Origin of the sequence: Halarsenatibacter silvermanii (genome assembly GCF_900103135.1) — a bacterium.
Taxonomy (GTDB): Bacteria; Bacillota; Halanaerobiia; order Halanaerobiales; family Halarsenatibacteraceae; genus Halarsenatibacter; species Halarsenatibacter silvermanii.
In genome coordinates, this window is the sequence record NZ_FNGO01000014.1 from 1 (window position 1) to 57671 (window position 57671).

53 protein-coding genes, 2 tRNA genes and 1 riboswitch (1 of these 56 running past the window's edge) are annotated in these 57671 nt (G+C 44.3%); of the genes, 6 read left to right on the top strand and 49 right to left on the bottom strand.

Going from position 1 to position 57671, the window contains the following annotated elements; translation table 11 throughout:
* Positions 1–187 precede the first annotated feature (187 nt).
* Positions 188–1159, top strand: coding sequence for a homocysteine S-methyltransferase family protein (locus BLT15_RS08150; RefSeq protein ID WP_089760580.1), 972 nt, complete (start codon positions 188–190; stop codon positions 1157–1159).
* 53 nt (positions 1160–1212) lie between these two features.
* Here the strand turns inward: BLT15_RS08150 and BLT15_RS08155 are convergent, their stop codons facing one another.
* On the bottom strand, positions 1213–1554 hold the full coding sequence (locus BLT15_RS08155; protein WP_089760582.1) for a DUF5665 domain-containing protein: 342 nt from the start codon (positions 1552–1554) through the stop codon (positions 1213–1215).
* Positions 1544–2011 carry a YwiB family protein gene (locus BLT15_RS08160; RefSeq protein WP_089760583.1) on the bottom strand — a complete coding sequence of 156 codons (468 nt, stop codon included), beginning with the start codon at positions 2009–2011 and terminating at the stop codon, positions 1544–1546. The genes BLT15_RS08155 and BLT15_RS08160 overlap by 11 nt, the downstream gene beginning before the upstream one ends.
* Before the next feature lie 132 nt (positions 2012–2143).
* Between BLT15_RS08160 and BLT15_RS08165 the strand changes: the two genes are divergently transcribed.
* Positions 2144–2230, top strand: a tRNA-Leu gene (locus tag BLT15_RS08165).
* A 16-nt stretch (positions 2231–2246) separates the two neighbouring features.
* Here BLT15_RS08165 and BLT15_RS08170 read toward each other — a convergent pair.
* On the bottom strand, positions 2247–3026 hold the full coding sequence (locus tag BLT15_RS08170) for a fumarylacetoacetate hydrolase family protein (RefSeq protein WP_089760584.1): 780 nt from the start codon (positions 3024–3026) through the stop codon (positions 2247–2249).
* Between the two features lie 234 nt (positions 3027–3260).
* Here BLT15_RS08170 and BLT15_RS08175 point away from each other — a divergent pair, with 234 nt between their 5' ends.
* Positions 3261–3836, top strand: coding sequence for an MBL fold metallo-hydrolase (locus tag BLT15_RS08175; protein ID WP_089760585.1), 576 nt, complete (start codon positions 3261–3263; stop codon positions 3834–3836).
* A 44-nt stretch (positions 3837–3880) separates the two neighbouring features.
* Here the strand turns inward: BLT15_RS08175 and BLT15_RS08180 are convergent, their stop codons facing one another.
* The 7 genes from BLT15_RS08180 to BLT15_RS08210 all read right to left on the bottom strand — a co-directional run bounded on the left by BLT15_RS08180 (position 3881) and on the right by BLT15_RS08210 (position 10085).
* The gene (locus BLT15_RS08180) at positions 3881–4732 is read right to left on the bottom strand and encodes an ABC transporter permease (protein WP_200769723.1); all 852 of its coding nucleotides are present in this window, start codon (positions 4730–4732) and stop codon (positions 3881–3883) included.
* 146 nt (positions 4733–4878) lie between these two features.
* Positions 4879–5829, bottom strand: a complete 951-nt coding sequence (locus tag BLT15_RS08185) for an ABC transporter substrate-binding protein (protein WP_089760587.1) — start codon at positions 5827–5829, stop codon at positions 4879–4881.
* Between the two features lie 68 nt (positions 5830–5897).
* Positions 5898–7082 (bottom strand): quaternary amine ABC transporter ATP-binding protein, encoded by a 1185-nt coding sequence (locus BLT15_RS08190; protein WP_089760589.1) that lies wholly within the window; start codon positions 7080–7082, stop codon positions 5898–5900.
* A 249-nt stretch (positions 7083–7331) separates the two neighbouring features.
* Entirely contained in the window at positions 7332–7958 is a 627-nt protein-coding gene (locus BLT15_RS08195; protein ID WP_089760591.1) for an inorganic pyrophosphatase, read from the bottom strand.
* Between the two features lie 52 nt (positions 7959–8010).
* Positions 8011–8784 carry an undecaprenyl-diphosphate phosphatase gene (locus BLT15_RS08200; protein WP_089760593.1) on the bottom strand — a complete coding sequence of 258 codons (774 nt, stop codon included), beginning with the start codon at positions 8782–8784 and terminating at the stop codon, positions 8011–8013.
* A gap of 57 nt (positions 8785–8841) precedes the next feature.
* On the bottom strand, positions 8842–9348 hold the full coding sequence (locus BLT15_RS08205; RefSeq protein WP_089760689.1) for an FxsA family protein: 507 nt from the start codon (positions 9346–9348) through the stop codon (positions 8842–8844).
* A gap of 65 nt (positions 9349–9413) precedes the next feature.
* The gene (locus BLT15_RS08210) at positions 9414–10085 is read right to left on the bottom strand and encodes a rhomboid family intramembrane serine protease (RefSeq protein WP_089760595.1); all 672 of its coding nucleotides are present in this window, start codon (positions 10083–10085) and stop codon (positions 9414–9416) included.
* Between the two features lie 170 nt (positions 10086–10255).
* On the opposite strand from BLT15_RS08210, the gene BLT15_RS08215 reads away from it, so the two are divergent.
* Positions 10256–10819: a TIGR01440 family protein gene (locus BLT15_RS08215; RefSeq protein WP_089760597.1), complete on the top strand. Its 564-nt coding sequence runs from the start codon at positions 10256–10258 to the stop codon at positions 10817–10819.
* A gap of 63 nt (positions 10820–10882) precedes the next feature.
* Here the strand turns inward: BLT15_RS08215 and BLT15_RS08220 are convergent.
* From BLT15_RS08220 to BLT15_RS08240, 5 genes are all read right to left on the bottom strand, one after another.
* Positions 10883–10958 (bottom strand) — tRNA-His (locus BLT15_RS08220).
* 84 nt (positions 10959–11042) lie between these two features.
* Entirely contained in the window at positions 11043–13997 is a 2955-nt protein-coding gene (locus BLT15_RS08225; protein ID WP_089760599.1) for a PAS domain S-box protein, read from the bottom strand.
* Between the two features lie 143 nt (positions 13998–14140).
* Entirely contained in the window at positions 14141–14560 is a 420-nt protein-coding gene (locus tag BLT15_RS08230; RefSeq protein ID WP_234985559.1) for a hypothetical protein, read from the bottom strand.
* Positions 14561–15146: 586 nt separating this feature from the next.
* Positions 15147–16907, bottom strand: coding sequence for a sensor domain-containing diguanylate cyclase/phosphohydrolase (locus BLT15_RS08235; protein ID WP_089760603.1), 1761 nt, complete (start codon positions 16905–16907; stop codon positions 15147–15149).
* Between the two features lie 197 nt (positions 16908–17104).
* Positions 17105–18559, bottom strand: coding sequence for an ATPase domain-containing protein (locus BLT15_RS08240; RefSeq protein WP_089760605.1), 1455 nt, complete (start codon positions 18557–18559; stop codon positions 17105–17107).
* Between the two features lie 321 nt (positions 18560–18880).
* On the opposite strand from BLT15_RS08240, the gene BLT15_RS08245 reads away from it, so the two are divergent.
* On the top strand, positions 18881–19555 hold the full coding sequence (locus tag BLT15_RS08245; protein WP_143423044.1) for an AbiTii domain-containing protein: 675 nt from the start codon (positions 18881–18883) through the stop codon (positions 19553–19555).
* A gap of 109 nt (positions 19556–19664) precedes the next feature.
* Here the strand turns inward: BLT15_RS08245 and BLT15_RS08250 are convergent, their stop codons facing one another.
* The 4 genes from BLT15_RS08250 to BLT15_RS08265 all read right to left on the bottom strand — a co-directional run bounded on the left by BLT15_RS08250 (position 19665) and on the right by BLT15_RS08265 (position 23135).
* Positions 19665–19850 (bottom strand): FmdB family zinc ribbon protein, encoded by a 186-nt coding sequence (locus BLT15_RS08250; RefSeq protein ID WP_089760609.1) that lies wholly within the window; start codon positions 19848–19850, stop codon positions 19665–19667.
* Between the two features lie 281 nt (positions 19851–20131).
* Complete coding sequence (locus BLT15_RS08255) at positions 20132–21025, bottom strand: class I SAM-dependent methyltransferase (protein WP_089760611.1); 894 nt, start codon at positions 21023–21025, stop codon at positions 20132–20134.
* Between the two features lie 101 nt (positions 21026–21126).
* On the bottom strand, positions 21127–22428 hold the full coding sequence (locus BLT15_RS08260) for a chloride channel protein (protein WP_089760612.1): 1302 nt from the start codon (positions 22426–22428) through the stop codon (positions 21127–21129).
* A 38-nt stretch (positions 22429–22466) separates the two neighbouring features.
* Positions 22467–23135 carry a potassium channel family protein gene (locus BLT15_RS08265; RefSeq protein WP_089760614.1) on the bottom strand — a complete coding sequence of 223 codons (669 nt, stop codon included), beginning with the start codon at positions 23133–23135 and terminating at the stop codon, positions 22467–22469.
* 416 nt (positions 23136–23551) lie between these two features.
* Between BLT15_RS08265 and BLT15_RS08270 the strand changes: the two genes are divergently transcribed.
* The gene (locus BLT15_RS08270) at positions 23552–23755 is read left to right on the top strand and encodes a cold shock domain-containing protein (RefSeq protein ID WP_089760615.1); all 204 of its coding nucleotides are present in this window, start codon (positions 23552–23554) and stop codon (positions 23753–23755) included.
* Positions 23756–24008: 253 nt separating this feature from the next.
* On the opposite strand, the gene larC is transcribed toward BLT15_RS08270, so the two are convergent.
* The 30 genes from larC to BLT15_RS08420 form a co-directional block, all read right to left on the bottom strand.
* Positions 24009–25247: a nickel pincer cofactor biosynthesis protein LarC gene (larC, locus tag BLT15_RS08275; RefSeq protein WP_234985560.1), complete on the bottom strand. Its 1239-nt coding sequence runs from the start codon at positions 25245–25247 to the stop codon at positions 24009–24011.
* 220 nt (positions 25248–25467) lie between these two features.
* Positions 25468–26250, bottom strand: a complete 783-nt coding sequence (gene larB / locus BLT15_RS08280) for a nickel pincer cofactor biosynthesis protein LarB (protein ID WP_089760618.1) — start codon at positions 26248–26250, stop codon at positions 25468–25470.
* 302 nt (positions 26251–26552) lie between these two features.
* Entirely contained in the window at positions 26553–27149 is a 597-nt protein-coding gene (gene pyrE, locus BLT15_RS08285) for an orotate phosphoribosyltransferase (RefSeq protein WP_089760620.1), read from the bottom strand.
* Positions 27146–28075 carry a dihydroorotate dehydrogenase gene (locus BLT15_RS08290; RefSeq protein WP_089760622.1) on the bottom strand — a complete coding sequence of 310 codons (930 nt, stop codon included), beginning with the start codon at positions 28073–28075 and terminating at the stop codon, positions 27146–27148. Before BLT15_RS08290 ends, pyrE begins: the two co-directional genes overlap by 4 nt.
* Positions 28068–28925, bottom strand: a complete 858-nt coding sequence (locus tag BLT15_RS08295; protein WP_089760624.1) for a dihydroorotate dehydrogenase electron transfer subunit — start codon at positions 28923–28925, stop codon at positions 28068–28070. The genes BLT15_RS08290 and BLT15_RS08295 overlap by 8 nt, the downstream gene beginning before the upstream one ends.
* Entirely contained in the window at positions 28922–29872 is a 951-nt protein-coding gene (pyrF, locus tag BLT15_RS08300) for an orotidine-5'-phosphate decarboxylase (RefSeq protein WP_089760626.1), read from the bottom strand. Before pyrF ends, BLT15_RS08295 begins: the two co-directional genes overlap by 4 nt.
* The gene (locus tag BLT15_RS08305) at positions 29873–31162 is read right to left on the bottom strand and encodes a dihydroorotase (RefSeq protein ID WP_089760628.1); all 1290 of its coding nucleotides are present in this window, start codon (positions 31160–31162) and stop codon (positions 29873–29875) included.
* Complete coding sequence (locus tag BLT15_RS08310; RefSeq protein ID WP_089760630.1) at positions 31143–32090, bottom strand: aspartate carbamoyltransferase catalytic subunit; 948 nt, start codon at positions 32088–32090, stop codon at positions 31143–31145. The genes BLT15_RS08305 and BLT15_RS08310 overlap by 20 nt, the downstream gene beginning before the upstream one ends.
* Before the next feature lie 242 nt (positions 32091–32332).
* Positions 32333–32938 carry a phosphoribosylglycinamide formyltransferase gene (purN, locus tag BLT15_RS08315; protein ID WP_089760632.1) on the bottom strand — a complete coding sequence of 202 codons (606 nt, stop codon included), beginning with the start codon at positions 32936–32938 and terminating at the stop codon, positions 32333–32335.
* On the bottom strand, positions 32932–33975 hold the full coding sequence (gene purM / locus BLT15_RS08320; RefSeq protein WP_089760633.1) for a phosphoribosylformylglycinamidine cyclo-ligase: 1044 nt from the start codon (positions 33973–33975) through the stop codon (positions 32932–32934). The genes purN and purM overlap by 7 nt, the downstream gene beginning before the upstream one ends.
* 56 nt (positions 33976–34031) lie before the next feature.
* Entirely contained in the window at positions 34032–35432 is a 1401-nt protein-coding gene (purF, locus tag BLT15_RS08325; protein ID WP_089760635.1) for an amidophosphoribosyltransferase, read from the bottom strand.
* Complete coding sequence (purL, locus tag BLT15_RS08330) at positions 35396–37591, bottom strand: phosphoribosylformylglycinamidine synthase subunit PurL (protein WP_089760636.1); 2196 nt, start codon at positions 37589–37591, stop codon at positions 35396–35398. Before purL ends, purF begins: the two co-directional genes overlap by 37 nt.
* A gap of 28 nt (positions 37592–37619) precedes the next feature.
* Positions 37620–38333 (bottom strand): phosphoribosylaminoimidazolesuccinocarboxamide synthase, encoded by a 714-nt coding sequence (gene purC / locus BLT15_RS08335; RefSeq protein ID WP_089760638.1) that lies wholly within the window; start codon positions 38331–38333, stop codon positions 37620–37622.
* Positions 38334–38393: 60 nt separating this feature from the next.
* The gene (gene purB / locus BLT15_RS08340; RefSeq protein WP_234985561.1) at positions 38394–39809 is read right to left on the bottom strand and encodes an adenylosuccinate lyase; all 1416 of its coding nucleotides are present in this window, start codon (positions 39807–39809) and stop codon (positions 38394–38396) included.
* On the bottom strand, positions 39806–40312 hold the full coding sequence (gene purE / locus BLT15_RS08345; protein ID WP_089760640.1) for a 5-(carboxyamino)imidazole ribonucleotide mutase: 507 nt from the start codon (positions 40310–40312) through the stop codon (positions 39806–39808). Before purE ends, purB begins: the two co-directional genes overlap by 4 nt.
* A 3-nt stretch (positions 40313–40315) precedes the next feature.
* Entirely contained in the window at positions 40316–41479 is a 1164-nt protein-coding gene (locus BLT15_RS08350; RefSeq protein ID WP_089760692.1) for a 5-(carboxyamino)imidazole ribonucleotide synthase, read from the bottom strand.
* Between the two features lie 10 nt (positions 41480–41489).
* Complete coding sequence (gene purD, locus BLT15_RS08355) at positions 41490–42779, bottom strand: phosphoribosylamine--glycine ligase (protein WP_089760642.1); 1290 nt, start codon at positions 42777–42779, stop codon at positions 41490–41492.
* Positions 42780–42938: 159 nt separating this feature from the next.
* Positions 42939–43040, bottom strand: a riboswitch (purine riboswitch).
* Between the two features lie 172 nt (positions 43041–43212).
* Positions 43213–43620, bottom strand: coding sequence for a tRNA (N6-threonylcarbamoyladenosine(37)-N6)-methyltransferase TrmO (tsaA, locus tag BLT15_RS08360; protein WP_234985562.1), 408 nt, complete (start codon positions 43618–43620; stop codon positions 43213–43215).
* Positions 43621–43692: 72 nt separating this feature from the next.
* Positions 43693–44220 carry a folate family ECF transporter S component gene (locus BLT15_RS08365; RefSeq protein ID WP_089760644.1) on the bottom strand — a complete coding sequence of 176 codons (528 nt, stop codon included), beginning with the start codon at positions 44218–44220 and terminating at the stop codon, positions 43693–43695.
* 137 nt (positions 44221–44357) lie between these two features.
* On the bottom strand, positions 44358–45737 hold the full coding sequence (lpdA, locus tag BLT15_RS08370; RefSeq protein ID WP_089760646.1) for a dihydrolipoyl dehydrogenase: 1380 nt from the start codon (positions 45735–45737) through the stop codon (positions 44358–44360).
* A 242-nt stretch (positions 45738–45979) separates the two neighbouring features.
* Entirely contained in the window at positions 45980–47506 is a 1527-nt protein-coding gene (locus tag BLT15_RS08375) for a uracil permease (protein WP_089760648.1), read from the bottom strand.
* Positions 47507–47766: 260 nt separating this feature from the next.
* The gene (locus tag BLT15_RS08380) at positions 47767–49185 is read right to left on the bottom strand and encodes an MBL fold metallo-hydrolase (RefSeq protein WP_089760650.1); all 1419 of its coding nucleotides are present in this window, start codon (positions 49183–49185) and stop codon (positions 47767–47769) included.
* Between the two features lie 126 nt (positions 49186–49311).
* A complete protein-coding gene (locus BLT15_RS08385) occupies positions 49312–51105 on the bottom strand; it encodes an SLC13 family permease (RefSeq protein ID WP_089760653.1) in 1794 nt (597 codons plus the stop codon).
* A 48-nt stretch (positions 51106–51153) separates the two neighbouring features.
* Positions 51154–51732, bottom strand: coding sequence for a class I SAM-dependent methyltransferase (locus tag BLT15_RS08390; RefSeq protein WP_089760656.1), 579 nt, complete (start codon positions 51730–51732; stop codon positions 51154–51156).
* Between the two features lie 261 nt (positions 51733–51993).
* Positions 51994–53151, bottom strand: coding sequence for an iron-containing alcohol dehydrogenase (locus BLT15_RS08395; RefSeq protein WP_089760658.1), 1158 nt, complete (start codon positions 53149–53151; stop codon positions 51994–51996).
* Positions 53152–53234: 83 nt separating this feature from the next.
* Positions 53235–54407: an iron-containing alcohol dehydrogenase gene (locus BLT15_RS08400; RefSeq protein WP_089760660.1), complete on the bottom strand. Its 1173-nt coding sequence runs from the start codon at positions 54405–54407 to the stop codon at positions 53235–53237.
* 138 nt (positions 54408–54545) lie between these two features.
* On the bottom strand, positions 54546–54791 hold the full coding sequence (locus tag BLT15_RS08405; RefSeq protein WP_089760662.1) for a MoaD/ThiS family protein: 246 nt from the start codon (positions 54789–54791) through the stop codon (positions 54546–54548).
* Between the two features lie 23 nt (positions 54792–54814).
* A complete protein-coding gene (locus BLT15_RS08410; protein ID WP_089760664.1) occupies positions 54815–56032 on the bottom strand; it encodes a CaiB/BaiF CoA transferase family protein in 1218 nt (405 codons plus the stop codon).
* A 119-nt stretch (positions 56033–56151) separates the two neighbouring features.
* Entirely contained in the window at positions 56152–57282 is a 1131-nt protein-coding gene (locus BLT15_RS08415) for a sodium ion-translocating decarboxylase subunit beta (protein ID WP_234985563.1), read from the bottom strand.
* 81 nt (positions 57283–57363) lie between these two features.
* Positions 57364–57671: the 3' portion of a biotin/lipoyl-containing protein gene (locus BLT15_RS08420; RefSeq protein WP_089760665.1), read on the bottom strand. It continues 139 nt past the right edge of the window; only the last 308 of its 447 coding nucleotides appear in the window; its start codon lies beyond the right edge, outside the window; its stop codon occupies positions 57364–57366.

Here is a 57671-nt window from a genome sequence, read left to right on the forward strand (position 1 = left end):
GCATATTTAAGTGTGTGAGACCTCAATTTATATTTCTTTCCCTTGATCAGATTTAGTATGAATATTGTACTACCCACAACTAATTAACTCAAACATAGATTTATAGGAACATGATTTTAAATTAAATTTATGATATAATCATTCAAAGATAAATATTATGATATGAAAAAGGAGGAAATATTTCGATATGAATTCAGCCAGTAAATTTGCAAAAACCCTTTCCTACAGCAGCAGCTCCAGCGGATCTGATAAACCCGAAACTCGAATTTTAATCGGCGATGGCGCTCTGGGAACCGAGTTGATGAAATCAGACCGGAAGAATATTAACTCTCCTCTGGAGTTCAATCTTCATGCTCCCTCAGAAGTAAGAAGAATTCATAGAAGATATCTCAATGCAGGCTGCCGGTTAATTAATACGAATACATTTTGTGCCAATAGTTTGTATCTGGAAAAGCAGGGTCTTGCTGAAAAAGTTGGAGAAATAAATTTGAGAGGAGCGGGCCTGGCCGAAGAAGCCAGAGCTGATTACAAAGCCTATCAGCAGAAAGATAAAGAAATCATCATAACTGGCAGTGTGGGGCCTACGGGTTCTGAAACTGCAATCTTTCTCGACGAGCAGGAAAACAGGAAAAAAGTTCAGAAAACCTTTCTGGAACAGATAAAATATTTAAAAAGAGGCGGAGTCGATATTATCACTTTAGAAACCTTCTCCTATCATAGAGAACTAAAACTGGCCGCGGAAGCCGCGGAAGAAGCTGACATGCCCTATTTTATGAATATGACAATGACTGATCCGGAAAAAACCGAATATGGCAGCACAATTGAAGATCTGGCCGATATAGCCGAAGATGCCGATGAAGAAAAACTGCTGGCTGTTGGTCTCAACTGCCTGACACCCGACCAAAAATTTAGAACCGCCTGGCGCTCACTTGCCAATCAGCTGGATTTTAATCTTCCCATTGCTCTTCTCTATAATGCAGGAGCACCTGAACTTGATACTGACCAGGGAAAAATGATCTATCCTCAGGACGAAGGTTTTTTCGAGGAGTACCAGGAATTTATCAGCTTCATGAAAGGTTATGACTGTATCATCGGAGGCTGCTGCGGAACCACTCCTGAAACCATCGAAAAACTCAAAGATCTCTTCAAAACATCCTAATCAATTTACACTTAGGAGATTTGACCAACTGTTTCGGATAATAACCCAATATTTTAATCCAAATGTTCAATCGTTACTTCATAAATTTCAGCCAGGTATTCACCTATAACCGGCAGATCAGCTTCTACAACCTCCTGAGCAATCATCAATGAAAGTCCGCTTAAAACAGTCAGTCCCAGTGCCAGTCCTAACCCCATGGCCAGACCGCCCAGAAAAGTTGTGAAAACAGTTAATACAGGCGAGGTTTTAAATGCCAGCATTTCGGCTATCATAAATCTGTTAAATCTTTCAGAAAAAGCACGCAGGCGGCACTCCCAGGATGAATCAGGGCGTTTCCATGTTTCTTCCTCGTTTTCTTTTGTACTGTTGAGCGAGGAATTTTTTTCAGTCTTCATGGGATATCTCCTCATCCAGAAGTTCAAATTTAATTTTGAGATCATTGGTGGAAAAGTAACTGCTTCCAAGATAAAGCCTGTAACAAATTTGCAGTTCTCCCCCGATAATCTCATCTGCACTTTCTCTGGTTATTATATTCAACGAAACAGTTTTTGTCTTCATTTCAAGTTTGCCCTGGCCGGTCTTATAAAAACTACAATGAGTCTGACCTTCGATGAATTTTTGTTTGAGACCACCTGAACCCTTCCTTTGAATCAGAACTCTTTCTTCTTGAGGGTTGAATTTAAGAGTTGTACGGGCTCCGGACAAACCTTCCCCGGTTTCATTATACAGAAGATATATGCTGCCTCTTTTAACATACATCAACCCCTCACATTCAAATTCAAGCTCTTCCTGGCCTCCTTTCGATATTTCCTGTCTGTTTAAAATTTCAAGCTGAACTTCTTTTCTGCTCAATGCTGACCCTCCAGATTATGCCGCCTATAAAAATACGATATATAAATTATAAATAACCTGAAGTACAATTTTATCTCCGGCAGATTTGGTCTTGTTCCACCCTCCAAAATATGATAATATATCAATAGTGATGCCGAAGTGGCGGAACTGGCAGACGCGCCGGATTCAAAATCCGGTGGGCGTCAGCCCGTGTGGGTTCGAATCCCACCTTCGGCACCACTTTTTTTATTTCTGCTCAACGAACTGAATTTACCAGCTGCCCCAGTCCTTCAATTTCGATTTTGACCTCATCTCCACTTTTGAGATAGCGCGGTGGAGAAAAACTTTTACCCACTCCCGCCGGTGTCCCGGTCAATATTAAAGTCCCCGGCAGAAGCGTCATCATTTTAGAACAATAACTAACCAGCTGTTCCGGGTCAAATATCATATCTTTTGTGTTTGATTGCTGTCTTATTTCCCCGTTTACATAACTGCGGATCTCACTGCCGCCCTCTTCCAATTCGGTCTCTATCCAGGGTCCAGCAGGACAGAAAGTGTCAAAAGATTTTGCCCTGATCCACTGGCCGTCATCTTCCTGACAATCTCTGGCAGTAACATCATTGACACAGGTAAATCCCAGGATTGCTTTTCCAGCATTTTCAGGTTGAACATCGCTGGTTTTTTCACCGATCACTATGCCCAGTTCAGCTTCATAGTCAACTTTTTTCGGAGCTGCCGCCGGCAGCTCAATCGGTTTTTCAGGGGGTAAAATACTGCTGGTTGCTTTCATAAACATCAGAGGTTCATCCGGTATGCTGCTTCCCAGTTCTTCTGCATGCCCGAAGTAATTTAATCCTATGGCTATTATATTGGGTGGGAATACTGGCGCCAAAAGCTGCACTTCGTCCAGGCTGTGCGATTTTTCGCTCACATTGTAATCCGAAAGAATATCTCCGCTTATTTCTAAAATCTCTCCTTCTTCCAGTCTACCCTGATGAACTTTTCCTGCTTCTGTTTCAAATCTAACCAGTTTCATTAATTCACCTCTTCTCGAAGTAACGCAGTGTCAAAAGATCTAGCCTTTTAACCAGCAATTTATTTTAACCGGTAGTTTAACATAAAGGTAATGTTATTAACAATTTCTTTTCAATTTCTCAAACTCCTTCTTAAAAAGCAAACCTGATTTATAGGTTCTTGATTTTCCAATTTAAAGCATATATCATAAAAATGTCGAGCGAACAATAAAAATTTATTATTCGGGGGGATTAATATGGAGATAAGATGGCTTGGTAACGCCTGTCTGGAAGTTAGAGATCAGCAAAATCTGCTGCTGGACCCGAATTTTTTGCTGGAACCGGAATTTGACCCCGATATAATCCTGGTAACTCATGAGCATGACGATCACGTATCTTCAGAATTCATAGAGAATTACGAAGCCAAAAAACTTTTTGCCCCTTATACAGTTTTTGAAGAACATGATATTCAGGGAGAAAAACTTGCTGCCGGCGAAGAAATAGCTGGCAGCATCCAGGCTTACGAATGTGATTGTTATGGTTCTGATTACTCGCTGTGCTACTATTTTGAAGGACTTTATCATACGGCTGATGCATCTCAATTTCCAGCTCCCGGCGGAGAGGTAAACCTGATGTTCACCGCCTGTTTTCCCGATTTCTATCAGGATTATCTCCAGCGCTGCAGGGAGATTGAGCCCGATCTAGTCATCCCCTATCACTACAATCCCGAAGACCAAAAAGAGCTGTCAGAAGCTGAAGGACTGGTTAAAAGGCTGCAGGATAACGGCTTTAACGCAAAAACTATCTCTCCCGGTCAGACAATAGAAATATAATCTTATCAGTATTTAAATTTGAATCCATTTTTTCAATAGAGACATTATTCCTGTTCTTCCGAACGGAACATTCTGTCCAGTATTACTGCCAGTATAACGACACCCAGACCGGCTTCAAAACCCATGCCTATATCCACCACAGAAAGTGATCTCAGCACCGGCTCGCCCAGGCCGCCTGCTCCAATCATAGCAGCGATAACAACCATCGAAAGCGAAAGCATGATGCACTGATTGATCCCCATCATAATTGAAGGGCGTGCTCCCGGCAGTTCAACTTTTAACAGCATCTGCCACCAGTTACAACCAAATGCCTGGCCGGCTTCTTTCAGCTCTTCATCGACCTGGATTATGCCCAGATAGGTCAGACGAATAGGTGGAGCTATAGCAAAAACTACAGTAGCTATAACTCCCGGAACATTTCCCAGGCCAAAAAACATCAGAGCTGGTATGAGGTATACAAAGGGAGGAATCGTCTGCATCAAATCCAGTATGGGGCGGGAAATAAAATGAAATATTTTGCTGTGAGCTTTTATTATTCCCAGAGGAATACCTGCTGTGAGGGCAATCAAAACCGAAGTCAAAATTGAGGCAACAGTAACTAGCAATTCCTCCCAGATACCCATATTGAGCACCAGCAGCAGCCCCAGGATAACAAAAATTGACAGAGATTTGCCGCGTAGCTTCCAGGCAATCGCAGCTACAGTCAGTATTAACAACAGGGGCGGCCACAAATTCAAGAAGTTTTCAAATCCACCGATCATACCGCCAACCATATTGGAAAAAGCATCCAGAGGGCCGGAAAAATTTGCTATCAAAAAATTTACAGCTGCTTCTATCCAGTCCCCCAGAGGAATATCAAATACCAAAACTTCCTCCAGATAAGTAAAGATATTCATGCAAATCCTCCTCATTCTTAATTATAAAAGCAGTGGAGCAGCCATCCGGCTATCAGCTGCTCCACCGCTGAATTAGTATATATTTTCCCGGTCAACTAATTTGTTTTAAGCTGGATAAAGTTCCTGCTGGCATTTTTTTAAATATCTTATTCAGCAAAACTTTCTTCCAGAGCTTCCAGAGCTGGAGTTTCGCCATCGGCAGCATAAACTCCTTCTACCCACTCTGCCACTATGTCCAGATTGGCGCCGACCCACTCTTCTGCTATCTCAGCAGGTTCTCTCTCTTCATAACCATATTCATAAATCCACTCGTCCTGCCATTCTGTTTCCACTTTTATCTGAGACATCAATTTATATACATTGGGCATCTCTTCACCAAAACCTGTCCGCTGAGCTGTTTTTACCTCGTCAGATTCACCCCAGATATTTTCGGGATCCTCAAGAGGTTTGATATCATAGGCCAAATTCATCCAGTGCGGCTCCCAGCCGTTGAAAGCAATCCAGTCTCCCCTCTGCTGGGCTCTGTCGACTTCTGACAGCATACCGGCCTCGCTGCTGGCCACTAACTCCCAGTCCTCCAGGTTGTAGGTGCTATCCTCTATGGCATTTTGAATAATAATATTACCATCATTACCGGGCTCGAGCCCGTAAATTTCATAACCAAACTCCTCACCATATTCATGGAGATCGGCCATCGATTGAACTCCTGCTTCATAGGCTTCCTCATTTACATAAGTAGCATAAAGCGCCTCTTCCAGATTGGTGGCTATCGGTTCAATATCTCCAGCTTCTTCGTGCTCGCGATAGGTTACTTCCATGGTGGGAAGCCAGACTCCCATGAATAGATCAACTTCCCCCCGGCTCATTCCCTGAAAGAGAACCTCCTGCATATAACTTTGCATTTCAGTTTCGTATCCCAGCTCGTGCAGGATAGTCCGGGCCACCTCAGTCTTCACAGTAACTCCGGGCCATTCCACGTAACCAAAATGGATGACCTCATCTTCGGCAGCAGCCGGTTCAGCGTCCAGCCCAACAAAAGCAGCAGACATTATAAGTGCGATAACGAGCACAGAAATAGTGAGACGAGTTCCTTTCATTTTTTATTCCCTCCTCGGGTAGATTTTATTAATATATAAGAATTGATAAAAATTTTCTATCAGCCTTCTCAAATATCAGTTGAGGAATCGAGATTGGCAATCACATGAGTCTTGACGATAACTCCTAAAAGCTTATTCTCTGAATTAACCACGGGCAGCGGCAGGCTCGTACCGGCAACCCGCGAAAAAAGCTCGCTGACGGGTTCATCCAGACTCGCCGTTTCTCTATCAGTTAAGTTATCGGTAACATCTTCTTTTTCCTCATCGAGCATCTCTTTTACCTTATCTATCTCCAGAACTCCCAGATATTTTTTATTTCTATCCACCACAAAAATACTTGTTAAACCTTCCTGATTCATCTTATGTAATGCTGTTCTGGGTCCCTGATTCTCATACAATAGATCTGCCGGCTTGGCCATAATGTCTTCCGCATTTAAAACCCTTGATCTATTGACATCTTCAACAAATTCAGCAACATATTCATTTTTGGCTTCGTTTAAAATTTCCTCATGATCACCAAGCTGCACTATCACACCATCTTTCATTATGGCGATTCTATCACCCAGCTTTAGTGCTTCATCGAGATCATGAGTGATGAAAACTATAGTTCTTTCGATCTCTTCATAAAGATCAAGCAGCTGATCCTGCATATCCTTTTTAATCAGAGGATCCAGGGCACTGAAGGGTTCATCCATAAGCATAATATCTGTATCAACTGCCAGGGCCCGGGCCAGCCCCACCCTCTGCTGCATGCCTCCACTCAATTGATCGGGATGCTGATCCTCATATCCGCTCAAACCGACCATATCCAGCGCTTTTTGAGCTTTTTCACGTCGGACTTCTTTTTCAATTCCCTGAACCTCGAGCCCAAACTCCGCATTTTCCATCACAGTTCGAAATGGAAACAAAGCAAAGTTTTGAAATACCATTCCAAAATTTTCCTGGCGATATTGCCTTAAATCGCTTTTATCCAAATTCATTACATTTTCATCATCTACATAAATATTTCCTTTAGTGGGCTCAACAATTCTATTGATACAGCGCAGCAGAGTGGATTTTCCACTCCCGGAAAGACCCATGAGGACAAATATCTCTCCCTCTTCAACCTCAAAATTGACATCGTGAACTCCCACAGTATTTCCTGTTTTTTCAAGAACTTCATCCTTACTGTAACCCTCTTCCAGCAGCGGGAATGCCTCTTCCGGTGAATCCCCAAATATCTTCGAAACATTTTCAACCCTGATTTTGCTCATGAATGTCTCTCCTTTCCTGTTAAATTCCCCGAATAAAAAGAAAGGTACAGAAATATGTACTGCAGCTAGCTGCACCCTTCAAACATATCTCTGTACCTGTTTATGTTATAATATATAAGAGATACTCATTTTAACCCAGCAAATAAAAAATTTCACACCAGGCTAAAACAATTTTCAAAAAGAGTTCAAAATATCCTCACTTTAAGGATTTCATAAGAATACTAACAAATAATCTTGACCTTGTCAAACCTAAGCGAACTTATCCTGATAATCCTTTTGAGCTGCCTCAATCAGCTGGCAGGCTTTCTCAGACCCATATACAGTTTTAACCACGCATTTAGGCTCATCAGCTTCCGGCCCGGTTTTATAACTCAAAAAATAATGCTTTATTCTGGTCATAATACCTTCAGGCAGATCTTCCAGACAACTGTACTGGTTGTAAACCGAATCGTCTTTCAAAACCGCGATGATTTTATCGTCTGCCTCCCCCCTGTCGAGTAATCCGAGTCCCCCAAGCGGGCGAGCAGTCATAAGAATGTCGCCATGAGGAACAATTTTCTCTGTCAGAACCATGACATCGAGAGGATCGCTATCACCTTCCAGATCAGCTTCTCCTATATCCTCAGCCATGATACTTGAGACCCTTTCACCACAAAAGGTTCTCGGCATCATACCATAGGGAGCAGGAGAATAACTGGAAAATCTTTGAGGCCGGTCAACTTTCAGAAGTCCGCTTTTTTTATCCAGCTCATATTTAATTCCATCCTGAGGTACTAATTCTACATAGACGTTGATGATTTCGGGAGAGTTAGGTCCGGCTTCAATACCATGCCAGGGATGGGCCATCATGTTATTTCTTTCTGTCAATATTATCATTCCTTTCTATGAATTAAATAAAGGATGGTCTCCGGCCAGAATCATAAATAGCCTACAAAAATATAGCCAGTATAGCAGAACCTAACATCCAGCAGTAATATGCAAAAAAGAAAAGGCTCTGCCTCTCGACAATATGCTGAAGCAATTTGATCGCTGCAAAACCCGAAATAACTGCTGTAATCGTTCCTGTTATGATCATATTTACTCCCACATCCCCTGTTCCCGTCTGGATAACTTCTATCAATTCCAGTGATGTAGCTGCCAGCACAACCGGCACAGACATCAAAAAAGAATATTTCACCGCCAGCCTTCTATCCAGACCGCTGTGGAGTCCGCTGACTATTGTCATACCCGACCGCGAAAGACCGGGGAAAAGAGCGAGCATCTGGGCCAGTCCTACGATAACCGCGTCCTTAAGCTGCATCTCTTCCATATCCCGCCCCTTGTTCGCAGCATATTTAGAAGTAAATAAAACCAATCCTGTTACCAGCAGCATAAAACCCACAATTATAGTAGTGGCAAAAACTCTGTCAAAAAAAGGTTTGAGAATAAAGCCGACCGTGCCCACAGGCAGAATTCCGATGATTATGTATTTAACTAAGCGGGGATAACGCGGGTTGAATGAAAAAATTTCTTTTATATCCCGCCTGAAAACGAGAATAATGGCCAGTAGATTGCCGAAATGTAGAAAAACGCTCAAAGTCAGTCGCTGCTCTATTCCAAAAAAATGCTGCAGAAGAACGAGATGACCTGAGCTGCTGACAGGCATCGGATCAACTACTCCCTGTAAAAGTCCCAGCAGAACAGCTTCAATTAGCTCTGTCAATTCCAGTTCACTCCTAACCTGTTTATTTCAAATACTGCTTACAAAATTTTAGTTTCTCTAATCATCGTCCCGGTCATCGGGAGACCCGATGTCATAGACATTTTCCTCTTCAGGGGCTGAATTGTCAGATCCCCGATGCTTTTTTTTATTAAAATTTGAAAAACCAAAAGTTATAGTTTTGTTCGAGGAAAAGCTTTTCTTCTTCAGATGATTGCCTACATGTTTTCGCACCAGCCTGGCTGCCCTCGGCCGCGAGAACGGCAGAATAAAGGTAAAACCCAGAACATCAGTTATCAGTCCGGGGGTCAAAAGCATACCCCCTCCTACCAGTATCAGAAGACCTTCAATCATATTGAGGGTGGGCATCTGCTGCCGACTCAAACTACTTTTAATTCTGTTCATAATCAAAAATCCCTGCATTTTTGCAGCAGTTATACCGATAACGCCGGTTGCAGCCACAAGCACCAGCGTAGGCAATAAACCTATTCTCCCTCCAACCCAGATCAAAAGTGCGAGTTCAGCCATGGGTATCAGGGCAAACAACAAAAGTAGTCGGATAAACATAATTTGCTCCTTCCCTAATTCACAGGAATGATAAATTATAAAAAGCGATAATCCTATTCGGTAATTCAATATCCAATCAAATCACTTCTTCTCCTGACAAAAATCCTGTAGAAAAAAGCTCCGAAAACAAAACCCCCTATATGAGCCCACCAGGCTATCCCCCCATAACTGGCTCCCATCGTCAGGGTCATGGTACCATAATAAACCTGTGTCAAAAACCAGAACCCCATAAATACAAATGCCGGAAGAGTTGTGATATAGGGAAAGATAAATATCGGAATCATAGTTAAAACTCTGGCCGAAGGAAATAAAAAAGCATAGGCGGCCATCACACCAGCTACAGCACCAGAAGCTCCTATAACCGGTATAATGGAATTTATATTGAAGTACATATGCGTCGAGGAAGCAGCCAATCCACTAAGAAGATAAAAAATCAAAAACGAAATTCTTCCCATTCTATCCTCAACATTGTCACCAAAAAGAGCCAGAATCCACATATTAACTATCAAATGCCCCAGGCCTCCGTGCATAAACATGGAAGTGAAGATCGTATGAAATTCCCCCGCAGGATTCTGCCTGAAATAGATGGGAATCAACCCATAAGTCTCAATTACTCGATGAAGAGTGACCTCCGGCAGCCTGGCCTGCTGGATATAGATAATAATGTTTATCGAAATTATTAACCCTGTAGCCAGAGGAATTTTTTGCCTGGGAACATCATCTCTTAAGGGTAGCATATTATATTTTCTCTCCCAAGATTTAATACGACTTCTCTAACCCATAATAAAATCCATCAGATCGATATATCTTTTATCAAAACACGGGTGGAAATGAAGAGTAAAATATATTATTCTTGTCTAAAGAGGACAATGAAAATTAATTATTAAGTTTATTAGGAGGTAATACTATGGTATCGGAGTCTGGACTAGATATCAAGCAGATCAAAAAGGATTTAAAGCTAATTCTGGAAGATATGATAGAATTATCAAAATTTAAAGCTGAAAATGTGATAGTCATCGGCTGCAGCACCAGCGAAATAGCCGGAGCAAATATCGGAAAAAGCTCCCGGCCAGAACTGGCCCGAAAAATATTTCCGATAATAAAGTCTAAATTATATGAGGAAAACTTAAATCTCGCGTTTCAGTGCTGCGAACATCTCAACAGGGCCCTGGTAACCGATAAAAAAATTGCGGAGAACAGAAATCTGCCGGTGGTAACTGTCATACCTCATAAAAATGCAGGAGGTGCTCTGGCAGCTGAAGCTTATAATCAGCTGGAAAATCCGGTGGTGGTGGAAAAAATAAAAGCGGAAGGTGGAATCGATATAGGAGATACCTTCATAGGCATGCATCTCAGAGAAGTCGCAGTTCCCATACGCAGTCGGCTTAATTATCTGGGGGAAGCTCATGTAACTCTGGCCAAAACCAGGCCAAAACTGATAGGTGGAAAAAGAGCTCACTATCCCGAATAAGAAAAATATCTTTGAAATATCAAAACCCCAAAATAGATTGAATAGTAACCGCAAAAATTAAAATGGGGTGGATGAAGGGATTCGAACCCTCGACCTCAGGATCCACAATCCTGCGCTCTAACCCCTGAGCTACATCCACCACATAAATATACTCATTAATTATCTTTTCCACTGTAAATTATACCCTGATTAAAAGCTTTTGTCAAGGATTGATTAAGAAAAATTAAAGCTTTGCTTGTGATGGAGATGTCTGAATGATTTCCACAAACATTTCGGCCAATTCAGGGTCAAACTGCGTTCCTGCACATTTATTTATTTCTTCTAAAGCTTCATCATTGCTCATAGCTTCTTTATAAGGTCTACCAGCAGTCATCACATCATAGGCATCTACAATGGAAATTATTCTGGATAAAAGAGGTATTTCATCACCTTCTAACCCTACAGGATAGCCGCTGCCGTTCCAGTGTTCGTGGTGATAAAGAATTGCCGGGGCGATAGGAGAAAACTCCTCGGTTGCCGATGCTATTTTATAACCCATCTCGGGGTGTTCTTTTATAATCTGCCATTCTTCTTCTGTTAAATCACCATTCCTGGTTAAAATATCTTCGGAAATTGTAACTTTACCTATATCATGAAGAGTAGCAACCAGCGTGAGGTCATTAACTTGCTCACTGTTTAAGTCGGCCTCATTTCCCAATTCATGAGCAAGCTCGGTCATTCTCATCGAATGCTCTCTTGTCTCTGCGCTTTTTGCTTCCAGAGTTGCCAGCATATTCTGTACCAGCTTATTTTCCGCACTTCGCGACTTTGTTAATTTATCTTTATACATTCTTTCATCGGCTCTATTAAAAACAGTTTCGAATGAGATTTCTTCTTTCTTATTAGCTGCAAGGCCAATACCTAATGTAATCGGTATATCTTTGAATTCTGCCTCTTCAGATGCACTCTCAATTCTTTCTATGATTTCTTCGGCCATTTCCCTATCTGTCTGAGGTAATAGGATGACAAATTCATCGCCAGCCCAGCGCGCCACCAAATCTTCACTTCTGGTAATATTCCGTAATATTTCCGAGACTTTTATTAAATATTTGTCCCCTACATCGTGTCCATAGGTATCGTTGACTATTTTGAGACCATTGACATCACAGTATATTAAACTGATAGGATGCTGTCTTTCTGTATCCAGGCGCTCCATCTCTTTCTCCATAAAAGTGCGGTTATATAAATCTGTCAGGTCATCATGAAAGCTCATGTATTTTAATTGCTCTTTTCGTTTTTTTCTCGCGGTTATATCCTGGACAAAAGCTAATTCATACTTCTTATCTTTATACTGCAAATAACGGCTTATCACTTCAGCCGGAAATTTTTTCCCAGCTTTTCTTATCAGCTGTGTCTCCAGCTTGTCATGCTTTTTTTCATTAATCCTCTGCCACTCCTTGTCATGATTTTCTGTCTGAAAGTTCGGGTCTATATCAGCAACTTTCATACCAACTAACTCATCTTTTGAGTAACTCAAAATTTCACAGGCTCTATCATTGGCATATTCAAATTCGCCTTCAGGGGTCACCCAAAAAACTCCCACAGGGGCTTTATCCACAGAAAATTGTGTTAGTTTGAGATCTTCTTCCCTTTTCTTCCTCTCGGTTATATCCCTGACAAATTCTACTATACCTGTAACTTCTCCTGTATCCTCTTCAATCATGGGATAGCTAAAAAGCTCTAAATGTTGAGATTCAGAGTCTTCCAGCCCGGGAACTATTTCTTTTTCTACCTCTCCACTCTCCAGAGCACGCAGAGTAGGACATTCTTCGCAGGGCTCATTCTTATTGCGATATACCTGATGACATTTTTTGCCTTCCAAGGGAGCATTTTCACTATACAATCTCTTCATAGTATCGTTGGCATATCTTATTGTTAAATCAGGGTCCAGAACAGAGATTCCGTCCTGGATGCTTGCCAGTATTGCTTCCAGATAGTTTTTGGTTTTTTGTAATTCCTCTCTATTTCTTTTTAATTCAGTAATATCATCGTATATAGTATAAGCACCTTCTATCTCATTTTCAGTAACTATAGGCACACCATGGAATAAATACTCTCCAGGATTGCCTTCTTTGTCATAACGAGTACCTTCACCTCTTTTTTTATTGCCGCGAAGAAATTCATTTGTTGCCTCTCTGTCAGCATAACCTTCTTTACCCCATTCCAAAACATCATCTAAATGCTCTCCCTTTATCTCCGATAATTGATAGCCAAAACAATTTTTAAATTCTTCATTAATATCAACAATTTTACCCTCATCATCAAGCATGGCTGTAGCAGAAGTGTTATTTTCAAAAAGAGATTCAAAACGTTCTTTTTCCTTACTTAGCTCCCTTTCAGACTTTTTGCGTTCGGTGATATCTCTGGATATCCCTTCCACTCTTACTGGCTTATCATTCTCATTATATATCATTTTGGCTTTATCCTGGACCCATTTTATATTGCCATCTTTAGTTATTACTCTATTTTCCTTTACTGCTCTGCCTTTTTCTTGAACCTCTTTTAATACCTTTTCATCCAGGTGTCTATCCTCAGGGTGAGTTGCCTTCTTCCACAATTCAGGATCTTCTCTAAATTCCTCAGGAGAGTAGCCATATATATCTTCAGCGGCAGAATTTATAAATTCAACGCTTAGATCAGGCCATGATAAAGACCAGATTACATCATCTGTATTATTTAAAATATTATTGAGTTTCTCTTTATTATTTTTTAATTCTTTTTCTGTTTTCTTTCTTTCAGCTATATCTTCATGCATCACTGCAGCTTTATTTTCTGCAAATGTCTGTACCTTAAGCTTAAACCAGCGTATTTCCTCAGCTAAATGACAGGGGTATTCCAGAAAAAAGTTATCCATCTCTCCAGCCAGCACTGCCTCTATACCCTCAGCTGCTTTTCTCGCTGTTTCAGCCCCTTCTCCTTCGGCATTTCTTGCTATCTTTAAATAATCTTCTCCCAGGCCATAATTATCCCAGGCCATATCATTGGCCCGGGCAAACTCTATCCAGGCTTTGTTTATATATATAATTTTTCCTTTTTCATCCAAAATTGCTGCATTTTCATCCATTGTATCAATAAAAGATAAAAATTCTTTGCTTATCTCATAATCATCAGAGAGTAGTTTTATGGAATTGGTTTCCATATCATCACCTCTTTTGCAGGTTAGGGCAACTCCAATAATTCATAAAATTTTTACTAAAATTAAACATGAAGGGGGCTGGATCTGAATATTCTGATCAGTTAAAAAAATCCTGGCCCTTTGCTGCTTGAATTTGAGGTCTGGTATTAATTCTCATACAATATCTCTTCGGCAGCTAATATATAAATCAACTCATTCTTAATCTTATTAATTTCCATCTCAGTCTCAATATCTGAGTTTATTTTTGATCCCCTATCTGACTTTATATTTGTATCATGGCGATCTTTATTTTTTGCAGTATCTAATTTAACTATTTTAGAGGATGGCCTTCCTCCAATAATTTCTTTCATCATCATTTTGTATTCCTCTTGATTTTCAGGATTATCTCTTACCAGATGATAGAATTTCATCAAGATATCTTCCGTGCTCATCTCAAAAAGCTCCATATATTCTTCCAGCGAATCGCTCTCTTCTTCCAATAAATATATTATTTGCTCTGCAAGCTTTTTGATCAATTTTTCCTGATCTATAGTATTTTCCATGAGTATTCTCCCCTTACTCTCCATTTATACTCTTGCTGCTCAGGCATATATGCTATTATAACGTGTATATAAGCCTCTCTCACGGCTTCAATTTCTTTTATGATGTAAATAATGCACATGGGTTATTAAATCAACAGAGATGGTTTTAAGGGCAATAGAGATGACATTTATTTTGTCAATTATAATGGAGTACTGGCCAATAAGTTAAAATTTCTGCAGTGATTGCTTCTGAAATGTATTCTTTTCATATAATTCAATATGCTTTCAGTAAAACCTTCTCAATTTACAAATTGAGAAGGATAATAGGGCAATCAACTCTAACCATCTATAAAATATAGATCTTTGCCACTAATTTTCCCGGGAGTATTCTTCATTCTATAAAAACAATAAAAATTAACCCCCTGTCTTGATGATCTCAAACAGGAGGATAAATAATAGACTATTCATATTCAATTTAGCTTTGATCAGCCAGAAGAATAACTTATTTATGTCGATCATCAATAAAAATATTCTTTATCTTTTCCGCTGTAAATTATACTTGGCTTAAAAGATTTTATCAAAGATTGATCTGCAAAAATAACAGCTTTTTTTAAATCATCATATTTCATATTTACAGCTCATCATTTTGGGCCATATCAATAAATTCAGCGACCAGCCGCGGATCAAACTGACTGCCTGCACATCTTTCCAGCTCCTGCAGCACCTCTTTCCTGCTCATAGGTTCCTTATACGGCCTTCCATTTGCCATTACATCATAGGCATCGACGATGGAGATGATCCTTGATAAAAGAGGTATGTCATCGCCCTGCAGACCCTCAGGATACCCGCCTCCATCCCAGCGCTCATGATGAGCCAGTATTTCATCGGCTACCGAAGAAAAATCATCACAGGAAAGCGCTATCTTGTACCCGATATGAGGATGTTCTTTAATGCGTTCCCATTCTTCTTCATTCAAATTTTCAGGTTTTGTAAGAATATCTTCAGAAATATTAACCTTGCCGATATCATGCAGGGTGGCAAGCAGGGAAAGGTTATTCAATTGATTATTTGAAAGGCCAATTCTTTCTCCCAGTTTTATCGCCATTACCGCCAGGCGGTTGGTATGAGCTTCAGTTTCTGGACTTTTAGCTTCCAGAGAGGATAGTAAGCTTTTTAATATTTTATTGGTGGCACTTTTTTGAGCTGTTAATTTATCCTGATACATTCTGTCATCGGCTTCATTTAAAACTTCAAATATATCCTGATCTTTATCTTCTTTAACAGCATAGCCCACACCTAAAGAGACCGGCAGCCTATCGCTCTCTGTTTTTTTGCACTTTTCTTTTATTCTGCTGAGTATATCCTCAGCCTCCGATTCACCGGTTTTGGGCAGCAATATACTGAATTCATCGCCACCCCAGCGGGCCAGAATATCTTCTTTCCTGAATACATCCTGCAGCAGATCTGCAGTCTTAACAAGCAGTTCATCTCCATATTTATGCCCAAAGCTGTCATTTATTAGTTTCATGCCATTTATATCGATAATAAAAATACAGAGAGGCAGCTGCCTTTCTGTATCCAGGCGTATCATTTCCTCTTCAAAAAATCTTCTGTTATATAATTTAGTGAGGTGGTCATGAAACAGAAGATAATTGATTCTTTCCTCTTTTTCTTTCCTATCAGTTATATCTCTGGCCGCGCAAAGAATCTTTTGGTTTCCCTTTACCCAAATCTTTTGAGCATTGATTTTCACAGGAACTTCATTTCCGCGACCGGTATAAAAATCAGCGGTGAATAAAGTTTCTTCATTTTTATCAATAACTCTGATCAGCTCACTTATACCTTCATCGGACATGAATTTTTCCGGAGACTCATTCTTTAAAGATTTATTATCATATTTGAGATTTTTCAACAGTTTATTATTTATTTCGCTTATTTTAAAACTACGATCTTTTTCATCGACAATATCAAGTAGAAATACCATGTCATTGAGACTGTCAAATATATATCTATATTTGTTTTTCAGAGCCCTGTTTTCTTCATATAATTTTTTGTTTTTGACTAAATTTTTCGCCCTCGCCAGCAGTATATTTTTAGATACAGGCAGGTTAATGACATCATCAGCAATCTCAAACAAATACTGTGCTGCCTTATCTTTTTCTTTTTTAAGACAGATAACCGGAGTAAAAGCATTTTTGTCCGCTTTTAATTTCTTTATCCTGGATTTATATTCTTTAAAATAGCCAAGGTCAAATATTAATAAGTCACAGTCTTTAAAATTTACTGAATTATCAGAAAAAATGGTAAAACTACCGCTCAGCAAATTCTGAATGAGTTTTCTGTCTTTTTGATTGGACACCATCAATTTGATTTTTGTTCGGTTATCAGCCATGATTGCTTAATTCCTTTCCGCTGATAACACTCAGATTTTTCATAAGCTCTTCTGCCTCCAGTTCATACCCTGCCAGTCATGATAAAAATTAATAAAGCCGTCCTCTGGCGATAGTTGACAGATATAATAACTCTGGATATTATCACAAAGATGAAAATTCATATATTCACCCTGAGATAATCCAAAACCTTTGCTTTTCATGAAATGATTTCTGGATTGCCAGATAATATGCCGCTCAAGTTCTCCATCGGCTCCCCCACTTCCAGCCCGTACTCTGTTATCTCAAATTCTCTCAATTTTGTCTCAAAACTGCTCAACCTCTTTTTCAACACTCCAATCGCCTTCTGCATACCACCGCTGAGCTCTATATAGCGCAGAATAATCACATTATCCGCCAGATAACTGATCTGGTCATCGGTAACCTGGAAATCTCCGGTAATATTGGGAATCTCATTGGTCATGAGAATGGTAACATTATTATTGAAAAGAAACTTTCGCATCGAATCAAGAACTTTTATCAGATCATTTTTTCTCCAGTTCTCATCTTTAAAATGTGAATTAAAAGCTGTAATACTGTCGAGCATGACCAGTTTGGTGTCATTCTCCTCAACTTCTTTCTTAACACGATGAACGAAGAGTTCCGGAGAAATCTCCCCGCTATTGACTGAAAATAACTCCAGATTATTATTCTTGACCATTTCTTCTATGGGTATATTGATGGATTTGGACCTCTGTTTTAAAATTTCTTTGCTCTCTTCCAGAAGATAAATAACAGATCTTTCTCCTCTTCCAGCCGCTTCCTTCATAAAAGTTAACCCCAGCGAGGTTTTACCAGAACCTGTGGGCCCGGTGATAATCGTATTCGTGCCCCTTTCGATTCCTCCATGCAGCAGTTTGTCGATTTCTGGGACACCTGAGGAGATAGTCTCCCTATCAGCTGCCATATCTTTATCAGGGGAAAAATCGGGGTTTAATCTGGGATAAACTTTCATCCCTTTCTCGTTCAAAATATAGGTATGTAATCCTCTAACAAAATCAGAACCTCTAATTTTGGCAATCGAAATTTTTCTCTCGTCACCCCGGGTTTTTAAACTAATGATTCCATCGCTGATAAATTGCAGGTCATCATCGGGACGGCTGCCCACCTCCGATACCAGCATAGGGGTGGTTTCCATATCAGCCATTAATTTAATCAGAGACTGAATATTTTTGCGAAACCGATAATCATCCGGAGATAAAAAGCGCAGCTGGGTTAATCCATCGATAAAAATTCTTTCTGGTTTCATGGCCTTTATCTTTTTGGATATTTCCTCCAAAAGGGGCTGCTCTTCGACCTCAGCCGAGGGAAAGACACTGTAATCTTCCTTTTCTACAAACTGGCTGGAGGGACTCAAATCCAAAAATTCAATCTTTTGGATGGGAAAATCTCTTTTTTCGGCATTTCTTACAATTTTGGGTCTGGGCTCGGAAAGCGAGATAAATAAACGAGAGCTATCTGTAGATAAATCAGCACATAGAAAGTGTAAACCCAGCGTAGTTTTTCCACTCCCAGCTCCTCCTCTCAACAGGTAAGCATCGCCAGGAATTAATCCTCCTTCCAGTATAGAATCCAGACCGTTTATTCCCGTAGATATCCTGCCCTCAACATCCATATCTTTAAAGATCTCCTAAAACAGCTAGTAGCTTTTATATAATCAAAAAGCGTATACATTCATCAGGTCAAATGAATTCAGGCCATTATTAAAGTTGCTTTTATAAAACTATTATAACATGATTTAGACAATCTACAAAGCTTTTATAGAATAATATTGTCACCAGGGGGGGTTTAATTGGAAAAGCGAGTGGAGTGGACAAAACTTTTATCTTGCCCATCGATATTTTTTCAGGCAGATTATGAATTTGTGATATCTCTTATTATTCATGATATAATTACTAATGGTCTTAATATCATTAGAAATAAAACAACGGGAGTGTTGAAAATCAATACCGAAATACAGAGCCTTTTAAATGCCTGCAGCAGAACCGAAAACAGCATCCAGAACGTTCTCAGAAAAGCAGAATTGGCCGCCAAAAACAAAGGAGATAACGATTTTCTAAGATGGATCAAAAATGAACTCGAAGGATATCAGCAGAAAGAAGAGCTGCCTGACTTTAGAATAATAGAAGCTGATCTGGCAGTTTATGATGCTTTTCAGGGCTGGCAGATACTTCAACAAAGCGCGAAAGAAATCAACTCAGAAGCTGCTGAAGCCAGCATTAAAGAACCAGCTTCTGAGCTGGAAAGTGTGTTGGAGGAAAGTAAAGAAGAAGACGTTATGATCAGCATCGATATTCCCGAAGATATCGAAGAGGATCTGCGCAGCGAACTTAACCTCAAAGCCGATTTTGCTCACGTGATCCGACCGCCCCAGCTTTCTATAATTCTGGAAGAGATCACCGGAAAAATTCACCGCTGGGCGCTGGAATCCTCGCCGGAGAAAGATGCCATAGAAGTTTGCCTATCTATGGATAAAATGTTAAAAGACCGGGAAAACAAAAAGAAACTGGCCGAAAAATTTTCCCGCTTATCAGAAATCCTGAAAAAAGAAAATATGAATAAAGAAGCTCTCAAAGATAATCTCATGAGTGTCAAACGTCTGCTGGATTAATATAAGCTGCCATCAAATAAAACCGCTTCTTTCCTGATGCAATCAGGTATGCCACCCCGTTTTTAAAGGGGTGGCTTTTTGATGCCCCAACGGGGTAATTTTATATGCCTCAGCCAGGTGAACCAGCTGCACCTGAAGTGCTGCAGGAAAGTAAACCTATTGAACCAAAGGTCTGCTTAACATTTTCGCTCCCGCATTCTGGACAGTTTATTTCCATACTATCACGTTCTTCCATGCTTGCTTCAATTGTAAATTCTTCATCGCAATCTTTACAGACAAAGTTATAAGAAGGCATCTGTATATAATTCCCCCATTTAGTATTTTTAGCTTTTCAAACTCTATTATATTTCAATGACCTGTTATTCTCTGTTAAATAACCAACATGTTGAGTCCATGGCCTAAAAATAATGCCCCCGGCTCAGAATGTGCCGGGGTGAGCGTGAGCTCAGTGATGAGCTCTCGCGAAAGGAGCGCAATTTTTTAACACGCCAATTTAACAGCTGAAAACAGGAAGATCTATTAAACCATGATAACCCTTAATTTTCCTGGCGCTGAAATCTTTTTCAAAAAAGATTTTTATTCCAGCAGATAAATATGATAACTTTTAGATATCTCCCTGGCAACCTCAGAGAGCTGCGGGATGCTGGTTTTTACCTTCTCACTTTTTGGTCCTAAAAATTTGCTGGCATGTTTTATGGCATTAAAAGTTATCAAATCCCAGAGATAACCCAGATCACTTTTATCCGGTTCACCGGGGCGGTCGCTATCGCCAGTAAAGTCTCTGTAATCGGGATCTGAACTATAAGTCATAAGATTAAAGACGTTGGCATCGCTGACTATATTCCAGCCGGATCTTTTGAGTGTCCCTCTAAAGAATGCCCGACGTCTGGATTTTTCAACATCCCAGTATTTCGGTTTATTCCATTTAAAACCTACGGCAAGCACAGCCGCACCATATTTGGGCCGCAGACGTTCGAGAAATTTTCTGATATATGCTCCCCAGCCCATCTCTTTTACCAGCTCTTCATCGAAATAATCTCCCGCATGATGGATAACGTTCTGACAGATAAGAACATCGGCATCCGGCAGAGAGTCCAATTTATCCAGATCAATCATCTTCTGCTCGAATTCAGCTCTCTCGGAAAGTTCCATAGCGGCTGCAATTTTTCGACCCATTGCCAGCATATCTTCCTTGATATCATAAATTTTTGCCTCTTCGGCCAGATCTTCATCGAGCAACGACAGGGAAAAATGCCCACAATTCCCACCTATATTTACAATATCTCTGAAATCACAGTCTTCAAAATATGATTTTATAAAGCTGCACCTGGCTTTAACTCCTTTATAATCCGATTTATTCTCGAGATCCAGTCTGCGGGCCAGCCTTTCCGGCAGCTGCAGATATTCATACTGCTGCTCCTGCAGCAAAATTTCCCTCAATTTTGCCTCGTTCATACTTTCGTGCTTCATAACATTCGCCTCCCTGAGAGTCAAAAATCCTGATCCTTAATTATATCGGTGAATATATAAAAAAACATTGTACCTTGACTAAAATCAAGCTGCCTGACTTTTTATTCAGGGCCTGTTTTTACACTGTGAGCAGCTTTTCCGAGTTCAGTCCTGCTCACCAGAGACTCTCTATAAATAGTATCACTTCTGGCGACCCAGGCTGATGTCAAAGTAACTATGGCCGCCGGCTTCATCATCTCCACTCCAAACATCTCGCCTGCCATAATCAAAGTTGTGACAGGTATATGAGCTGCACTTCCCAGCCCTCCCACAGCACAGGCAGTAACTATAGCCAGTGGAAAGGGATAATTAACAAGACCGGATACAATTCCGCCGGTCAAAGCTCCTATAGTCAGACTGGGGGCCACAACTCCTCCGCTGCCTCCGCTGCCTATGGTAAAGCTTGTAGCCAGTATTTTACCAAACAGCAGCGCCAGCAGGAAAAAAATCGAAATATCATGTTGTACCGATATCTTTTCCACCAGTGAAATACCCGTTCCCAGAACCAGAGGAGTCATAAATACAGCTGTCAGGCCCGTCAGAGCACCTCCGATGGTCGTCTTCACATACTGCGGAAGATCATACTTTTCGTTTAATTCCTCATAACCATAAAGGGTCTTAACATAAATTAGACTCACCAATCCCACCAGAATGCCTATTCCCACAAAAAGGAGTATATCTCTTTCCGGAATGAAAGCATAACCATCGGGAATAGGAAAAGTAAAAAGCCTCGTCTGACCTAAAATTACAGCATAAACATAAAAAGCGGTTATGCTCGAGACAAAGCTGATAAAAAGTGTGTTATACTCCACATCATCCATATAGAGAACTTCGGCTCCAAATACTCCCCCGGCTAAAGGGGCGGTGAAAATAGCTCCAAAAGACGCCCCCATACCGCAGACTACAATTTTTCTCATGTCTTTAAGACTAACTCCCAGCTTATCTCCTATAAAATAACCGATGCCGCCTCCCATCTGCACGGTCGGCCCCTCTCTTCCAGCCGAACCGCCAAAAGCTATGGTAAATACACTGGCAAGCAGTTTGATGGGCACTACAATTACATTGACCCTGCCCCAGTTATCGTTATACGACTTGATGATAGCATCCGTTCCGTGACCGGCAGCTTCAGGAGCAAAGGTGCCTGTAAGAAAACCGCTGGCAAAAAGGCCGATCACCGGCATAAAAAATACAAAATTGGTCTCTTTAATGCCGGCCAGCATATCAATGCTCCAGTTTAAGGTCGCGGTGAAAACCACAGCCGCCAGTCCCACGGCGAGACCTACGATAATTGCTATAATTGTCCATCTGCCGATATATATCAAAGAACCAAAAGTTTCTCTGGTGTCTTTTCCGGGTTTTAACATGGAATCAACCTCCAGGAATTGGCGGTTTTAATATTAAATTAAAATTTGATGAGTTTCTGCTTGATTTTTGATTTTTCCTCGCGAGAAAGATATATTATTTCGTCTCCTGCTTTAATTGACTCAATTTCGTTGGCCATGTTATATTTACCCTTTCTAATAATCAATACCGGACAGACACTATCATGAGTATACTTTTCACTGAAGCTTTCACATGCAGTGCCGATCAATTCGGATCCCTCTTCCACTTCTGTGACATTAAACTGAATTTCATTATACATATTTTCTACCATTTTAACAAAATCAATACCCTGCAGTCTGGTTATAATCTCGGCCGAAAGAGCATCGGAAGGCTGAAGTATATAATCAAAATCCATCAGCTCAGCCAATTCCTGATAATCATGGTTGTTAACCTTGGCAATAACCCTATTCAACCCCATTTTCTTGGCCGCTTTAGCAGCCAGAAGGTTGGCATGGTCACTGCTGGTCACTGCTATAAAAACATCCGAATCAGCCACTCCTGCTTCCTCCAGGTTGCTGGGATAGGTAGCATCACCCCAGACAATCTTCACGTTTGAATATTTTTCAGAAACCCTCTCACAGACCTCTGCATCCTCATCGATCAATACAATCTCGTGTTCATTATTCTGTTGAAAAAACTTCATCAGCTTCTGCCCTGTTTTATGACCGCCGGCGATAACTATCTTCATTGATAGTCCCCCTCAAAATTTTTTGCTAATCCTTTTTGATCGTCAACTTATATTTTCGAAATAATTTTATTCACAAAAATTAAAATCTTTATAATGAATTCTATTTGCCTGTAAAAGATAATATCACAAATATGGCTTTTTTCAAGAAAGAAAAATACATATTTTTGTGAACTATTTGGGATAAACTGTAGAGTCAGTATAACATAAAATTCAGTCGGGGAAAATTAATTCCTGCTATTTTTCCGATAAAAATTTAATTTAAAGCCTTTCAGCGCCCAAAACAGGGAAATTTCCCGACATAAAAAATAATTGGGCAAAAAGACTTGACTAACCTGCAGGGGTGTGTTATTGTTTATGTTGTCGGGCAGAAAAAATATTGCTTAACCGCCCGATTACTACAAGGAGGAATAATTTAAATGATTTACACAGGTACAGTTAAGTGGTTTGATGACAAAAAAGGTTTTGGCTTTATCGAAAGAGAATCTGGCGACGATGTTTTTGTTCACTTTTCCGAAATTGAGCAGGACGGTTACAAAAGTCTTGAAGACGGTCAGGATGTAGAGTTCGAAGTAGTTGACGGTGAACGCGGTCCCCGCGCAGAAAACGTGGTTGCTGTATAAATAAGTAAATAATCATCGTCTAAATATATATAATATCAGCTGTCTGAAGCACTTCCGGGCTACATAAGCCTGAAAGTCCAGTCAAACAGCAAAACCCTGCCCTGACGGGCAGGGTTTTTTCATTGCATTGCATTTTGCAGGTTTTAACCTGTGGTTCTTTTTGTTATCAGCTGATAGATATCGTATAAAATCACTATCATGATAATAATGGCTGGAAGATATAAGAAAACGCAAAAAGAACCTAACCTTTTTTTCAAGACTGCTCCTTATCAAACTGACACAGGGCATCCCTGTATATTCTTTTAAGAGGTATCCCGTGTTTTTCGGCCAGAGCTCGGCAGTCCTCGTACTCAGGGGCGACATTCAATAATTCACCATTATCAAGGGCTATTTTCAATTTCACCGTTCCCCATTTCGTCTCCACCCGAATTATCTCCCTTTTTAAGCATCTTCTTTCTATAGAACTTTCCACCCTCACTCCCAGAGAACTCGTTTCTTCAAGTATGAGTTTAGAAATTTTTTCCACATCTTCATCTGCACACAGTACATTTAAAATATGACCGGGTCTGTTCTTTTTCATCTGCACAGGAATAAGATAAACATCGAGCGCACCAGCAGACAGGATGGTTTTCATAACATGCTGATAAAATTCAGGGTTCATGTCATCTATATTGGTGGAAATCCTGGTTACCTGCTGTATTTGAGTTTTATCCGGGCCATCTTTATAATCGCTTTCTTCCACAAAATCTCCTGTGGTCACCCTCAACAAATTTGGTATTTCAAGATTTTTAGTTCCGGCTCCATAACCGGTGGATTTAACCTTTAGCTCAGGCATCTCATCAAATCTATCGGCAAGTGTGGTAATCACCGCCGCCCCGGTCGGTGTCACCATTTCAGCGTCTATCCCACGGGAAAATACAGGCACTCCCTTCAATAATTCGAGTGTAGCTGGCGCCGGCACCGGCAGGCTGCCGTGAGCACAATCGACAAATCCTGTACCGGTGTGCAGCGGAGAGGCCACTATCCTTTCAATTCCCAGCATATCGAGACCTATAACCGCTCCTGCTATATCCACTATAGCATCTACAGCGCCGACTTCATGGAAGTGAACCTTATCAGGCGGAAGATCATGTACCCTGCCTTCCGCTCTGGCCAGACGGCTAAAAATATTAATTATGTCCTCTTTAATTTTGCTCGAAAATTCGCTGTTATTGATCAGTTCCTCAATATCTTCCAGGTGTCGGACTCTAACTTCCGATTTTTTCTGTTTGCCAGCAGAAGATTCACAGCCTGTATTCAAAAGATCGACTCGAACATATTGTGCACTGATACCGCTGCGCTTAACTTTTTCGATCTCCAGCAAATACTCCTCAGAAATCCCCAGTTTGTCCAGTTCCTGCTCCCAGGACTCCCTATCAAGTCCCAGGTCAAGAAGAGCCCCCAGAACCATATTGCCGCTTATCCCCGAAAAACAGTTAAAATAAGCATCCAAAATATTTAACCTCCTGTATCTTTTTTCGTCCGATGGCTTCTCTGCTATCTCTCAATCTATTTTCTTTATTGATACTGCCCTGTCATTATCCCCAAATGCAGTTCAAATTCTTTCGGAGAAGCTCTCATCTTTAGCTTTTTCTTGTTATCAGTTGCTAGATATCGTATAAAATTACTATCATGACAATAATAGCTGGAAGATCCCTTATTTAATCACTTGATTATTTCTCATCCTTTTCATACTTCTGTAGAGATTCCATTTTGTTGATCGAGCTGGCCAGATAGGCAGCTCCAAATCCGTTGTCAATATTGACAACCCCGATGCCCGATGCACAGCTGTTGAGCATGGTCAGAAGTGGTGCGATTCCTTCCAGATTGGTTCCATAACCGGCGCTGGTGGGAACTGCCACCACAGGACAATCAACCAATCCGGCCACAACGCTGGGCAGAGCTCCATCCATGCCGGCAGCCACTATAATCACCCGGGCGCGATAAAGCTTTTCAGCATTTTCGAGCAGGCGGTGAACTCCAGCCACTCCGGCATCGGTCAGTTTTTCCACAGCATTACCCATTATTTCGGCTGTTTCAGCTGCCTCTTCCACGACAGGTTCGTCGGCTGTACCCCCGCTCACCAGCAGTATCTCTCCCCGCCTGGGAAGGGGATCATTTTCTCTGATGATCACCCGCCCTCTCTCATTGTAAATGACATCATCAACCTGCTGACTGACCGCTTCAAAAACTTCAGGGTCAGCCCGGGTGGCCAAAAAATTATCGCTTTTTTCAGCCATTTTTCCCATGATTTTGGCTGCCTGTTCGGGCGTTTTCCCTTCACAGAGAACTACTTCCGGAAACCCCCGGCGGCGGGCCCTATCATGATCAATTTTGGCAAAACCTATATCCTCATACCCGGGATCTTTGAGATTTTCCATGGCTTCTTCAGCAGAAATATTACCTTTTTCAACGCTTTCGATGATCTGCTTGAGTTTTTCATAATTGTTAAACATGGTTTTTCCTCCCAGTGAATATGATAAAATTATATTTGGCCAGCTGACACAGAGAAGATCCATCTTTTCAAGAGCCAATACAGCCAAAATAAAATGCGAAGGCCTTTTTTAGCCGCAGAAAATATTCAGACGCCTTTCTGGCATCTCAACCCTGCAGTAAATAAGACCTTCGTGATCTTAAAAATATGATTTTATTTTATTGTTCTTTGCTGGTATCGCTGATTTTATGCTCGTTTGCTTTTTTGCCGACATAGATGAATTCTCGATCAGTAGGAAATCTCCTGCTTTTCCATCGAATCATCTCATTTCATCGTTTTGCTGCCCGGCTTGTCAATAGGTTGATTTCTGCTGCACATAGGGCATTTTTTAGGGCTGTAAACCTCAAGATCCAGCTGAAAAACTGAAGCCAGAGGAATATCGCGGGCAAGTTTTAGCTCTTTTTCTTCACTGCGATCGACCAGCACAGCCAGACCCACCGTTTCAGCCCCATGAACAGCAACCAGATCAACTAGCTCCTGAAGAGAACCGCCGGTCGTCATCACATCATCCACCACCAGCGCTTTTTCGCCCGAAAAAGGCTTTTGTCCTCTTCTAAATTCCATATCATCATGTTTTCTTTCCGAAAATACCGCTCTTACGCCCATCTCTAAAGCTACAGAATAAGCCAGTATTATACCTCCCACCGCAGGACCAACCACCACATCTATCTCTTCGATATCTATAAATTCAGCAGCCGATTTAACCAGTTCCTGAGCCAGTTTTTGAGTGCTATCAGGATACTGCAAAACCTGTGCGCACTGAACGTATTTATCGCTGTGATAACCAGAGCTGAGCTCAAAATGCCCCTCCTGAAGAGCGCCCTTTTCCCGAAAAATCTCTTTTATTTCTTCTTTATTCATCCTTTAACTCCTCCTTCCAGGTCCTCTATATCATCAATACCATGCTCCAGCATATAATCCTCCAGACCTGCAATTATTTCAGGTATAATCCGGGGATTGACGAAATTGGCGGTGCCTACGGAGACAGCCCGGGCTCCGGCCAGCAAGAACTCCACCACATCTCGAACAGAGCTGATCCCTCCCAGGCCGATAATAGGTATCTCAACTTCTTGAGCCACCTCGTAAACCATCCTGACAGCCACAGGTCGGATAGCGGGTCCGGAAAGCCCCCCTTTTATGTTCCCCAGCACCGGTTTGCCGGTATCAATATCGATCTTCATACCGGTCAACGTATTGATCAGAGATATAACATCACTGCCTGCTGATTCTACAGCTGAAGCCACCCCGGCAATATCTACAGTTTCCGGCGACAGCTTGGTTATGATAATCTTATCGGTCTTCTCTCTGACCAGGTGCACAATATGAGCAGCCTGTTCAGGATCCCTGCCGAAAGCAGCCCCACCTTTTTTGACATTGGGGCAGGAAATGTTCACCTCCAGAGCATCAACTTCTTTGAGCGAAAGTTTCTCAGCCAGGAAAGAATAATCTTTCGGTCTGCTGCCGGAAATATTGACTATTATTCTGGTATCAAAATTACGGATCCGGGGAAGTATATCCTGGATAAAACTTTTTACGCCAGGGTTTTGCAGGCCTATGGAATTGAGCATGCCGGCGGGTGTTTCAGCTATCCGGGGAGGTTCATTGCCGGCTTTCGGTTCAGGGGTAACGCCCTTCACAAAAATCGCCCCGGGTATATCGGGATCGACAAAATCAGAATATTCCTCACCAAATCCGAAGGTTCCCGAGGCAGCAGTCACCGGATTTTTCAGCAATAGACCGTTTAAATCAACCGCCAGATTTACAGCTTTTTCGCTTCTCTCAGTCATCGAATATTACCTCCCCTATCGAAAAGACCGGCCCTTTTTGGCAAACGTTTTTATAACTCCAGCCGCCCCCGGACTCCTCCTCTGATCCAGAACTTTCGCCGCCGGCATCGGGCTGCTTAATTTTTCGAGCGCAGGAGAGACAGGCTCCAACTCCACAGGCCATTCTGGACTCAAGAGAAATTTCCCCCGTAAAACCGTATTTTTTGCTCAGAAGCTGCAGCTCTTTCAGCATGGGCTCAGGTCCGCATCCGTAAACGTAATCAAAAGAGGAGTAAGGTTTCTTTTCTTTTTTGAGCCGGCTTTCCAGCAGCTCGGTAACAACACCCCTGATGCCGGCGCTCCCATCATCTGTAGCCAGCTGAAAATTTACTCCCGTCTTTTGCAGCAGAGAAGTTTCCATAAGCTCTGATGCGCAGGCGGCACCAAAAAAAACCGTGAGATCGCTTTTTTTCTCCAGATCAATGACAGCTGGACCCAGGGGAGCGATCCCCATGCCGCCGCCTATTATCAGAGGAGATTCGCCCGCAGATGAAAGATCAAACCGCTCTCCCAGCGGCCCCATAACATCCAGAATATCTCCCGGTTCATTATCGGTCAGCGCTTCAGTTCCCCTGCCCACTACTCTGTACTTTATTGAGATCTTTCCGGCCTCAGAATCAATTCTATTGAAACTGAAAGGACGGCGCAGAAGAGGATCTCTGTCTGCTCTTTTGCTCCCGACCTTCAGATGAACAAACTGGCCCGGCCGGGCCCGGGCGGCAATTTTGGGGGCTTCCAGCTCCAGCAAAAATATTTTGTCAGCCACTTCTCTGTTTTTAAGTATCCGGACAAAGCTTTTGACCGCCTTCATTCTGCTTCCTCCCAGGCCAGACCGGGATCTTCCGCCAGAGCTGAATTTATCTTCTCACTCATATCCTGAACTGCCTTTTTGGCTGCCCGCCGGTAATCATCGCTGTATTCATCTTTTTCATAGGCATAGTCGATGCCCCGAGAGGAGTTGACTAAAGCTCCCAGCCCCTCATAATCAAAGCAGGGTATAACATCTTCGACTCCCCCGCCCTGAGCTCCGTAACCGGGAACCAAAAAATAGCTGGAACTCATCCTGGCCCTTAGCTCTGCAGCTTCCTCCCGACAGGAAGCTCCAACCACCGCTCCGACCGGACTGTAGCCGTTTTCGCCTTTGAGGGAATCTCCCCATTCTGCCACCATGCCGGCTATTTTCTCCCCCACTGTTGCACCGTCGACCAGCTTCTGATCCTGAACTTCGGCCGCCGATGGATTGGAGGTCCGGACCAGTATAAATACTCCCCGATCATTTTTCTCGCAGCTCTGCAAAAATGGCTCTATTCCGTCGCTGCCGAAATAGGGATTTATAGTTATCGCATCCGGCAGCACTCTATCATTATCTCGTACCGGCGATGAATTCTCGAGATAGGCCCGGCTGTAAGCTGCAGCCGTAGACCCTATATCATTCCTCTTCACATCACCTATTACCAGAAGTCCTTTATTTTGGGCTATCTTAACCGTATTCCAGAAAGCTTCTATCCCTTTTTCGCCATAAATCTCATAAAAAGCTATCTGCGGTTTGACCGCCACCGCCGTATCTTTCACCGCTTCCAGCAGTCCCTCATTGAAAGCTTCTATGACCTGTCGGGCGGCTTCGGCCGTGTCAGGCCTGCTGCCGCCATAATTCTTCCTGAGGGAACGAGGAATTCTCTGCCAGCGCGGATCAAGCCCCACACAGACATGACTTTTCTTAACAAGCACTTCCTCGATAATTCTATCGGCGAAGTTCATTTAAATTTCCTCCTCCCAGGCAATCTCTCCCTCGACCAGAGTCAGAACCGGCTTACCCTTAAGTTCTCTTCCTTTAAAGGGAGTGTTTCGGCCCTTAGAACAGAAGTTTTTCGGATCAACCTGCCAGCTTTTATCTTCTGCGACCAGGGTCAGATCAGCAGGTGATCCCGTTTTGATTTCCGCTTTTGTAACCCCCAAAATTTCAGCCGGCTTTTCACTCAGGCATTTTACAGCCTTCGCCCTATCTATAACTCCTTTATCGATCAGCCCGGTATAAACAAGACCGAGCGCCGTTTCAGCTCCGGAGATGCCAAAAGGAGCATAGTCGAACTCCACATCTTTCTCTTCGGAAGCATGAGGAGCATGATCTGAAGCAATTACATCTATTATACCATCGGCCAGTCCCTGTTTGATAGCTTCAACATCCTCTTTTGAGCGCAGAGGGGGATTGACCTTTAAATCGGTATTATAAGAGGGTAGAAGTGAGTGATCCAGAGTGAAGTGATGCGGCGTCGCCTCGCAGGTCACCCTCACTCCCCTCTTTTTAGCCCTGGAGATAAGATCCACTGAATCGGCGGTGCTGACATGAGCTATATGAAGAGGACAGCCAGTTTGTTCAGCCAGACAAATATCCCTGGCCACCATTATCGTCTCAGCGTTGCCGGGTATGCCCTTCAATCCGGTCAGAGTTGAATAATAACCTTCATGTACCATCCCTCCGGCGGAAAGATTTTCATCTTCGGCATGAGAGATGACCGGCAGATCAAAAGTCTGCGCATATTCCATAGCCAGCCTCATCACTTGAGAATTCATCACCGGTCTGCCATCATCGGAAACCGCCACAATGCCCGCCTCTTTCATTCTTCCCATCTCAGCCAGCTCTTCTCCCTGACTTTCTTCGGTCACCGCCCCCACCTGATAGAGATGAGTTTTCGCTTTGTTCTCAGCCCTTTCATAGACAGATTCCACCAGCGCTTTTTTATCTATCACAGGGTCGGTATTGGGCATAGCTGCAGCCGCGGTAAAGCCACCGCGGGCAGAGGCTTTTGTGCCCGTGGCGATTGTTTCCTTATGCTCCTGCCCCGGTTCTCTGAAATGCACATGCATATCGATAAGTCCCGGCAGAGCTGTTAAACCTTCAGCCTCGATAATTCTCACATCATCAGCTTCAGTCTCCAGTTTACTTTCCACTGCTGCAATCACATCTTCTTCAATCAAAACATCGACATTTTCCAGTTTTTGATCTTCAGACCGAAAAGCATTTATATTTTTAAGCAGAATTTTGTTCATCTTTAATCTCGCCTCCCCCGACCAGCAGATATAAAAGAGCCATGCGCACGGCAACTCCATGGGAAACCTGGCGTTCAATAAAGGAAAGATCTCCGTAAGCCAGCTCAGGTGAAATCTCTATCCCTCTATTTATCGGTCCGGGATGAAGCAGTATACAGTCAGAAGCAGTGTTTGATAGATGCTGTCTGCGCAGCCCATAATTTTCGCGGTATTCCCGCAGAGAAGGAAAAAAGTTCGTCTGCTGTCTTTCCATCTGGATGCGCAGAAGGTAAACCACATCGGCATCTTTGATGCCCGGTTTCAGCCTGTGGTATACCTCGACACCTAGATCTTCGATTTTTTCCGGCATCAGAGTCGGAGGACCGATCAATCTGACATTGGCTCCCATCTCCTTCATACCCCAGATGTTCGATCTGGCCACCCTGCTGTGTTTTATATCTCCGATAATGGCTATATCGAGATCCTCAAGACTTCCTTTGTTATCCTGGATAGTTAGCAGATCTAAAAGCGACTGAGTCGGATGTTCATGTACGCCATCTCCGGCATTTATAACCGGCATCTCCAGTGTATCAGCCAGCAGCCGGGGCGAACCGGGAGCGCTGTGTCTAATTACCACCGCGTCCGCTCCCAGAGCTTTAAGAGTTCTGGCGGTGTCGACCAGACTCTCTCCTTTGGTGAAACTGCTGCTTTCTTTGGAAATCGACATCGAGTCCCCGCTCATTCTCTTGATCGCCAGCGAAAAAGAAGATTTAGTTCTGGTGCTGGGCTCACAGAAAAGATTGACTATTAGCTTACCCTGCAGGGTCGGAACTTTCTTGATGGGCCGGGTCAAAATCTCTTTCATCGAATCGGCGGTTTCCAGTATCATCTCGATTTCTTTCCGATCCAGTTCTTTCATGCTCAGCAAATTCTTTTTAGTAAATTCCATCGATTCACCTCACGTTTTGGTTTCCTTATTAAACCTTATCCCATGCAGCCGAAAAGATCGGAAGATGGATCAAATTAAAAAAACCCTCTTACCGACAGCACCGGCAAGAAGGCACATAAAAATCCCTATTTAATAATTCCTTGCCGGCCTCACGGGACCAGTTTAAAGGATATTTTTTGTTATTAAGTGCAGTATACCAGAGGCAGACTCAGCTGTCAATGCTAATATGCCTGTCAACTCATTTACTGCCTTATTTCCACTCTACCATCGTGTATTTTTAATCTGTCTTCAGCATAAAGTCGGAGGGCACGGGGATAAATAACATGCTCTTCCGACCTGATTCTGGCGGCCAGCTCATCAGTCGTTTCCCCCTCTTTAACCGCAACGGGTTTTTGAAGAATGATGGGACCCGCGTCGAGCTCGGTCGTGACAAAATGCACCGTACAGCCAGTAACTTTGACCCCGTATTTTAGAGCCTGTCCGGGAGCATCCAATCCTTTGAAAGCCGGCAGCAGGGAAGGATGAACATTCATAATTCTATCGGCAAATTCATCCACCACTCTAGAACTCAGCCTGCGCATAAAACCAGCCAGCGCCAGAAGTTCGACATCCAATTTCCAGGCTTTTTCGATCAGCTCTCTTTCCGGCACTTTTTTTCCTGATGTTTTCTCATAATCGAGATAATGAACGGGGACATCAAAATTTTCAGCTCTTTCAGCTGCCTGAGCTTCCGGCCGGTCATAAAACAGAACTGCTATCTCTGCCGGGAAATCATCCTGCCGGCAGGCTTCAGCAATAGCCTGAAAATTGCTGCCCCGGCCAGAAGCCATCACCCCCACCCTCAGCATAGCTCTACTCCCGGAGCAGAGTCTTCGGCTTCTTCAGCCGTTATTTCACCTATCAGAAAAGCTTCTTCTCCCAGATTTTCCGCACGGTTAATAATCTCGCCGGCAGCTTCAGCCGGAGCTGTTAAAACCATCCCTACGCCCATATTAAAGGTCTTATACATCTCTTCTGCCTCTACATCTCCCAGTTTCTGTATGAGAGAGAAAATTTCAGGCTCCTGCCAGCTCTCACAATCGATTACCGCTCTGGTTCCGCCGGGTATAATTCTGGCGATATTGCCCGGAAGTCCCCCGCCGGTTATATGTGCCAGTCCACTGATTTCATAGTCATCGATTAGTTTTAAGACATTTTCGACATAGATGCGGGTAGGTGTCAAAAGCGCATCTTTTAGCTGACAGTCAAGGTCTTCAATATAATCATCTAAACTGTAATCGTGAACTTCGAAAAAGAGCTTCCTGACCAGCGTAAAGCCGTTGCTGTGTATTCCACTGGAACTCAGACCTATCAATTTGTGACCGGGAGCAATCTCTCCGGGATCGATTATATTCTCCTCGTCCACAGCTCCCACAGCAAATCCGGCCAGCTCATACTCTTCCCCGTCAAAAAAATCAGGCATCTCGGCCGTCTCTCCTCCCAGCAGAACACATCCAGCCTGACGACAGCCTGCTGCCAGCCCCTCAACAATCTCTTCCAGAAGTTCCGGCCTGATATCGCCCATGGCCAGATAATCCAGAAAAAACAGCGGAACTGCCCCCTGAACCAGAATATCGTTTACACACATGGCTGCTAAATCTATCCCGATGGTGCGGTGATCACCGGCTTTCACCGCCACCTTCAGCTTGGTGCCAACTCCATCAGTGCCGGCGACCAGCACAGGCCGGGTGAACTTTTCGACATCCAGCCGATACATGCCGCCAAATCCCCCGACATCATCCAGCACATTATCATCATGGGTGGAATTTATCACATCTGCAACCCCGGCCAGCGCTTTATCGGCTTTTTCAATATCGACTCCGGCCTCTCTGTAAGTATATCCCAAGTTGAAATCCCCTCCTGCAGCTAATATATTTTGATCTGTATACTTTCATTTGGAGCTTATCTCGCCAGCGGATATTCTCCGTCGAAACAGGCGGTACAGTAATCCCTGTCTGCAGCATTAATTGCAGCCAGAAGGCCTTTTCTGCTGAGATAGGTCAGAGAATCAGCACCGATATGCTCTCTTATCTCCTCCCTGCTTTTCTCAGCAGCAATCAGCTGCTGTCTGCGGGAGGTGTCCATGCCATAATAACAGGGATAGGCTACCGCTGGAGATGAAACCCCCATATGCACCTCCCGCGCCCCTGCGCTGCGCAGCATCTTAATTATCTGTCTCGAGGTTGTCCCCCGAACTATCGAGTCATCTATCAATATAACACGACTATCATTGATAATGCTCGATATTGGATTGAGTTTGGCCCTGACCTGCAGATCCCTGATATTTTCGGTGGGCATGACAAAGCTTCGGCCTATATACTTATTCTGCAGTATCCCCTGTTTGTAGGGAAGCCCGGACTCCTCGGAAAAACCAAGTCCGGCCGATATTCCCGAGCTGGGGACGGGAACGACAATGTCACCATCTATCTCCGCCTCCTGAGAGAGGTTCCATCCCATTTTCTTGCGGGCCAGCCGCACATTCTGTCCGCCAATAATGCTATCTGGACGGGCAAAATATATGAATTCAAAAGAACAGAAGCTGCTCTGGCATTGCTCGCGATAAAAGCGGCTTTGAATTCCCGATCCATCTATAACAATCAGCTCCCCGGGTTCTATCTCCCTTAATTTTTCTGCCTCCAGTATATCAAAAGCGCAGGTTTCCGAAGCCAAAATATAGGTATCCTCTCTTTTACCCAGGATCAGCGGCCGAAAACCGCGGGAATCCCTGGCAGCGACCAGCCTGTTTTCAGTCATGGCCACCAGGCTGAAAGCACCTTTCAGCTTGTGCAGGCTTTCAACCAGAGCTTCGACTGGATCATCACTGAAAGAATGAGCAGTAAGGTGAGCTATAACTTCGGTGTCCAGGTCGGAGTGGAATATAGCTCCTCTCTCCTCCAGATTGCTGCGAAGCTCACTGTGATTTATAATATTTCCATTGAGAGCCAGCGCCAGATCTCCTTTGATAGAACTGGTCAAAAGAGGCTGAGCATTGATCATTTTCTCAGAGCCGGTAGTAGAATATCTAACATGTCCTAAAGCCAGATTTCCTGACATTTCCGCCAGATCCTCTTTCTCAAATACGTCTGTCACCAGCCCCAGACCCCGCTGTGATTCAAAGCCATCCTCACCGCTCACACAGATACCGGCGCTCTGCTGACCTCTGTGCTGGAGCGCATAAAGTGCGAGATAACTCAAGCTGGCTATATCTGCATCGCAGTCAGGAGAATAGATGCCGATTACGCCACATTCTTCGGCCGGCCCGTCCATTATCCCTTTAGTTTGCCGCTTATGGCTGAGTTCCATGCAGATTTCATCTCCTCCAGAGAAATATTTAACCTGTTTTCAAGTGAAACTTCTTTCTTTCCAACCTGCCCCAGCTTCCTGACCGCTGCACCTTTATCAGCGGCCATATCGATCAATTCTTCTTCCTTTTCGCTGGAGAGCGAGACCAGAATTCTGCCGGGGGTCTCGGCAAAGAGCTCTTCCTCGAGTGATAGATCGCCATTTAATTCCAGGCTGGCTCCCAGATCTCCCGATACAGCAGCAGCGGCCAGAGCCATAAAAAGCCCCCCTGATCCGCAGCTGCAGGCAGATTTCAATAAATTTTGAGCGGCTGCCCGTCTACATACTTTCTGAATATTCTTTTCTTGATCCAGATCGAGATCAGGAAGAGAACCGCAGTTTTCCCCGGCTGCCCTGCGCACAAATTCGCTGCCTCCCAGTTCAGCTTTAGTCTCGCCCAGAAGATAGATAACATCTCCTTCTTTTTTAAAGGCTGAGGTTATATAATTATCCTTTTCAGCTATACCTATCATGCCGATCACAGGAGTGGGAAATATAGATCCTTCCGCCCCTTCATTATAAAGACTTACATTGCCTCCGATAACAGGCAGATCGAGTTCCCTGCAGACCTCTCCAATTCCCTCTATTCCCTCGTTTAACTGCCAGTAAACGCCGGGGTTTTCAGGGCTGCCAAAATTCAAACCATCTGTGACAGCCAGGGGTTTTGCCCCGCAGCTGCTTATGGACCGGGCCACTTCAGCTGTCGTCAATTTGCTGCCCAGCCGGGGGTCGAGATGGCAGTAATGTCCCCGGGAAGAGATATCAGCCACCAGAACTCTTTCATCAGGAAGCATAAGAGCTCCTGCACACTCTTCTGAGCTGTTCAAGACTTCTTTTCTTCCTTCGTTTCCAGCCTTTTCTAAAAACCATCTATTCGCCCCCAGCCCGGGAGCACGCAGCATTTCCAGAGCTGCCTCCTTTAAAGTGCCAGGCCAGGATATATCTGACGATGATTTTTCAGCAAAATCACCCGGATAATCCGGTTTCTCCATCTCACGCTCGGGTATCGGAAAACCCTCTGTCAGCGAACCAACTGGAAGATCAGCTTTGGTCTTTTCTCCCTCTTTAACCCTGAGGATTTTGTCCTCAATGACAGTACCGATAACTTCCGCCTCAAGATCATAACTCCTTAAGATCTCCAGAACTTTTTCGGAGCTGGACTTCTCGACGGAGAACATCATTCTCTCCTGAGTCTCTGCCAGCATAATTTCATAGCTGCCCGGATCTTCGCTGGTTAAAGGGACCTTTTCCAGTTCTAACTCTATACCTGTACCGCTGGCTCCGGCCATCTCGCTGGCTGCTCCGGTAATGCCTGCCGCACCCAGATCCTGCAGGCCGATGAGCAGATCTTCCTCTATAATCTCCAGAGAAGCCGATATCAACCTCTTCTCTATCTCCGGCCTGCCGGCGGGAACTTCTTCGCTCTTATCTCCGTTTTCCTCTTCAGCCGAAAGCTCATCAGATGCAAAGCTGGCCCCGCTCACCCCTTCAGTTCCGGTGGCAGCTCCAGCCAGAATTATTAAGCTGCCGGGACTGCCCGCCCTGGCTCTGACCTCCCTGTCAGCCGGCAAAATACCCACACACATGGCATTTACCAGCGGATTGCTCTCATAGGCCTGAGAAAAATTGAAACTGGACCTGACCGTCGGCACATCAATTCCTTTTCCGTATGAAAGAATACCGTCAACGGCCTCGACCGCCAGCCACTGAGAACGTTCCGACTCTAACTCTCCCAGACATATAGCTCCCAGGGCTGCAGCCGGTCGGCTGCCCACCGAGATAACATCCCGGGCTATTCCTCCCAGCCCGGTAGCCGCTCCTTTAAAGGGGGCCACAGCCGAAGGATGGTTGTGACTTTCAACCTTGAAGGCAGCCGCCAGCCCCTCTCCCAGATCAACGATACCGGCATTTTCTCCCGGCCCCTGTATTACCTTTTCTCCCTCAGATGGAAGCTTTTTTAAAAGCCGCCGGGAGTTTTTGTAGCTGCAGTGTTCTGACCACATCACCCCGTACATTCCCAGTTCCAGCCGATTGGGTTCTCTATTCAAATCGGAACATATTTTATCATATTCCTCTGCTGTCAATCCTTCCTGCTGCCAGTTGCCTTCCGCATCCGTCATCTCAGCTCACTCCTTACTGCTGCTAAATTTATTTTTCTTTTTTAATCCTCTTTAGAATCTCCTCGTAACCGGCCATTACCCCTCCCATTTCCTGCCGAAAACGATCTTTATCCAGCTTTTTACCGGTGCTGACATCCCAGAGTCTACAGGTGTCAGGGGTTATCTCATCGGCGAGCTTGATCTCCTCCTGATCTGTCCGGCCGAATTCCAGTTTAAAATCAACGAGATCTATCCCGGCTTCAGCTAAAAATTGCTGCAGGACATTATTTATCTCCCTGGCTTTAGATCTTATTTCAGCCAGCTCTTCCTTATCGGCCAGTTCTAAAAGCTTTATATGCTCGGAGTTCAGGAGTGGATCACCGAGCTCATCGCTTTTATAAAAAAATTCGATCACTTCCTCTTCGAGTTCGGTTCCTTCTGCCAATCCGGTCCTTTCGGCCAGGCTGCCGGCGACGATATTTCTTACCACCACTTCCAGAGGAAAAATATCCATCTTTTCGACCAGCATTTCGTTATCGCTCAATTTTTCCAGGTAATGAGTCGAAATGTTTTCTGCTTCCAGCAGTTCAAAAAATATCATTGAAATTTCGGTGTTGAGTTTTCCCTTTTTTTGCAGGCTGGCTTTCTTCTCTCCGTCAAATGCTGTAGCATCATCTTTGAACTCCATGATCATTTTCTGTTTGTCTTCGGTGGTATAAAGCTTTTTGGCCTTGCCCTCATATAGCATATCCTTCTTTTGCATACATTTTTCCTCCCGGAGAACAAATTTTACAGGCGTATAATTTAAATCTATCGGTAAATTTTATAAGTCCAGCTTTTCCTCCCAACCGGATACGACTGCTTCTGTCTTTTCCACAGAACGACCGATATAACTTTCAGGATCCCTTATAATTTGCTGCTGGTCGGCGGTGAAATTCTGCCAATAATCAGCCAGTTTATCGCTTTTCACGACCAGATCCTGAAGATCAACCCCCTTCTCTCTAGCCTCCATACTCAGAACCCTAACAGCTTCATGAGCATCGGGATGACCGTGATAGGCCAGAAGAATATAAAGGGGTTCGGCAGCAACCAGATCGGAATTGAGATCGTAGTTTTCCCTCATGCTTTCGGCAAAAACACTGAACTTCTCCATTACCTTTTGCAGGCGGTTGATAGAGATATGGAAAGCGGCCAGTATTTCGGGTATAAACCGGGAGGAAGCAGAATTGGAAAGATCACGCTGGTGTTCGGATATCTGGTCGTTATATCTGGTCACCATCCGGGCGGAGAATTCTTTCCACATACTCTTAATATTTTCGTAATTGATGGGGTTCATCTTATGAGGCATGGTCGATGATCCCACCTGGCCCTCCTCAAAATATTCACCCACCTCGCTTATTTCCGAGCGCTGCAGATGCCTCATATCATCGCTGAGGTTGGCCATAACACCCATAGCCGACACTAAGCCGTGGACCAGATCGAGAGTAAATTCGGGCTCGACAATCTGAGTTGAATGAGAGGCGGGTTCAAGTCCCAGCTCCGACAGGACCTCTTTTTCGAATTCTTCCGGCTCATCCAGAAATAAATCGATGGCATTATAAGCCCCTACAGCTCCTGAAAGCTGCCCTTTGAGCTCATCCCGGGCTCTTTGAATCGTCTGAATTCTGCCTCCCAGTCTGCTCACATATTCGCTCAGAGCAAAGCCGAAAGTAATCGGAACAGCATGCTGACCGTGTGTTCTACCTATCTGCAGCGTATCTTTCTCGCGCCGGGCGATAGCCATGAGCTTTTTCTGCAGATCTTTTAGTGCTGGTAAAATCTCCTCTTCGATCGCTTCTTTATAGCGCAGAGAATTGGCGGTGTCGATTATATCGCTGGAGGTGGCCGTAAAATGTATAAAAGGCCGGGCTTTTTCCGACACTCTCCTCTGCAGACAGTTGGCCAGAGCCCTAATATTATGTTTCGTCTTTTTTTCCTCTTCATAAACCTCAGCGGCAGTTACCTCTTCAGCAGCATCTTTCACCTGCCTGTAAACATCATCATCACAAAAATCAAATTCGGCCAGCTTTTTCACAAGAGCTGTTTCAACCCGCAGCTGATAATCAACTTTGGCGGATTCAGAGAGGTAATCTCTCAGCTCGGATATACCTTCCTTGGCTGCATAGCGATGATCGAGCGGGTTTATATTATCGAATCTCCCAATTTTCTTATTTTCCTCACTCAAATTTTTCTCGCTCACTGCAGATCGCCTCTTTCCATCTTCTCGGCTGTATTTAAAACTTCTTCTCTCATGCTGTCTTTATAATCTCTAATTTTTTGTCTCGCCTTCTGATCTGCCGTGCCCAGAATTTGCACGGCTAAAATGGCGGCGTTTTTTGCGCCATCGATGGCCACTGTAGCCACCGGAACCCCACCGGGCATCTGAACAATAGATAAAAGGGAATCTTTACCGCTCAAAGTCGAAGTCTTAACAGGAACTCCTATAACGGGAAGTTCGGTGACAGCTGCCATCATTCCGGGTAGATGTGCTGCCCCGCCGGCCCCGGCAATAATGACCTTCAAACCTCTTTCGACAGCTTCCCGGGCGTAATCATACAATCTCTCCGGAGTGCGGTGAGCTGATACCACTGTCATCTCATAGGAAACCCCCACCTCATCCAGAAATTCAGCTGCATCTTCCATGACCGGCAGATCGGAATCGCTGCCCATAACTATGCCGACTTCAATGTTGTCTTCACTCATAATTTATTCCTCCTTGCCGTAGATATCTATTTTCTGGCTGGCCTTTTTAGCCTTTTCCATAGCTGCAGCCGCATTAGCCCCACGGGCGGTCAAATGGCCCATCTTGCGGCGCCTGTAGGCTGTCTTTTTGCCATAGATGTGAACTCTCGCCTTATCGACTGCCAGAGCTTCTTCCAGGCCGGCTATCTCAGTCTTACCTCTTGGGTTTTGCCCCAAAAGATTGTTCATGGCGGCAGGACTGATCAGCTCTGTGCTGCCCAGGGGAACATCCAGTATGGCCCTTATGTGATTTTCAAACTGCGAGGTATGACAGCTCTCTATGGTATGATGCCCTGAATTATGAGGACGAGGGGCGATTTCATTGATGAGCACCCGCGGCTTTTCATTTTCGCCCTCTATCACAAACATCTCTATGCAGAAAATGCCGACAGTCTCAAAAAATTCAGCTATATCCCGGGTCAATTTGTGGACTTTCTTACGCGCTGGGGCTGAAATTTCGGCCGGAGCCCGGGTTTTAATGAGTATACTCTTTTCATGGACATTTTCAGCCAGCGGATAAATTCTGTTTTCTCCCCCCGGACGCCGACAGATCTGGGCCGATATTTCCTTTTCATAGGGGACAAAACGCTCAGCCATCAAAAGCCGCTCCCCTCCGTCAAGCTCCGAAAAAGCTTCATCTATTTCCTCGCTGCTGTCGACTCTAAAATTGCCCTGACCGTCATATCCTCCGCGGCAGCTTTTCAGCATGAAGGGAAAACCAAATCTCTCAGCCGCAGTCCTAAGATCATCACCATCTTTAACCTCGGTATATTCCGGGACGGGTATTCCCTCTTCACTCAATCTGTTTTTTTGTTCCAGTTTATTCTTTATCACCTGCAGATTCCAGGGATGGGGATATATTCTCGCCCCCTGTCTGGCCAGTTCGGAAAGTGTATCTGCATCTATATGTTCAAATTCGTAAGTCAGCAGGTCAGATCTCTCAGACAGAGCTTTGATAGCTTTTTCATCGTGAAAATCAGCAACAATATGATCATCAGCCAGTCCCGCAGCCGGACAGCCAGGAGCAGGATCGAGCACAACAAAATACAGATCCAGCCTGCTGCATTCCTGTATCATCATCCGACCCAGCTGGCCGCCTCCGATTATACCTATGATTTTTTCTCCCATGAACGTCAAATCAAACGTCCTCCTTCCTCAATCTTTCCAGTGCTTTAGCTCCGATATCCGGCCGAAAATGAGCGTCGGGAAAATTGATCTTATCAACTCCCCGGTAGGCTTTATCGAGGGCGTATTCGAGATTTTCGCCCAGGGCTGTGACTCCCAGAACTCTGCCGCCGGCTGTCAAAAGCTGATCTTCGGCTTCAGCTGTGCCCGCCTGAAAGACAAATCTATCATCAGCCTCAACCCTGTCTATGCCTTCTATTTTTTTACCTGTTTCATAATCGCGGGGATACCCGCCGGAGGCCATAACCACACAGGCAGCCGCTTTATCAGACCACTCCAGGTTCACTTCCTCCAGCCGGCCCTCTGCAGCAGCCTGCAAAACCCCGGCCAGATCGTTCTCGAGCAAAGGCAGCACGACCTGGGCTTCCGGATCTCCAAATCTCACGTTAAACTCCAGTATATAGGGATCTTTGTTCTCCTTTATCATCAGTCCGCAGTAAATTACTCCCTTAAATTCTATACCTTTTTCTTCCAGAGCGGCAAGAGTTGCTTCTATAACCTCGCTCTCAATTCGCTCTCTCATTTCAACATCCACAAGGGGAGCGGGGGCTATCGCACCCATACCTCCGGTATTGGGTCCTCTGCCACCCTCATAGACAGCTTTATGATCCTGCGAGGATACCATCGTCTTATAATCCTCGCCGTCGACCAGGGCCAGGACAGAAGCCTCTTCTCCCTCCAGTTTTTCTTCGATAACTATCCTATCTCCCGCCTTACCGAACTCCCTCTCTACCATTATCTTCTCGACTGCTCTCCGGGCTTCCTTTATCTCGCTGCAGACAAAAACACCTTTACCGGCAGCCAGGCCATCGGCCTTGACCACTACAGGAGCTTCTCTGGATTGCAAAAAAGAATCAGCCGAATTAGCATCGGAAAAAACTCGAAAAGGTGCGGTGGGTATTTCAGCTTCCTGCATCAGGCGTTTGGCAAAAACTTTACTGCCCTCCAGCCGGGCAGCCCGACTCCCGAGGCCAAATATCAGCTGGTCTGCCTCTCTGAATTTGTCCACCAGCCCATCAACCAGAGGTGCCTCGGGGCCGACGACCGTAAGATCTATTTTCTCTTCAAGACAGAACTCGAGCAGCCTCTCATGCTCCCCGACACCTATATCGACATTCCAGCCAATTTCAGCCGTTCCCGGATTGCCCGGAGCACAGTAAATTTCATCGACCTCTGAACTTTGATTCAGCTTCCAGACCAGGGTATGCTCCCTGCCGCCGCTGCCTGCCACCAAAATCTTCATGCTGATTTTACCCCCTTATAAAATATAAAAGCCAGACGGATAGGCTCCCATATAATTCTGAGAGAAACCTACCCGTCTGGGCTTTTATCCCTGCGGTGTTGATAAGCATCGCTCGGACCCCTGAGAAATTCTGAAGAACTGACGAATTCCTCCCGGCCCCCTAGACGCTCTTGCTCTCATAGGCAGATAGTTTACGGCTATCTGGTAGAAACTTGTGAGCCATATCCTCACAACTATATGAGATACTAACTCTCTTATAAAATTTTCTATTCAGCCAGAATTAATAAAGCTCAGATTATAAATAATACAGGGTCTTTTTGAATTTAATTTTCGGTCAACAAGAAGAACCAGAAACAGTTTTTATCCCTGCAAATTCATTCTATCAAATTGCTCGTTTTTTATCAAAAACTAAATACCGTCTCCCCCCGAGAGATCAATCATCAGAAAATTTCTCCTCGGGTGCATCGATCTCCGCTGCATAGGGCTTTATGTCCAAAAGCGGAGTCTTATCGATAGCATCCAGGCCGGTGACCAAAAGCTCTCTCCCCTGGCGCTCGATAAGCTTTACCAGAGTCACTCCGATAGGATTGGGTCGGTTGGGGGTTCTCGAAGCGAAAAGCCCCCTCACTCCTCCGTATCGGCGCGGTCCGATAAGAGTATAATCATCTGACTTATGAAGGTGGAATACTATCTTTAGATATTCACTCTCTTCGATGCTGTCGAGCCCATCGGCATATTCCTCATCCACTATCACTCTGCTCTCGGCTGCTTTGAGCGTATCGGGATCTTTCGTCTCGGCAAATTCATTTCTTATAATTCCTATTGGGGAAAATTCCAGCAAAATTTATCCTCCTCAATTCACAGAAGATAAAATGGACCTTAAATCATACTGCTTTCTGGAACAGATAATTCATTAAATTCTGGGGCGATAATTAATCCTCTCCAGCGGCAGCACCGGCACATAGTTTAAAAGGGTATAGATGAAGAATATCTGTACAGGCATTATTATGGCTCTGGCAACCAGTCTGGCCGGTAAAATTGCCCAGAATGCATCGCCGAACATAATTGAAAGCCAGAAGGTATTCATGAAGACAGAAACGATAATATCTGTGACCAATAGAGTTATAACAACCTTTTTGAGGCTCACTCTGTCAAGCCTGACTTCTTTGAAAAGATAACCGGGTATAAAACCCAAAAGGGCATAACTGAGAGTAAATCCCGGAAAAAAACCACCCATGGGATTAATTAGTATGCCGACCAGATCAGCAACAACCCCGGTCATAGCACCTCCCAGCGGCCCCAGCAGCATTCCTGCCAGGTAAAGGGGAGCATGATCAAAGGCTATTCTGATTGTCCCACCTATCATGAAAGCGAAAAATCGAGCTAGAATAATACTTATGGCCGCCATAAGGGCCATTATAGCTATGCGGTGAACTTTCATTCTCTGCCCAACCTCCGATTTTTAAAATGGATGATCAACTTTCCAGCAAAAACTAATTTTTGATCTTTCCAGAACTAAATCAGAAAAATCCATTATCTATGCTATCAGATTCCGGGTTCCCTGTCAATAAATTCGACTCAGGGCTTGTGTATAGATATGCCGTGAACGTCCTCGGCTGCTTCCATGATCGTTTCCGGCAGAGTAGGATGAGCATGAATCGTATCCGCCAGATCACCTGCGGTACTGTCCAGAGATAAAGCTGCCGCTCCTTCGCCGATCAGTGAAGAGGCACCCAGGCCGCAGATATGAATGCCGAGAATTTCATCGGTCTCCTCATCGGCGATAACCTTGACAAAACCTTTTCTCTCCCTCTCAGCCAGAGCTTTACCGTTGGCCTGATAGGGAAACTCTCCCACTGCTATCTCAGTTTTATTCTCTGCCTCCGTTTCAGTCATGCCCACGCTGGCAATCTCAGGAGTGCAGAATACCACAGCCGGAACAACCTCATAATCCATATTTTTATCACGCCCTGCCGTACAGGCAGCGGCCACAATTCCTTCCTGGGAAGCTGCATGAGCGAGCATATAATCTCCGGTAACATCACCGATAGCATATATATTATCCTCGCCCGTACGCATTTTATCATCAGTGTCTATCTCCCCGTTTTCTCCGATGATAATTTCAAGGTCCTCAGAGATTTCCGGTGGTGTTGGAGTTCTCCCCGTGGCCATAAGCAGGGTATCGACATGCAGAGAATCTTCATCACTCAACTCAACCCTGAGCTCATCATCTTTACCGGTTTCTTCTATTCTCTCGACGGTGGTGTCGGTATAAACTTCTTCAAGCTCCCGCGAGAAGGCTTTCTCTATATTTTTAGAAAGATCATGATCCATATTGGGGAGAAGCTGCGGCAGCATCTCGATCAGATAAACCTCGCTTCCCAGCTCGGAAAATATAGAAGCAAACTCCACCCCTATATAACCGCCGCCGACGACAGCCAGCTTTTCAGGAATTTCATCGATCTGCAGAAGTTCTCTGCTGGTCATAACCCCCTCCAGCTCTGTTCCCTCTATCGGAGGAATTAGAGGCTTGGAACCGGTGGCGATGATAATATTTTCTGCTTCTATCAAAACATCCTCTTCCTCTCCTGCCACCAGCACCCTGTTTTCCTCCTCCAGCCGCGCTTTACCCTCTATAACTTTTATATTATTTTCCTCCAGCAGATACTCTATACCTCCAGTCAACCGGCGAACTATACTGTCTTTTCGTCTCATCATATTTTGAAAGTCGATTTCATAATCATTGATCTGAACTCCAAAAGAACGAGCTCGTTCAATATCACGAACAGCTTCAGCACTTCTCTTCAAAGCTTTTGTGGGAATACATCCGTGATTTAAGCAGATACCACCGATATCTTCCTTTTCTATTACGACCACATCTTTGCCCAGTTGAGCAGCTCTAATAGCGGCCACATATCCTCCCGGACCTGCGCCTATGACAGCAACTTCTGTTTTCATGCATATAACCCCCTTATGTACTGATCTAAAAACATCAGCTTTTTTTCTTCCAATTATTTTCTTCTGGTTGTGAGAAAAACCTCCTTCTTTTGCTGATTTTATACTCAAATTTTGCCAGCATCCGGCAGCAGGATATAATCACTTATTCAAGCAAAAAAAAGCCTGAAATCTCCGAAAAAAGTGAATCCTTTACGGAAACTTCAGGCTCTGATAATACAGGATTTAGTTATGCTTATAATGTATCAAAGCTCATTAATATCGATCTCGCAGTAGAGTGGTTCTTCCTCTTTTTCCGGATTTCTATCATAATAAAGGCTGAACAAGTAAATCATAACTCCCAGGACCAGATATCCCAGGGTGATTCCCTCAGCAAAATAGGTTCCCAGTTCCGGAGCATGCATGAAACCAAAACCCGACAGCAGAAAACCAATCACCAGCGTGCTGACAGCCTTCTTCCACTTCCGGTCTATCACAAAGACTGTAAAAGCTCCCCAGACTAAAGCGGCAAACATGGCACCTTCCGAAAGGGCCTCAGCAGCCGGGAACATCTCACCGAATTCTTCTGGATTCAGGCCATGGAAATTGGTCACGATAAAATCAGCTACTACAGGGAACATAGCCACCACGACCGCCGGAGCATGTCTGGAAGGCACGGAGACAAAAGCCTGAGCCACCATGACTATACCAACGAATACCAGTATGGGAGCTATAACGGGTAGAGGAATTATTTCAGATATGGCTCCGATCAGTCCCAGAAGAGCAGCTATGGCAAATACAATACCGTTTAATATGCTGTAACCGCGGCCGGCATTCATCTGCTTGGCCCCCGTCGACGCGATATAAACCGTGGTCGGAAAAACTCCGCCGAAGAAAGAACCGGCTATGGTGCCCAATCCATCAACTAACTGACACCTTTTAACGCTGTAATCATCACCGCAGGATGCCATCGCCTCTACATTGTTCATGGTTTCCAAAAGATTATAAAGCTGTATAGGAATAATGACAGCCAGAAATGCTGTGGCAGCCGTAAATAATTCGGTCGAGCCGGTAAGCGGAGCAGAGGTTGGCAGGAAGGGATATATGCCGAGCTGTTCCATTCCCTCTCCCACGGCTGCCAGATCTGCCGCTCCAAATAAATAAGCCAGTAACGTACCGACAATGATGGCAAAAAGCGAAGCCGGAATATTATAGGGCATCTTCTTTTTAGCTATCAGACCGATAATTATAATTCCCATGACCAAAAGACCGACTATCGGCATTTCATAAGTTGTAAAAAACATCTCACTTCCGATAAGAGTAAAGGCTACTCCAGCTAAAGCTCCCAGCATAGCTGCCCGGGGCAAATTGCGCCTTATCCAGGGACCAAAAATGCTGCCCAGAGCTTCGAGCACACCTCCCAAAAAGCAGGCTCCTACCCCAATTTTCCAGGCCAGCTCGGCATCTCCGTTGGCAAATTCCAGGGCCGGGCCCATAATTCCAAATAAATAAATGAACATGACCGGCGTTGAAATACCGTAAGAGAGAGCAGTAACATCTTCTCTACCCTCTTTTTCCGCCAGCTGCCGGGCCATTCTGGAATAATAAAGATTGCCAAAAAGAACAGCGATGGCAGCTCCCGGAATTACCCTGCCAAATACTATCCCGGCAGGATAACCCAGCTCTATCATGGTTATTGATATTACTGCAAAATTAGCCAGGTTGTTCTGAAAAAGGGCGAAAAAACCATCAACGTCTTCCGCTTTAAAAAGCGGATAATCTACTGCGGGCATGTTTGGCCTCCTCCATAAAGTAATAAATATATAAATTTACTTGTTACGTTGTTCGTTACTGAGATGAATTTTCCTTCCGTAAAATAAATTTTTATCGGTCAACAGAAAATTATACCTGTATACAACCTCAATTTAAATTGACAGGACGTGAACCGAGTAATTAAACATATTAAAAAGGGCCCCCTTTGCATCGGGACCCGGTTAATCTATAACTCAGTTTTTCGAGAATAGTATTTCAAAAGGTCAGTTTGACTGCACTATCATCCCAGCCAGAGAGAATCAGCGATCTCCAGCCCTCTCTCCTTCGAGCTTCGCGTTTCACCGCGGGGACAGGTGCTGGACCGCCAGCCGGTCAGACCGCCCAGAGTTACACCGATATTTTCAAATCCTTCCCTTTTCAGAAGCGAAGCTGCAGTCATCGCGCGCAAACCGCTGCCGCAAAAGACATAAACTTTGACATTTTCGGGAATCTCCTCATAATGATCCGGAAGCTGGGTAATGTGAATATTTATCGCATCTTCTATTTCTCCTTCTTCCTCCACCTCATCTTCCGATCTAACATCCAGTATCCGGCAGTCCTTCGGACCTTTCATGATTTCGCAGAGCTCTTTCACCCTGATAGTCTCTATGGTCTCACTGCTGCGGGCCTGCATATGCCAGGATATCATACCTCCGGATAGATAACCTTTGATATTATCGAATCCGGTACGGTAAAGGTGCTTGATCTCCTCTTCAGGATATCCCTCATCGCTCACCAGCAGTATGGGACTGTCTGTATCTACGAACCAGCCAGCGAAGCTGGGAACATTGTCCTTCCAGATCGAGAGCGAACCAGGAATGTGAGCACCGGCAAAACTAACCTCAGTTCTGGTATCGATAACAACAGCCCCTTCGTCCTGGATATCGGCAAACTCATCGGGGGAAAGTGCTTCAGGACGTTTTTTTTCGGAAAGAAAAGGAGCACCGGTGAGGTTCCATTCTTCCATCCGGTTGAAATAAGGGGGATACTCGAGCATCTGTCCCACTTCTTCGATAAATTCTTCCCTGCTTTCGTATTGAAGGTGGGGATTTAAATTTTTCTCAATTCCAATCGTTGTCCATTCCCTATCAGCTATAGCGCTGGCACAAACAGAACCGGCTCCGTGCGCCGGACAGAGAATAACTTCATCTCCCAGCGGCAGGATTTTATCATAAATAGAATCATAAAGATCTCCTGCTGTCTCTTCCAGCTTTTCTTCACCCAAAAAATCGACCCTGCCTACATCTCCGGCAAAGAGCACATCGCCGGTAAATACCATCCAGGGTTCTCCTTCATATCCGTAAAGAACATAACTGAAAGAGCCGGGGGTATGACCGGGTGTATGCAGACCTTCCAGCAGAAGACGTCCGATCTCAATTTCTTCACCTTCTTCCATCGGCTGACCGTACTCATAATCGAGATAGTCATCAGCCCTCCAGATCTCCGCCCCGGTCTTCCGGGCAATTTCTTTAGAGCCTATCAGATAATCTTCGTTTCTGTGAGTCTCCAGCACATAATCGATAGTAAATCCTTCGGCCGATGATTTATCGAGGTATACCTCCACATCCCGTCTGGGGTCTATAACTGCCGCCTTTCCGTCATCGCCTATAAGATAAGAATTGTGGGCCAGTCCAGGTGATTTGATCTTTTCAAATAACAAATAATCAGCTCCTTTTTGTGACTCATCTTTTTAAACTAAATTTATTGGACAAATTTTATTTCTTTTTCCTAAAGTGGAGGATATAATAACATTTTTAACAGCTAATTGCAAATTATTATTGAAAGATTAGAGGAAAATAAAGTAAATAAAAAGTACCGAAACTCCAGCGTAAAGCACAGTCATGGGAAAACCAACTTTCATGAAATCCCGGCTGCTGTAATCACCGGCATTCATGAAGAAAGCATTAACCTGATGGGTGGGTAGTAAAAAAGAATTAGAAGCACAAATGCCGGCCAAAAGAGCCAGAGAGCGGGGATCAATGCCCGTCTCCTCGCCCATTATCATCACAAGCGGCACCAGCACAACTGTTGAAGCTACATTGGACATAAAAAGCGTTAAAAATGAAGCCAGCAGTGCTACCGTAACCAGAATGATCGGAGCAGGACTTCCCGCCAGAACCTCCAGCAGCCGAGAGGCAAGAAACTCCGCCGTACCGCTTCTCTGCATGGCCGTTCCCAGAGGGATGAGACCCGTCAGCAAAAACACTGTCTGCCAGTCGATAGCATCGTAGATCTCCTTGAGAGGCACTGTCCGGGTAATCAGCATCAAAGCCGCCCCGGTAAAGAGAGAAAGGGAAAGCTGAAATCCTAAAATCACCAGCAGGATTGATACCGCAAAAGCAGAAAAAGCCAGCCAGGGATTTCGGCTTTTTTTCTTTTTTTCGGAAAGGGAAGTCAGAGCTATCAAATCCTCACCTCTGACCGCTTTCTTGATGTTCTCTATCAGGCCGAAAAACACCAGAATATCCCCCGGCCTCATCTTGAAATCGGAAAAATCACCGGATATAACCTTCTCGCCTCTGATGAGTTTTATAGGGTTTATGCTGTAATTTTTGCGCACCGCCAATTCGCGCAATGATCTGCCGGTAAAATCCGAACCTGGTGGTATCAGCAGTTCAGCATAGCCGCTGACTTCCAGATTTTCACAGGTTTTATCCATGCATTCCCCGGCTTTTACATATTCCAGGGAAAAATTTCTGGCAAACTCTGCTATCTTTTTTTCCGTCCCTAAAACCAGCAGATTTTGACCTTCAAAAAACCTGGTAAAGCGCCAGGGAGCGTATTTAACATCCCCTTCTTCTTCCAGAGCGGTCAGCACCAGACCAAAATCTGCCCACATCCTGGAGCTTTCCTGAGTCTGGCCTATCAAAGGACTATCCTCGAGGACCCGACACCTAAAAATAGAGGTTTCCAGGTTCCAATCCCGAACCAGCTGTTTCTGTTTGTCCTCTTCATCCTGTAAAACTTTACCTTCTGGCAAAAATTTTTTCCCCATTAGTATCAGATATATAGTGCCGATCAATAGCAGAACTATTCCGACAGGAGTTACCGAGAAAAGATGAAATGGATCTTTATCCTGCTGCATCATAAGATCGTTCAGTATAATCAGGTTGCCCGAGCCTATCATGGTCAGATTGCCGCCCAGAAGAGCAGCAAATCCGACCGGCATCAGAAGCTTTTTCAAAGAAAATCCAGTTTTGCTGCTGATCCTCCTGATGATGGGAAGATAAAGGGCAACCACACCAATGTTCTGCATAAATGCGGAAAGAAAGCCGGAAGTCACAGCCAGGGCAGAAATCATGCGATTTTCGCCATCACCGGCCAGTTCAATGATGGGTCCGGTTAGTTTTCCGGTAGCCCCGGAAGCCTCCAGTCCATGGCCCATTATCATCACCGCCATTACCGCTATAACAGCATTGCTGGAAAGGCCCGCAAAAGCTTCCATCGGCTCTATCAGGCCCAGCCAGGGTAAAACCAGCAGTATTAAAATAGCAGCTATGTCCACCCTTAAAATTTCGGATACGAACATAAATATAGCCGCTGCCAGCACCAAAAGTGTAAGAGCTATGTCATAGGACATTTTTTCTCCTCACTTCTTTTTATATTCCTGCTCATCCTTTTTCTGTGGTCATTGCTTAAAAGCTCTTAAAATATATAAAGAAGAAGTTATCTCCTCATATTCAGCATCTAGACCTTTATCCCGACAGACATCTGCCAGTTTTTCCGGCTCAAAGAAATTTACCGGCTCTCCAAAAAGGCTCTCTCCCACCCGGACAAATCCGGTCAAAAAGCTGCCGGGAAGAAATTCCAGTATATACAACTCCCCCTGTTCATTCAAAATTCGGGCGACTTCGGCTATTGTATCATCCACTCTCTCCATATGATGCAGAGCATCCGCTACCACCACATAATCGAAGATTCCGGAGTTCATGGGTAAGTCATCTCCGCTGGCCAGCACATATTCAGTCCGGGGATGACGGTCTTTCTTCTCTGCCCTTTTCAACATGCTTTCAGAACTATCAGCCAGCGTCACCCCAACCTTTTCGGGAACATACTCGAGAAGCTGCCCGGTCCCTCCGCCCAGATCCAGCAATTTATCTCCGGACTGTGGCTCGATAACTTCCATCAGCTCTTCCAGCGACTCCCCGTGACCGACAGCCTTCATAGCCAGATCATATAAAGGAGCAGTCAGCTCAAAAAAACCCATAAGATCACCACCTCATCAATGAGTACCTGCATAAATATACATTAACATTTTGATCTGCTTTATTAATTTAAAGTTTAATGCTTCCTGATTCAAATTTAACATCAATAAGTTATTTTTACAAGTATTAATTTAACATTAAAATTAAAGAATCAAAATCAAGCTATCCTTCTCTCAAAAATAAAAAAAGCCCCGGTTTACCCGGGGAAATAATACGCTGGTCTGTCAGCTATAATTTATCTATTTTTATCAGTCTTATTTTTCTTAGATTATGCGGTCATAAATTTCTTTCAGATCTTCTTTATCAGGTACTTTCATGGTGTTATCCGGACTGCCGCTGTCCAGAGCATCTTTTGCCATCTTATCCTTCTTTTCTTGAAAATCTTCCTCACATACTCCCTGTTCGCAGAGGCATGGAATTCCGATATCATCGCAGAGATCTCCTATGGCTTCCACACCTTTTTCTGCAGCCTCTTCAACCGACAAATCATCTGTGTTTACTCCCATAGCCTCGGCCACATCGGCAAATCTTTCAGGCGCACCATCCACAGCAAATTTCATGCACTCCTCCAGCAGCACAGCATTGGAAAGACCGTGAGGAATGTGAAAGCAGGCCCCTATCGGTCTCGACATGCCATGAACTATGGTCACAGAAGAATTATTAAAAGCCATGCCGGCTTCCATAGCTCCCAGCATCATTTCCGAACGGGCCTCCATATCGTCACCGTCTTCACAGGCCTTTCTCAGATTATCGGCAATCCTTTCGATGGAAGAAAGAGCGAAATTATCTGCCAGAGGCTGATGATTTTTCGAAGTATAAGCTTCCACCGCATGAGTTAAGGCATCGATGCCGGTGGCCGCCGTTATCTCTTCTGGCACAGTCAGTGTAAAGGTTGGATCGACTACAGCAGCATCAGGCATAAGCTTTGCATCACCGATCAGCATCTTTACGTCATCGCGGGTATCATGGATTATCGTAAACTGTGTTACCTCTGAACCTGTGCCCGCAGTTGTGGGAATCGCCACAAGTGGTGGCGTATCGTTATCTATAACTCCCAGTCCCTCGTAATCTCTTATGTGACCGGGATTTGATAAGACCGCCCCGATAGCCTTCATCGTATCTATAGGACTGCCCCCTCCCAGGGCCAGCAGAAAGTCACAATCTTTATCCTGATAAATCTCAGCTCCATTTTCCACATGAATGTCCTTGGGCTCGGTGTTTATATCCTTATATACCGCATAATCAACACCTGATTCCTCCAGGGCTTTTTCGGTTTTTTCCAGATAACCCTGTTCTTCCATGACATGATCTGTCACGATCAGAGCTTTTTCGCCCATTTCACCCAGCTTATCCTGAGATTCGCCCAGAGCGCCCTCTCCATAGAATATTTCCGGTACTGAAAGAAACTGATTTGCTTCCATTATTATCCTCCTTTTTAATTATTGTTATAGTCAGGATGGATTAGACTTACAATCAAGATCTCTCCATCTTTTATGAACACCATTTAATAAGCATTTTCGAAGATCTCAATTATATCCTCTTTATCACCTTTGCGCGGATTGGTGCCAGCATTGCCATCCTCCAGGGCCAGTTCAGCCATTTCTGAAAAGTCCTGATGCTTAACATCATATTCCGATTCACTTAGACTGGTGGGAATACCTATATCTTCAGAAAGCTGTCTTATAGCATCCAGACCCGCTTCAGCAGCTTCACGCTGGGAGAGAGTTTCGGTTCTGACTCCAAATATCTCAGCTATCCGGGCAAATCTATCAATTTTTGCTCCCAGATTGAACTCTTCCACGTAGGGCAAAAGAATAGCGTTGGCGATTCCGTGGGGCATATCATAAAATCCGCCCAGCTGATGAGCCATGGCATGAACATAACCGAGACCACCGTTGTTAAAAGCAAAGCCTGAAAGTACCGAGGCTTCGGCCATTCTTGTTCTGGCCTGCAGATCATCGCCGTTATAAACGGCAGTTCTCAAATTATCAGCTATCAGCTCCATCGATTTCACAGCTGCAGTGTCGGTAAAGGAATTGGCTCCGGTCGATACATATGTCTCCAGAGCATGAGTTAAAGCATCCATTCCCGTCGCAGCGGTAAGTGCAGGAGGTTTGCCCAGCATCAATTCGGGGTCATTAATAGAAACTTCCGGCACGTTGCGCCAGCTTACGATGACAAATTTTACATGGGGATCCTGTGAGGTGTCAGTTATAACGGCATGTCGGGTTACCTCGCTGGCCGTGCCGGCGGTGGTATTGACGCTTATGATAGGAGGAGTTTCATTTTCCAGCATCTCGATGCCGGCATAATCTTCATAAAGATCACCATCATGGCTCACAGCTACCCCTATTGCTTTACCGCAGTCATGAGGACTGCCTCCTCCTACGGTGACTATTAGATCGCAATCCTCCTGCTGATAAATTTCTTTCCCCTCAGCAACATTTTTGTCTTTGGGGTTGGGCTCGACTCCGGAGAAAACGCTTACTTCCAGTCCGGCTTCTTCCAGATTTTTCTGAACTTTATCAACAGGTCCTGATTCCATATTGAATAGGAAATCATCGGTCACCAGCAGCACCTTTTTAGCTTCCAGCATCCTGGCTCTTTCACCCACAACTTCTACACTGCCCGGCCCGACAAAGTTGACACTCGGCAAAAGATAATCAAAAAACTCCATGAGTAAATACCACCTTTCAATTATGTGTTTGCTGACCAATATTTGCTGACCAATAAATGACCTAATAAGGGTTTCTGTCCTGAGTTTTCAAATTTCCGATTTCCCTGACTTAGTGCATTTTATCTGCCGGTTTCCGGGTTAAATACCTCCAGAAACGACCGGCAAAATTTTGATGCTATCGCCTTCTTCCACCTTTGAATTGGGACTTTTTTCCCGGCCATTTACAAGAATCAGATTGATTTCATCCTCGGGAATATTTAACTCTTCTATAACTTCGTTCAAAATTATCTCGTCGGATTCTTCAGATTCTATTATCTGCATCTTATTTTTTTCTTCAGGATAGTATTTAAGGTTTCCCAAAAGCTTGACCTCAATTCTGGCCATATAAATTCACCTCGGCAGCAGATTTATTTTGGCTCATTGAGCACCTCATTTTCTTTTAATTTTTCTACTTCCTGCTGACTGTAATCCAGAAGTTCAGTTAACACTTCTTCATTATGCTCTCCCAGCTTGGGCGCATGTGTTTCAACTTCACCCGGAGTTTTTGAAAGTTTGAAAGGAGAACCGGTGACCTCGACTTTACCCAGATCGGGCTGTTCCACTTCTTCAATCATATTGCGATAATTTATATTATCGTCATCTACCACATCATCTATTCTGTTCAGCGGCGAATAGGGCAAGCCGGATTCTTCAAATATTTCTATCCATTCCTCGGTTGTTTTTGTCTTCATAACTTCTTCCAGTCTGGAAACCAGTTCATCGAGATTTTCACAGCGCAGTCGATTATCTTTGAACTTAGGATGATCCACCAGTTCTTCTTTGCCTATGGCTTCACAGAACTTTTCCCAGAGCCCATCGTTACCTATAGGAGTGATTATATAATCATCTTTGGTGGGAAAGCTCTGGAAGGGAGCTATATTGGGGTGGGCGGTGCCAAGAGGCTCGGGAACTTCTCCTTTTATAGTATAGCGGGAAATTGCATTTTCAAGTATCGAAACCAGACCATCGACCATAGATATGTCGACATGCTGTCCCTCTCCAGTTTTTTCACGATGCCAGAGAGCCGACAGTATTCCGATGGCAGCCTGGTGACCGGCTACAATATCACCTACTGAAGTTCCAACCCGGCAGGGCGGCCCGCCTTTTGGTCCTGTAATGCTCATTAGTCCGCTGTAAGCCTGAGCCACCATATCGTAGGCCGGTTTGGTGGCATACTCGGGCAGAGCATCATGGCCAAAACCGCATATGGAGCAGTATATTATATCCGATTTAATCTCTTTAATCTCCTCATAGGAAAACCCCAGTTTTTTCATCGTGTTGGGCCGGAAATTCTCAACGACCACATCTGCGCCGGCGATCAATTTCCGCAGAATCTCCTTGCCCTCTTCAGTTTTCAAATTTATCGAGGTGCTCTTTTTATTGCGATTTAAGCTCACAAAATAACCGCTCTGCTCGTCTCCTTTTTCGTCCGGCTCGAAAAAAGGACCGAACTCCCGCGAGTCGTCGCCGGAAGGGGGTTCAATTTTGATAACTTCTGCCCCCATATCTGCCAGCATCATCGTGCAGAATGGGGCGGCCAGAACATGACTTAAGTCGATCACTCTGATATCATCTAAAGCTTTCATGGATTATCCAAACCCCTTTTCTTAATGGTTTTCTTTTTCACAACTTTTTCTCTAACTTCACAACTTCTTATCTAACTTTCGATATCGAGATCGAAATTCAGCAGATCAACGGTTCAGATTCATCCGAAGATCGAAAGCATTACACCTGCCGCCACGGCAGAACCTATCACTCCAGCCACATTAGGGCCCATAGCATGCATCAACAAAAAGTTAGAGGAGTTCTCTTCCTGTCCCACTTTTTGTACTACTCTGGCAGCCATAGGCACGGCCGATACTCCCGCCGCTCCTATCATGGGATTTATTTTGGCATCACTTAAAAAGTTGAATAATTTGCCCAAAAAGAGACCTGTGGCGGTACCGAAAGAAAAAGCCAGAACTCCTAAAAGCAAAATCGCCAGGGTATCTGTTCTCAAAAATACATCTGCAGCAGCGCTGGCGCCAACCCCCAGACCCAGAAAGATCGTCACAATGTTTATGAGGGCATTCTCAGCCACTTCGCTCAGTCTATCGACCACGCAGGCCTCCTTGAATAGATTGCCCAGCATGATCATACCCACCAGGGGAGCTGCATCGGGAACGAGCAAAACTACCACCAGTGATACAGCGATGGGAAAAATTATCTTTTCCCGCTGTGATACCGGACGCAGCTGTTCCATCTCGATCTTTCTCTCTTCTGCACTGGTAAATAACTTTATTATGGGCGGCTGTATTATGGGCACCAGGGCCATATAAGCATATGCGGCCAGGGCGATTGCCCCCAGATAATCAGGAGCGAGCAGAGAAGAGATGTAGATTGCAGTAGGACCATCTGCTCCTCCGATAATTCCTATAGAAGCTGCTTCCGGACCGGTGAATCCGAGCAGGATAGAGCCGATAAATGTGAGAAAAATGCCGAACTGAGCAGCCGCTCCCAGAAGCGCGCTTTTGGGGTTGGCCAGCATAGGGCCAAAATCCGTCATCGCTCCGATGCCCAAAAATATCAGCGGAGGAAAAATCCCCAGATCCAGTCCGTAATAGAAATACTGGAACAGTCCGGCCGGATCATCTGCAGCTGCTTCTTCCATCAGCCCTGTCAGGGGCAGGTTCACCATCATCATGCCAAAACCTATAGGCAGCAGCAGAAGAGGTTCGTACTCCTTGACAATCCCCAGGTAAATCAAAACCAGGGCGATCACTATCATAATAATCTCGCGCGGGCCCAGCACTACCAGGCCTGAGCTGACTAAAAAATCGATAAAAGCCTCTGTCACTTTTTTCTACCTCCTCATCCTGATTTAACAAATCAATCATGAGAACTTCCAGTTATAGCCCGGTCAAAATTGACGCCGGATCTATTCAATGGTCATAACCGGATCGCTGGCATCAACTGATTGATCTTCGGAAACCAGTATATTCTTAACACTGCCGCCTGTCGGAGCATAGACTTCATTTTCCATCTTCATAGCTTCTAATATCATGATCAGCTCGCCTTCAGAGACCTCATCCCCCTCGCCAACTTTGAGTTCCAGGACAGTTCCGGCCATAGGAGCTTCTACCTGACCATTGGCTGTTTCGTTTTTGGAAGCTCCCCCGCCGGTATCTCTTTCTTCATCATTATCCTTAGAAGCCATTTTATTGTCTTTTGCCGCAGTACTGTTGC

Bases quoted from the DNA above. Each gene is read 5' to 3' on its own strand.
- BLT15_RS08150 (WP_089760580.1), top strand. From the start codon at position 188: ATGAATTCAGCCAGTAAATTTGCAAAAACCCTTTCCTACAGCAGCAGC.
- BLT15_RS08155 (WP_089760582.1), bottom strand. From the start codon at position 1,554: ATGAAGACTGAAAAAAATTCCTCGCTCAACAGTACAAAAGAAAACGAG.
- BLT15_RS08170 (WP_089760584.1), bottom strand. From the start codon at position 3,026: ATGAAACTGGTTAGATTTGAAACAGAAGCAGGAAAAGTTCATCAGGGT.
- BLT15_RS08175 (WP_089760585.1), top strand. From the start codon at position 3,261: ATGGAGATAAGATGGCTTGGTAACGCCTGTCTGGAAGTTAGAGATCAG.
- BLT15_RS08180 (WP_200769723.1), bottom strand. From the start codon at position 4,732: ATGAATATCTTTACTTATCTGGAGGAAGTTTTGGTATTTGATATTCCT.
- BLT15_RS08185 (WP_089760587.1), bottom strand. From the start codon at position 5,829: ATGAAAGGAACTCGTCTCACTATTTCTGTGCTCGTTATCGCACTTATA.
- BLT15_RS08190 (WP_089760589.1), bottom strand. From the start codon at position 7,082: ATGAGCAAAATCAGGGTTGAAAATGTTTCGAAGATATTTGGGGATTCA.
- BLT15_RS08195 (WP_089760591.1), bottom strand. From the start codon at position 7,958: ATGATAATATTGACAGAAAGAAATAACATGATGGCCCATCCCTGGCAT.
- BLT15_RS08205 (WP_089760689.1), bottom strand. From the start codon at position 9,348: ATGTTTATCCGACTACTTTTGTTGTTTGCCCTGATACCCATGGCTGAA.
- BLT15_RS08210 (WP_089760595.1), bottom strand. From the start codon at position 10,085: ATGCTACCCTTAAGAGATGATGTTCCCAGGCAAAAAATTCCTCTGGCT.
- BLT15_RS08215 (WP_089760597.1), top strand. From the start codon at position 10,256: ATGGTATCGGAGTCTGGACTAGATATCAAGCAGATCAAAAAGGATTTA.
- BLT15_RS08225 (WP_089760599.1), bottom strand. From the start codon at position 13,997: ATGGAAACCAATTCCATAAAACTACTCTCTGATGATTATGAGATAAGC.
- BLT15_RS08230 (WP_234985559.1), bottom strand. From the start codon at position 14,560: ATGGAGAGTAAGGGGAGAATACTCATGGAAAATACTATAGATCAGGAA.
- BLT15_RS08235 (WP_089760603.1), bottom strand. From the start codon at position 16,907: ATGGCTGATAACCGAACAAAAATCAAATTGATGGTGTCCAATCAAAAA.
- BLT15_RS08240 (WP_089760605.1), bottom strand. From the start codon at position 18,559: ATGGATGTTGAGGGCAGGATATCTACGGGAATAAACGGTCTGGATTCT.
- BLT15_RS08250 (WP_089760609.1), bottom strand. From the start codon at position 19,850: ATGCCTTCTTATAACTTTGTCTGTAAAGATTGCGATGAAGAATTTACA.
- BLT15_RS08255 (WP_089760611.1), bottom strand. From the start codon at position 21,025: ATGAAGCACGAAAGTATGAACGAGGCAAAATTGAGGGAAATTTTGCTG.
- BLT15_RS08260 (WP_089760612.1), bottom strand. From the start codon at position 22,428: ATGTTAAAACCCGGAAAAGACACCAGAGAAACTTTTGGTTCTTTGATA.
- BLT15_RS08265 (WP_089760614.1), bottom strand. From the start codon at position 23,135: ATGAAGATAGTTATCGCCGGCGGTCATAAAACAGGGCAGAAGCTGATG.
- BLT15_RS08270 (WP_089760615.1), top strand. From the start codon at position 23,552: ATGATTTACACAGGTACAGTTAAGTGGTTTGATGACAAAAAAGGTTTT.
- larB (WP_089760618.1), bottom strand. From the start codon at position 26,250: ATGTTTAACAATTATGAAAAACTCAAGCAGATCATCGAAAGCGTTGAA.
- pyrE (WP_089760620.1), bottom strand. From the start codon at position 27,149: ATGAATAAAGAAGAAATAAAAGAGATTTTTCGGGAAAAGGGCGCTCTT.
- BLT15_RS08290 (WP_089760622.1), bottom strand. From the start codon at position 28,075: ATGACTGAGAGAAGCGAAAAAGCTGTAAATCTGGCGGTTGATTTAAAC.
- BLT15_RS08295 (WP_089760624.1), bottom strand. From the start codon at position 28,925: ATGAAGGCGGTCAAAAGCTTTGTCCGGATACTTAAAAACAGAGAAGTG.
- pyrF (WP_089760626.1), bottom strand. From the start codon at position 29,872: ATGAACTTCGCCGATAGAATTATCGAGGAAGTGCTTGTTAAGAAAAGT.
- BLT15_RS08305 (WP_089760628.1), bottom strand. From the start codon at position 31,162: ATGAACAAAATTCTGCTTAAAAATATAAATGCTTTTCGGTCTGAAGAT.
- BLT15_RS08310 (WP_089760630.1), bottom strand. From the start codon at position 32,090: ATGGAATTTACTAAAAAGAATTTGCTGAGCATGAAAGAACTGGATCGG.
- purN (WP_089760632.1), bottom strand. From the start codon at position 32,938: ATGCTGAGGGTGGGGGTGATGGCTTCTGGCCGGGGCAGCAATTTTCAG.
- purF (WP_089760635.1), bottom strand. From the start codon at position 35,432: ATGGAACTCAGCCATAAGCGGCAAACTAAAGGGATAATGGACGGGCCG.
- purL (WP_089760636.1), bottom strand. From the start codon at position 37,591: ATGACGGATGCGGAAGGCAACTGGCAGCAGGAAGGATTGACAGCAGAG.
- purC (WP_089760638.1), bottom strand. From the start codon at position 38,333: ATGCAAAAGAAGGATATGCTATATGAGGGCAAGGCCAAAAAGCTTTAT.
- purE (WP_089760640.1), bottom strand. From the start codon at position 40,312: ATGAGTGAAGACAACATTGAAGTCGGCATAGTTATGGGCAGCGATTCC.
- BLT15_RS08350 (WP_089760692.1), bottom strand. From the start codon at position 41,479: ATGGGAGAAAAAATCATAGGTATAATCGGAGGCGGCCAGCTGGGTCGG.
- purD (WP_089760642.1), bottom strand. From the start codon at position 42,779: ATGAAGATTTTGGTGGCAGGCAGCGGCGGCAGGGAGCATACCCTGGTC.
- BLT15_RS08365 (WP_089760644.1), bottom strand. From the start codon at position 44,220: ATGAAAGTTCACCGCATAGCTATAATGGCCCTTATGGCGGCCATAAGT.
- lpdA (WP_089760646.1), bottom strand. From the start codon at position 45,737: ATGAAAACAGAAGTTGCTGTCATAGGCGCAGGTCCGGGAGGATATGTG.
- BLT15_RS08375 (WP_089760648.1), bottom strand. From the start codon at position 47,506: ATGCCCGCAGTAGATTATCCGCTTTTTAAAGCGGAAGACGTTGATGGT.
- BLT15_RS08385 (WP_089760653.1), bottom strand. From the start codon at position 51,105: ATGTCCTATGACATAGCTCTTACACTTTTGGTGCTGGCAGCGGCTATA.
- BLT15_RS08390 (WP_089760656.1), bottom strand. From the start codon at position 51,732: ATGGGTTTTTTTGAGCTGACTGCTCCTTTATATGATCTGGCTATGAAG.
- BLT15_RS08395 (WP_089760658.1), bottom strand. From the start codon at position 53,151: ATGGAAGCAAATCAGTTTCTTTCAGTACCGGAAATATTCTATGGAGAG.
- BLT15_RS08400 (WP_089760660.1), bottom strand. From the start codon at position 54,407: ATGGAGTTTTTTGATTATCTTTTGCCGAGTGTCAACTTTGTCGGGCCG.
- BLT15_RS08405 (WP_089760662.1), bottom strand. From the start codon at position 54,791: ATGGCCAGAATTGAGGTCAAGCTTTTGGGAAACCTTAAATACTATCCT.
- BLT15_RS08410 (WP_089760664.1), bottom strand. From the start codon at position 56,032: ATGAAAGCTTTAGATGATATCAGAGTGATCGACTTAAGTCATGTTCTG.